The organism is Bradyrhizobium sp. 14AA (assembly GCF_054185205.1).
Genome location: NZ_JAVAYM010000001.1, coordinates 115,187 through 172,857, shown reverse-complemented (window position 1 = coordinate 172,857; position 57,671 = coordinate 115,187). Strand labels below are relative to the sequence as shown.

Sequence of the window (57,671 nt, the reverse complement as noted above, 5' to 3'; positions counted from 1 at the left end):
ATCGGCTCGCGGGATTCCAGAAGCACCTCGAATTGCCCGTTCGCTGCCGAGCGGCCGATCCGTGGCGTGAGCCAAGCGTGAAAGGTCTGGCGGTCGATACGGACCTCCCCTTGCGGAGCGCGCAGCCGCTGATCCGCAACCGCGGCACGCACCGTGCGCGCGTCGTCGGTGCCGGCTTGTGACAACGCCGCCGCGAGCAGCTTGACGGCGTTGTACGACGACTCGGCGTCGGCCGACGAGACCGGTCCGTCCGGAAAGGACTTCGTGTAGGCATCGATGAAGGCGGCATTCTCCGGCGAATTCAGCGACGAGAAATAGACGCTCGACGACAGATGCCCGTCGATTGCATCCGGCCCGATCTCCGGCAGTTCCGGTTCAGACAGCGTGCAGCTCGCAACCGGGATTTCCGCAGCTTGGTCGATGCCGCGCGCGCGACAGGCGGCCCGGAACGCGCGAAAGAAGGCGTAGGCGCTGGTGCCGATCAGGTTGTTGAAGACGAAGTCCGGGCGCTGGTCGATGATCGCGGCAATGACCTGGTCGACCTCGGTGTCGCCCACTGAGAGGTAGCGCTCGGCGAGCACGGTGCCGCCGCGCGCAAGCAGCGCCTCGCGGAAGATGCGGTTGTTCTCCCACGCCCAGATGTAATTGGACCCGACGCAGAAGGCGCGGCTGCCGACGCGCGAGGCGAGATAGTCGACCAGCGGGAGGACGTGCTGATTTGGCGCAGCCCCGGTGTAGATGACGTTGTCGGAGCTCTCGAACCCCTCGTAGTGCGATGGATACCAGAGCATGCCGTCGAACTTCTCGAAACAGGGAATGACCTCCTTGCGGCTCGACGAGGTGTAGCAACCGACGACGTGGCGAACGCCCGAGTTGAGGAGTTCATGGCTGAGCGCGCGGTACTGCGCGAGCTCGCCGGAGGGATTGACCACGACCGGCTCCAGCGAGATCGTGTGGGTGCCTGCATTCACCTCGCTGAATGCGAGCAACGCTCCGTTGAGCATCGACCGCGCAACGACGCTGTACGATCCCGTCGTCGAGAACATCACGCCGATACGAAATTGCGTCCGCGCCATCACTCGATCCAAAACAAAAAAGCGCCCGCCGGCTGTTAAGCCGAGGGCGCTCTTGCCGCCAACCGAACACGCGGATTATGCGTGATGTTGGAAATGATTGAAGCTCGCTGCGTTGACGGGCCGAACTGCCCAACGCTCGGACGATACGGTCGTAGAGATCGGCGGCAAAGTCAAGCGCGTTGTTGCAGCGAAGATTGCTGCAATTCGCATCGGACGTGTAGCAAAACTGTGCAGCGGAGCCGGCGTTGCGCGCTCCGCGACAGCACCTGGCTTCCGGCGGGACGGCCGGGGTTCAGAGGCGCGATCGCTCGGCGATCTCCTCGCAGGTCAGGAACGAGACCCCGTCGAGCTCACGCAGCCATGACAGCAGCCCGTCGAGCGCGGCAATGCGGCTGGCCCGTGCGCTGCCATAGTCGCTGCGCGGATGCAGCGTCAGCGCGATCAGGCAGCGCTCGCGATACATCGCCTCGATCTCCTCGCGCCACATCTTGACGACCCGGTCATGCGTCTGGCGCTGGGCGTAGAGCGTTGCGTCGATCAGGATCTCCGCGTGAGGCACCTCGATCATGCCGCGGCCGCCGTCGGCGTCGAGCAGGTAGGGATGGTCGTCGTCCTGGAAGCTCGCATCATAGCGATAGCCGAGATCGGCAAGGTGGCGCGAGCTTCCCCATGTCGTCGACATCCGCAACATCGGGCTATTGGCTGCGATCGACCTGAAGGCGCGCGAGGGAGCGCCGGGCGCGCGCGGCGCCGAATGCGCGAGCCGCTGCTATGAGGACGGCATCCTGATCCGCAGCAGCGGCGACACGCTACTGATCTCCCCACCTCTGATCATCGCCGAGGAACAGATCGATGAGATCTTTGCTACCATCCGCCGGGCATTGATCACCATCAGCTGACGGTCGGCCTCCAGCATGATGGGCGCTGCCCGGTCGTTTGAAGGCAATCAAGCGATGCTCTCTCTTCACAACCGCGCCTGACGGATTGACCTGCGCTGGTGCGGTCATGTTGGCTCAGGTTGCGACTTTCCTTGATCTCCCGGTGCACACGTCGTGCACACGCCGTCTTCTAACCGTTTGAAGAATTTGAACTCTCGCTCCAATCCATCATGGGCCAGTTTGAGCGAACTACAGCCAAGAAGATCGACGCCAACGAATTATAGCCCACTTTGCGCCAAGAGCGGACGGTCTTGTAGCCGGACGGCTCAGGCGGCAGTCCACTTCCGAAGCGATCGCGGAACTTTGTTGACGGCGCGGGGGCTACCAAGCGAGCGATCAGCTTTGTTTCCCGTGGACCACAATCCTTTTCATCAATCCATCGTTTCTTTCGGCGCGACAAAGCTCAGGAAGTCTCTCCACGAGCCAGGATCCTACCCGCCTACAAGCAGGGAGGCGGCCGCAAGATCCTCAATCGCCGCTCCGACTGACTTAAACAGCGTGATCTCTTGCTCATCGACACGGCCGGGACGAGCGCCGCTGGTCAACTCGTGCAGATCGCCGCAGACCTTGTCGGCTTGAAAGCGGCCTGCCGCAATCGGCTGGAGCAGATCGCCTGCCTCGGCGAGCGCCCCGCCATAGGTGTCGACAAAGACACGACTGCCGCAAACCGCCTCGTCATCGCTCTCACGCATCTTGGGCGTGAATGCGCCGACGAGATCAAGATGCGTGCCGGGCCGCAGATGCCGGCCCCTTACAAGCGGTTCTGTCGATGTCGTGGCACAACTGACAATGTCCGCCTTGGCCATCGCCGCCGGCAGGTCGTCGACGGGCGCCGCATCGAATCCCTGCTGGGAAAAGGTGCTCGTAAGCTTGGAGGCGCGCTCCGGATCGCGACCCCAAACGAGCACCTGCCGGATCGGCCGCACGGCGCGGTGTGCGCTAGGCAGGCAGGCGGCAACGCGGCCGGTCCCGATGAGGAGTAGCGTCGCGCTGTTCTCGCGCGAGAGATGCCGCGAGGCGAGCGCAGAGGCGGCGGCCGTGCGACGGTTGGTCAGCGCCTCGCCGTCGATCATCGCACGCGGCTGTCCGGTCGCGCCATCGAACAGGATATAGAGCGATGACACCGCCCCGAGACCACGTGAGGCATTGCCTGGAAACACCGTGACGACTTTCACGCCGAGCGCCTTTCCACGCTCCCAAGCCGGCATCAGCAAGAGGTGACCAGGACTGCCGGATTGCCCGACCTCATGGCTCTGCCGCACTGGCATGGCCTCACCGTTCTGCCGGAAAACACTGCCCAGTGCGTCGATCAGCCGGGGATAATCGAGGCTCGCCTCGACTTCGGCCGCAGAATAATAATGCAACAACTTTCCCTCTCGTTTCAATCGACGTAAGACCCGTGCAGGCCCAGACGATCTCCGGATCCTCTTCGCTGCGCGAGATGATGGCGCACACCCATCTTGCTGTCAAAGCGAGCGCTGTCGCCTGCGTTGAGATGGAGAGAACGGCGCGCAGCGGCCTTGCCTTCATAGGTCCGTGCCGCCCGCGCCGCCTTTAAACAATGCAACACCTCCGGATGGACGCCAACGTGCTGGTGCTATCGAAATCAGCGACGAGCTTCGGTCAAATGAACGAGCTGCGATCCTGTACGATAGAGCTGCTCCCGTGCTGCGCGAAAGCGCGGTGCCTCGACCGCAGCGATCGGAAGCGGAAGGTCTTGCTCTGCAACATGCCCCAGCACATAGGATGCCAGAACACCACCAAAGACCGTGCCCGGCGCGATGCCGCGACCATTGTATCCGCTGAACGCAACTACATTCCGGTCGAGCTTGTGAAAGCGTGGCAGATTATCCGACGTCATGCCGATCATGCCGAACCAGCCGGCCTGGAATTCGATCTCGGCAAGTTGCGGAAACAGCTTGCGCAACGAGCGGATCGCCCAGGCGCGATGGATCGCAGCGCCGCTTCCCTCCAGCGCGCCGACGCTGCCATAGACAAGACGGCCGGCGCGGTCGAAGCGGAACGAGCTGAGCACCTGCTTCGTGTCCCAGGCGCCCTGCCGCTCCGGCAGGATCGACGCGCGCAAATTGTCGGACAAGGGTCGGGTCGCGAAATTGAAGTAAGGCAGATGAACTTGTTCCTGCCGGACCTGCGACCACGGCCCGCGCGCATAGGCATCGGTGGCGACGATCACCCAATCGGCGCGCACCGAGCCCGAGGCCGTGGCAACCATCCAGCGCGCGCCATGATCGACGGCGGAAACAACCGGGCTCCCGGTGAATATCGCCGCCCCCGCCGCAAGCGCGGCGCGCGCCAGGCCGCGCACATAGGCGAGCGGCTGAATCGTGCCGGCGCGCTTGTCGAGCAGGGCGCACGTATAATCACCGCCGCCGATCTTGCGCCGCGTCTCGTCGGTGCCGAGCACCTCGACCGGCGCGGCACGCCGCTGCCATTGCTTGGCCCGCGCCTCGATCTCTTCGCGGCCCTTGCGGCCGACGGCGCAATGCAGCGTGCCCGTGCGTTCTACCTCGCATGCTATGTCGTGCTTTTCGATCAAGTCGAACACTTTCTGCGGCCCACTGCCGAGCAGTTCGATCAGGCGTTCGCCAAAAGTTTCGCCGAGGGCGCCAGCGAGCGTGTCCGGCATCACCCACATCCCGGCATTCACCAGGCCGACATTGCGTCCCGAACCACCGAAGCCAATCTCCGACGCCTCCAGGACGGCGACGCACGCGCCGCCCTCGGCAAGGTGAAGGGCCGACGACAGGCCGGTATATCCACCACCGATGATGGCGACATCGACATCCAACTCACCGGCCAGAGACGCGGTTTGAGGCGCGGCCGGCGCCGTCAACTCCCATAGTCCGTGCGATGTCGGATCGCCCTGCATCAGGAAGCTCCCTCTAGCCCAACCGGCCAACCGCATGGGCGATGCGCCAACAGGCCTCCTCAAGTTCAGCGGTCGAGGTGGCGTAGGAAATCCGGAAGTACGGCGCAAGCCCAAATGCCGATCCCGGCACCACGGCGACGCCGACGCTGCGCAGGAGATATTCGGCGAATTCTGTGTCGGTCGCGATGCGCCGGCCATCCGGCGTGGTGCGGCCAAGCAATCCCGCGCAGCTTGCGAAGGTATAGAACGCGCCTTCCGGCATGCGGCAGGTGATGCTGTCGATCCCGTTCAGCGCCGCGACGACGAGATCGCGCCGGGCTTGGAAGGCGCAGCATCGCTCTCTCACGATGTCCATCGGACCGTCAAGCGCGGCAATCGCAGCGGCCTGGCTGATCGACGACGGACACGACGTCGACTGGCTCTGCACCACCGCCATGGCCCGGATCAGCGCACGCGGACCGCCCGCATAGCCGATGCGCCAGCCCGTCATCGCGTACGCCTTGGAGACGCCGTTGACGGTGAGGATACGATCGCGCAGCGCGGGCGCGATCGCGGCCGGTGTGGTGAACTGGAAGTCGTCGTAGACGATGTGCTCGTAGATGTCGTCGACCATCAACCAGACATGCGGATGCTCGAGCAGAACATCCAGGAGCGGTCTATAGTCGGCCTCTGCGTAAGCAGCTCCGGACGGGTTCGACGGCGAGTTCAGCATCACCCAGCGGGTCCGCGGCGTGATCGCCCGCGCCAGATCGTCCGCCGTCAGGCGAAAGCCGTTAGCCTCCTGACAGGGGACCAGCACCGGCTTGCCGCCTGCGATCAGCACGATGTCGGCATAGGTCACCCAATAGGGCGTCGGGATGATGACCTCATCGCCCCCATCGAGCGTCGCCATCATGGCGTTGAACAGGATCTGCTTCGCCCCGGCTGCAACCGTGATCTCGTCGGGTGCGAAGTCGAGGCCGTTGTCGTTCTTGAACTTTGCACGGATCGCCACCTTCAATTCGGGCGTGCCGTCGAGCGCGGTGTATTTCGTCGCGCCTGCCCGCATGGCGCGCGCCGCTGCGTCCTTGACGTGATCGGGCGTGTCGAAATCGGGCTCGCCGGTGCCGAGCACGATGACGTCCCGCCCTTCTCGCTTCAGCTCCGTGGCAAGGCCGGTGATCTTCAAGATCTCCGATACGCCGATCGCCGACAGGCGGCTTGAGGGTCGGAACAGCGACCATGTTGCAAAGGGAGCATTCACGTCTTTTGCGCCTCTCTTAGACCACGTCGAATTTGACGCCCTGCGCAAGCGGCAGCGTCCGGCCGTAATTGATGGTGTTGGTGGCGCGGCGCATATAGGCCTTCCACGAATCGGAGCCGGATTCGCGGCCGCCGCCGGTTTCCTTCTCTCCACCGAATGCGCCGCCGATTTCCGCGCCGGACGGGCCGATATTGACGTTGGCGATGCCACAATCGGAGCCGCGCACCGACAGGAAGGTTTCGGCCTCGCGCAGATCGTTGGTGAAGATCGACGACGATAACCCCTGCGGCACGGCGTTGTGCATGGCGAGCACGGCATCGAAATCGCTGTATTTGATCACGTAAAGGATGGGCGCGAAGGTCTCCTGCTCGACCGGCCCCGTCTGCGTCGCCATCTCGACCAGTGCCGGGCGGACATAATAGGCGTCGGAAGCGCCTTCAACCGCGACGCGTTCGCCACCGTGCACTTGTCCGCCTGCGGCCTTCGCCCCTTCGAGCGCGCTCTGCATGCCTCGATAGGCTGCGCCGTCAATCAGCGGGCCAACCAGCGTTCCGCTTTCGAGAGGATTGCCGACCGTCACCGACGCGTAGGCGCGCATCAGACGCGGCACGAAACCGTCATAGACGCTCTCGTGCACGAACAATCGGCGCAGCGTCGTGCAACGCTGACCGGCAGTACCCATCGCCGCAAACGCAACACCGCGCAGCGTCAGGTCGAGGTCGGCGGTGGGCGCGATGATCGCCCCATTGTTGCCGCCAAGTTCGAGAATAGAGCGCGCGAAACGCTTGGCAAGGCGCGGGCCGACCGCGCGGCCCATCGCTGTGGATCCGGTGGCCGATACCAGTGGCACCTTGGCATGATCGACCAATGTCTCACCGATGTCACGGCCGCCGATCAACACGGCCGAAAGTCCTTCCGGAGCGCTGCCGCCGTCCTGCCTGAAGCGCGCCAGCGCGCGCTCGAACAGCGCCTGGGTCGCGAGCGCGGTCAACGGGGTCTTCTCCGACGGTTTCCACACGGTGCTGTTGCCGCATACCAGCGCCAGCGCGGCATTCCAGGCCCACACGGCAACCGGGAAGTTGAACGCGGAGATGATGCCGGTGACGCCGAGCGGATGCCAGCTTTCCATCATGCGATGTTCGCCACGTTCGGTCGCGATGGTGAGACCATAAAGCTGGCGCGACAGACCCATTGCGAAATCGCAGATGTCGATCATCTCCTGGACTTCGCCGAGGCCCTCGGATGTGATCTTGCCGACCTCGATCGAGACCAGTCGGCCGAGCGCATCCTTGTTGGCGCGCAGTTCCTCGCCCAGCAGCCGCACCAACTCGCCGCGTTTCGGCGCCGGCACCAATCTCCAGCTACGAAAAGCCACGTCTGCACGTTCGATATCAGCGTTAGCTCCCGCGACGCTGGTTTCCTCAACCTCCGCGATGACCTCGCCGGTGATCGGCGATCGCACCGCGAGGGAGCCCTTCGTGTAGCTGCCCCGACCGACACCAAGTGTCGCAAGAAGCGCATCAGTTTCCATGGCGAGATCGAGGTTGCGGGCCTGTGTGTTCGTGACGGACATAGCGGTTTTCCGAAGCTCGGCGTTGATTTGGATGGTCGCAGTCGCGCTGGTCATGCGCGCGAGACCGTTTCTTGATCCAACTGAAGTGGTGCTTTCGTCAATGTTTATTCCTTCCTCACGCGGTCGCCTGGAGTCGGGATTTGGACAAGCCGAGCTCATTTAACGCTCGATCGATCGAGGCTCTCTCTAGTTGCGCATAGAGTTCCAGCTCATCGTGAACGGCCGCCCCCAGCGCCGCCTCGAACGCAGCCCGGTTCGAATCCGCGGCGTAGCTCTTCTGGACCTCGTCGCCGAGGTTGGACTGGAAGATGCCGGCGGCGCTGACCGGGAGGAAGTCCTCATACACGATCGGATCAACACGAAGATAACCTGTCGCGACCAATTGATCGACCGACATGGCGGATACCGAACCCTCGCGTTGCGCAATCCCGGCTTCTGTCACCGAATAGCGAAAGAACGCCAGCCCCTGGGCACGGAGTTCGGTCCAGTCGTCGGGAAACGACCCGAACCGTCTCGACAGCTCCGCTCCATATTCGCCTGCGTTCGCACCTGCCGCGCCGACCTGAACATCGCGGCGGACGGATGCCAGCAGCGTGTCGTAGAGCCTGCGTCCCTTGGCGGTGAGCGCCACACCGCGCTGTTCGATCTCGCCAAAACGCGCGGTATGCGTGCCCTCGACGCCTTCGCCAACATCGTCCTTGAAAGCGATCGGCTCTTCCAGTGCCTTGAAGCTTGTTTGACGCAGCAGGATCGGACATTTGCGCCGCGGCGGCCCCTCGATTACGGCCTTGGGCGCAATCCCATAGCCAGGCATGCCCGCCTGGACGGCGTCGATATCGAGGGTACGCGGCGTGAGATGGTTGATATGCGGCCCCCGGAAGCTGACGACATCGGCGATCAGGCGATGAGCGTCGTGCAGCTTGCGATAGATCGCAAGACTGACCGTTGCATCGCTGTGCCAGCGAAACGTCTCCAGCGCCTCGCTGATGAATTCCTCCGCCCGCTCCTGCGTCAGACCGCCTTCGGCCTCGCAGATCGCCACCAGCTCGAGCACGCGCGGCGTAAATATCCGGCGCGCGGCCAGGACAGCTTCAGCCTCAGCACGAAGCGCAGCATCATCGATAAGGTCGAGACGCAACAACGACGTGAACACCCGAAACGGATTTTGACGGAGCGCTTCATATTTGATCGGGCGAAACGCGGTCGAATGCACCGGCACTCCAGCGACGGACAGATCGTAATAGCCGACCGGATGCATGCCCATCACGGCGAAGACACGCCGAATGTCGAATAGCTCCTGTGCGGTGCCGAGCCGGATGGCGCCGTGACGTTCGATGCTCAGCCGTTCCGCTTCGCCGTTCTGTTTGAGGCTCGCGCTCAATCCGGCATCGGCGCGCAGCGTTGCAGCATTGACCTCGGCGACCAAATGCAGGAGCGCGCCATATTGGGGGACCTCGGCCCGGTACATCTCAGACATCGCACGTGAGAACATGGTGCGGATGTCGTCGGATCGGATCGGCCGCACGGCCATCGCTATCTCCTCGCTGAGCCGAGGCCTATAGCGCCTCGTCGAATTCATGCCATTTACGTATCTTTGATTTCGATTATCCTTGTGTTTTCAGTGCAATCAAACAATGATTGCTCAACAGTTCATTCCATTTCGGAATATGATGCTAACATCGCGCCGCTTTCTTCCGTCCACCGCACTGCTTGCCGCCTTCGAAGCTGCCGCGCGAACCGGGAGCGTGACATTGGCCGCACGCGAGCTCAGCCTGACCCAGAGCGCCGTCAGTCGGCAGATCAAATTGCTGGAGGAGCAGCTCGAGGTAGAGCTGTTCGCCCGCGAACGCCAGACCATCCGCCTGACCGCGGCTGGCGAAGCCTATGCACGCGATATCCGCGATGCGCTGCGCAAGATCAGCACAGCGTCATTCAATCTGCGCGCCAATCCCCGCGGCGGCACGCTCAATCTCGCGATCCTGCCCACCTTCGGCACGCGCTGGCTCGCGCCGCGGCTGCCCGAATTTCTGGCCAAGAATCCGGGCGTCACGATCAACCTTGCAACGCGCCTGTCGTACTTCGATTTCCGCACCGAAGCGCTGGACGCCGCGATCCATTTTGGACCGCGGGACTGGCCCGGCGCGGAAATGGTGCTGTTGCGCGCGGAGGAGGTCATCCCCGCATGCAGCCCCGCGCTGAAGCAGCAGCATGATTTTCGCGCAGCAAGAGACCTGAAACAAGCATCGCTGCTAAGCATATCGACACGCCCGAATGCCTGGGATCATTGGTTCCAGGCCCAGAGCGTGCCGGGCGGATCGGGACAGACGATGTATTTTGATCAGTTCGCCACCGTGGCCCAAGCGGCGATGGTAGGTGTTGGCGTCGCGCTGTTGCCAACTTTCCTGATCCAGGATGAGTTGGCCAGTGGCAAGCTGGTTTACGCGCTCGACCTGCCCATGGAGAGCGCCGAACGGTATTATCTCGTTTGGCCGCCGGAACGGTCGAGCCACCCTCCCCTCGTCGTATTTCGCGATTGGCTGCTGGCTGAAACCGCCGCCGACCGCTGATGGCGTCTATCGGCCGTGACCGCGACTGGCGACAATCGGCTCGCGTGGGTTGGCCATCCGGGACAAGGCCTCGACGAAGATCGGCTCCCACGCCCTGATATGGCGCTTCAGAAGACTGGTGAGGGCTTCTTCTTTGCCGGCCATTGCGAGCTCAATGATCTGGTAGTGCTCGGCGGCGGATTCATTCTGGCGGGCAAGACCCGCGCGCGACTTGATGCCGTAAAGCCGCATCTGATCACGCAATCCCATCACCATGTCGGTCAGACGTGCGTTGTCCGCCTCCGCCGTCAGCAATCGGTGAAAGTTTCGATCCGCCTCGAGATAGAGCCTCATGTCTTCCGCCTTGACCGCGCGCGCAACCTCATCGGCAAAGGGAATAAGCTTCCTGAGATTCTTCTTCGGCTTGCGCGCAACGATCGCCGCCGCATGGAGTTCCAGCACCTCTCTTAGATCGAACAAATTGCGGAGCTCGGTCAGCGTCGGCTCAACCACCTTGAAGCCTCGATTGCGCATCGGCTCGATCAATCCGCTGCGCGCCAGCTCGAGCAGCGCTTCCCTGACCGGGGTGCTCGACACACCGAGACTCGCGGCCAGCGTCGGCACCGAATACATCGATCCCGGCATGCTCTGGCCGGAAATGATCTCCGCGCGCACCTGCTGTAGCACCTGCTCCCGTAAATTCTGGTCCATTCCCATCCCGCTTCGCCGGCCCCGGAATCATCCGGCTCGTCGCCGGCACAATAGTCAGGTTTTGCCACAGCACAATAAAAGGGCTTGACGAGGGATACACCCCAGGTGATGCTTATGTAGCGCCTTACAGTAATGCACTACTATTGGCCTTTTGGACGGTGTGAGCCCTCTCATGCAGCGCGTACCCGGCTATTGCACACTCTGCCGATCCCGCTGCGGCTCGACCACAGTGATCGAGAACGGGCGGCTGATAGGTGTCGAGCCCCTGCACGGCCATCCGACGGGCGGAGCGCTTTGCGCGAAAGGCCGCGCCGCGCCTGAGATGGTGCACAGCCCGCGCCGTCTGACCCAGCCCCTTCGCCGGACCGCGCCCCGGGACGCTGCGGATCCCGGCTGGATCGAAATTTCGTGGGACGAGGCCTTCGACGAGATCGCCCAAAAGCTGGGCGACATTCGCAAGACGTCCGGCGCCGAAGCAGTTGCTTTCGCCCTCACCACGCCGAGCGGTACACCCATGGTCGACAGTTCCGAATGGGTCGAGCGCTTCATCCGCTGCTTCGGCAGCCCAAACCTGATCTACGCGATCGAAATCTGCGGTTGGCACAAGGACTTTGCCCATGCCTTGACCTTCGGACGCGGTATCGGCGTTCCCGACTACGAGCGTGCCGATGCCATTGTGCTGTGGGGTCATAATCCGGCCCGCACTTGGCTTGCCCAGGCCACACGCGTTGCAGATGCAAGGCGCCGCGGGGCGCGCGTTGCAGTAGTCGATCCCAAGCCGAACGGATCCGGGCAACAAGCCGACGTCTGGTTGCGCATCCGTCCCGGTGCGGACGGCGCGCTGGCGATGGGCGCAATTCGACACCTCATCACGACGGAAACGTACGACGCAGACTTCGTGAGGCGTTGGACCAACGGACCGTTGCTGCTCGATACTGGCACAGGCCGCTTCATTCGGGCGAACGAACTCTGGGCCGATCAATCAAACGACAATTTCGTCACGTTGGACCGATCCGGAGTGGCGCGTGCCGTCGATACCCGTGCGGCAGCGCAAGATGATGCGTCCTGCGAATTGGACGCCCGGATTATGCTCACCGCGCGGGACGGCCGTACGATCGCTGCAGCGACAGCCTTCCATCTTCTAAGGGCCGAGGCCGCTCCCTACACCATCGCTCGCGTGGCCGAATTGACCTGGCTCGGCGCCGGCAAGATCGCAGCCTTCTATGAGCTATTCGAGAACAGCCCCCGGCTCGCATATCATTCCTGGACTGGCGTTGGTCAGCACACCAATGCGACCATGATCGAGCGCGCAATCGCGACGCTCTACGCGCTCACGGGCGCCTGCGATATCCCGGGAGGGAATGTCTGGCCGGCACCGCCTCCAACACGCACCGTCAACGATTATGCCTTGTTGCCGCCCGAGCAGAAAGCCAAGGCGCTGGGCCTCAACGAACTACCGCTCGGCCCGCCGCGGCATGGATGGATCACCGCACGGGATTTCAGCCGTGCGGTTCTGACCGGCGAACCATACCGGGTCCAGGCGCTGATGAGCTTCGGTACCAACTTCATCGTGTCGCAGGGCGCTTCTTCCCGCAATCGCGAGGCGCTGCGCGCGCTCGATTTCCACGTCCATGTCGACATGTTCATCAACCCGACCGGCGAAAACGCTGACATCCTGCTACCGGCCAACATGCCGTGGGAACGAGATGCCCTCAAAATCGGCTTCGAGATCACACAAGAAGCAGTCGAGACGATCCAGTTCCGCCCCCAGATGCTGCCGAGGCTTGGCGCCTGCAAAGCAGACTATGAGATTGCAGCCGATCTTGCGGTCAGGCTGGGCCTTGCCGATGAGTTCTTCGGCGGCGACATTCACGCCGGCTGGAATTATCAGCTCGCCCCTCTCGGTGTGACAGTCGAAGAATTGCGCCGGCATCCCGAAGGCCTACGTTTCCCACAGCTCCTGCGCCACAAAAAATACGGGCTGCCGCAACAGGACGGCACGGTCGCGGGCTTTGCCACAACCACACGCCGCGTCGAGATCTATTCGGAACTGATGCTCGAACATGGCTACGCGCCGTTACCAGGCCATGTCGAGCCCGCCGAAAGTCCACTCGCAGAGCGCGCCGACAGCCGCTTTCCACTGGTGCTCACGACGGCCAAAAGCGGCTGGTTCGTGCACAGCTCGCATCGTCACGTCGCCTCCCTTCGCAGGAAGACGCCTGATCCTGCTGTCGAGATCAGCCCAACGCTAGCCGCTGGGCGCGGCCTGAAGGACGGTGACTGGGCTATCGTCACAACCTTGGCCGGCGACGTCCGGCTGCGCGTGCGGCTGAACGAAGCCCTCGACGATCGCGTCGCCGTCGCCGAGTTCGGCTGGTGGGAGGATTGTCCTCCGCTGGGACGTGATGCGATGTCGTCCGCCGGATATCCGACGTCGAATATGAACGATGCCTTGAGCGATGTGACACGCGATCCGGTCAGCGGTTCGGTACCGCTGCGCGCTACGACTTGCGACATCCGCAAGGATGAGGTTGCGAGCTGCGGTCACTGGACCAGCAAGCGCAGCTTCGCAGTCGCCGCCATTCGCAGCGAAGCTGACGACGTCGTCGCGATCGACCTAGCGCCACGCGACGGCGGTGCGCTTCCTGCATTTTGTCCGGGACAACACGTCCTGCTAAGCCTGCCAGGACTCGATCTTGCCCGTGCCTATTCACTGACCGGCCACGAGGGCCGGAATGTGCTGTCGATCGCGGTCAAGAAGCGCCGCTCCGACTCCGCTTTTGCCGGCGGTGCGGCTCGCCTGTCCGATCACGTCCATCGTCTGGTGGTCGGCGATGAAGTTCAGATTGAATCGCCGAAGGGCATTTTCACGCCACCGCTAACCGGACGACGGCCGGTAGTCTTTCTTGCTGCAGGAATCGGCATCACGCCCTTTATGGGTCATCTCGAAGCGTTGGCGAGACAGCAACCAGCCGAGCGCATTCCACGGGTTCTGCTGCTTTATGGCTGCCGCAATGGCGGCGAGCATGCCTTTGCCCGGCGGTTGCAGGAGCTCGCGGGCCTCTTGCCGGAGCTCGAGCTTGTCACGGCGTACTCGGCGCCACGTGCGCAAGATCGCTGCCCTGGGGACTACGATTATCCGGGCCGGCTGGACCTGTCGGCAATTGATCCATTGCTGCCGCAGAGACCCCTGACCTATCTGTGCGGCTCGCCAGACTTCACGACGTCGCTGACGACCCGGTTGATCGAGCGGGGCGTGCCGCGCTTCGACATATTCACCGAAGCTTTCGCTTCGCCGCCGATAGTGCCGCGGACACTGAAGCCCCAGACTATCCACATCGCGGACAGCGACAAGAGCTTCACCTGGGCCCCGGAACTCGGAACGCTTCTCGACGCGGCCCAGGCGGCCGGTCTGTCATTGCCGAGCGGCTGCAGGGTCGGCCAGTGCGAGAGCTGCCTGATGCGCGTCGTCGACGGCAACGTCGCACAGCTCGGCGGCGAGGACGCCGCGGCCGACCAGTGCCTGACCTGTCAATCCGTTCCGCTCTCGGAACTGACGCTCGCACGCTGATCGACAATGATGAAATGAACGCAACAGCAACGCGACTATGGGGGCCGCAATGACTGACACGACGGACAAAGCCATCTACCTCGACGACGCACCGGAACGAACCAACTTGCTTGCGAGATTCTCGCAGTACATGGTCGGCTTCGCTGAGCGCTGGTTTCCCGACGCCTACGTGTTCGTACTGATCGCCGTGGTCGTTATCGCGCTCGGGACGATCGTGCATGGCGGATCACCGCTCGCCGTCAGCCGCGCGTTTGGCGACGGCTTCTGGAATCTCATTCCATTCACCATGCAGTTAGCCCTCGCCGCTGTCGGAGGCTATGTAGTTGCGATGTCCCCGCCCGTCTCGGCGTTAATGCGGCGACTGGCTTGCATCCCTTCCAGCGCACGTGGCGCCGTGGTGTTCGTCGGCGTGCTCAGTATCCTTCTGTCACTTCTGAACTGGAGTCTGAGCCTGATCTTCTCTGGCCTCTTGGTGCGCGAGATCGCGCGGCGCAAGGACATAAAACTGGATTATCGCGCGGCCGGCGCGGCGGGCTATCTAGGCCTCGGCTGCGGCTTCACGCTCGGCATCACTTCATCGGTTGCACAGCTTCAAGCGAATGCTGCAAGCATTCCGAGTTCGTTGCTGCCGATCACCGGTGTCATCAGTTTCTCAGAGACGATCCTGACGTGGCAAAACCTGGTGACGATCATCGTCGTGACCGCACTGTCCGCAGCGATCTGTTATCTGACGGCGCCAAATGAGGCCTTGACCAAAACCGCGGAGGATCTCGGCGTCTCTCTCGACGACGACCGCATCGAGCCAAAGAAGCCGTCACGGCCAGGCGACTTTCTTGAGTTCAGTCCAGTGTTGACGATTCTGATCGTAGCACTGGCATCGGGCTGGCTCTGGCAGACCTTTCAATCCGGCAATCCGCTGATCACGTTGTCAGGCCTGAACACCTATAATTTCGTGTTTCTGGTGCTTGGCATTCTCTTGCACTGGCGCCCCCGCAGTCTTCTCGACGCCTTTTCCAAGGGAACTCCGAGCATTTCGGGCCTGCTGCTGCAGTTCCCTTTCTATGCCGGCATCGCTCACGTATTGACCAAGGTGCCGAACAGCAGCGGCCTGACGCTTTCCGACACCATCGCGCACTGGTTTGCACACGTCTCAGTCAACTCCAACGCTTTCTCATTCTTGATCGGGATCTATTCCGCCGTACTCGGCTTCTTCATCCCCTCAGCCGGCGGCAAGTGGCTCATCGAGGCGCCGTACATCATGAAGGCCGCTAATGAGATCGGAGCTCATCTGGGCTGGACCACCATGGTCTACAACATCGCCGAGACGCTGCCGAACTTCATCAACCCGTTCTGGATGCTGCCTCTGCTGGGCGTGCTCGGCTTAAAGTCAAGAGACCTGATTGGCTACACTTCCGTGCAATTCGTCGTGCACTTCCCAATCGTCATGATCCTGGCTGCAATCCTGATGGCGACCTTCACCTATCATCCACCCATTTTGCCGTAATCAATCGAAGAGCCTAGCAACGCGGGATGCCTGTCCTGGCGTCCCGCGCCGATTGCTTTCGCATCAGGTCAACCGCTCGATCCAAAATTGGCTAATCTGAGCAAGCTCAAGCCGAAGAAGGGAATGAGCGCGTCGCGGCTGGTCACGAGCACAGCGTCTCGGCCATTTTCCCTTGTGTAGATGACCGCAACAGCTGACATCACGACGCTTCATTTGCAGACCGAAGTGCTCAGCGAAGTGATCGCCCTGCCGTACGTTCAAAAACCAGCAAACCGAGGCGATCCACTCCCCTTCAGAAGATCTGCTCACATTGGCACTAGTGGGATTTTTCTTGATCTCCCGGTGCACACGTCGTGCACACGCCGCCTTCTCACCGATCGAAATACTTGAACTCTCGCACCAATCCATCATCGGGGCTGTAGAGAATTTCCACCGCAAGCCATTCATTTCATTGATCTATCTTGATACCATTCGATCCTATCACGAGTTGGACCGATGAGGAAATCGAGCCGAGACGCGCTTTGACATATTTTGCCTTTGATCCAAAATCATGTCCCTGAGTTGGAGACCAAAACGCCCAGTTTGCATTCTCAGTGCAACCACACGGCGGCGTTGACTGAGTTCCTCGCAAATTGGCGCTTCGCCGCTGGAGCCATTCCCTTCTCCATTCACATTGGAACGCGAGCGACACAGGGCGAACGCCAAGTGAGACGCACGTTCAATCGGAATTTGGAATCAGCTTCGGCAATGAAGTCAGCATTGATCCAACGCTTCGAGGTATAAGTCCCATGCACACCGACGTGAGCGTGGTTGAGGAAACGCCTCAACAGAAGGTGAGGAACATGATGAAATTGGATCACACCAATCGGTCGAATCCGGAGCTACGAGGATATCGATCGCTCCGACGTCGCGTTCGATAGTCCACACGCCCGGCGAAAGAGCAGACTGCTGGAAGCCTAGCTCAGGATAAAGCTCGCTCTAGTCGATGTGAATGGCACCAATTCACAACTCATGGGAGCGGCGTGAACTTCAGCTGGCTGAGCGGCGCGACCTTGTCGGTACGCGTCATCTTGAATTCGGTGCTCGGACCGAGCCACTTGTCCCAGAGCTGGTTGATCTCGCCGGCCTGGTCCATCGCGAGCAGGGTCTCGTTGATCTTCGCGAGCAGCGCCGGCTCGTCTTTCTTCATGCCGACGCCGATCGGCTGCAGCACCATCGGCTCTTCGATCATCTTCAGCGGCTGCCCGGCCTCCTTGGACTGGTTGACGAGCTTGGTAATGGTCATGGTATTCGCCACCATTCCGACCGCCTTGTTCTGTTGAACCGCCATGAAGGCCGAACCAGTATCGACGAAAGTCAGCGGGTCGGATTCGTTCATCTTGATCGCGAGTTCCGACGTCGATCCTTTGGTCGACGCCAGCCGCTTACCCTTAAAATCGGCTTTGGCGGTCCCGGGGTCGCTCGCCTTCACTGCCAGCATTTCCTTGGCGATGTAATACGGGTCGGAAAACTGGATCTGCTCGGCGCGGCCCAGCGTGTAGGCGAGGTTCGCCACCGTGATGTCGACGTGGCCGAGCTTGACCTCGGGCACGCGCGCCTCGACCGAGAGCGGCGTGACCTTGGCGACAACGCCCCAGCGTTGGGCGATCGCCTTGCAGAGGTCGACGTCGAAGCCGACCATCTCACGTGTCTTGGCATCCGGTGCAGCAAACGGCGGCACGTCCGCAAAGGTTCCGCAGCGCAGCTCCTTGCGCTGGGTGATGTCCGAGAGCTGGTCGGCGCACGCCGCCGACGCGATCCCGGCAAGGCCTGCGATCGCGGCCACCAAGCCGATTGAACGGTTCTTGAAAGACATTTGTGTTCTCCTCCAGGTTGGTCACATCAGGTCAGCGCAGTCACCTTGTGTGTAGGTCCGACAGGAAGCGCTGCGCACGCGGATGTTGTGGTGAGCGGAAGAAGTCGACCGGAGCTCCCGTCTCGAGCACCCTTCCGGCGTCCATGAACCAGACGCGATCGGCGACATCACGCGCGAAGTTCATCTCGTGGGTCACGCACATCATGGTCATTCCATCACGCGCAAGCCCGCGCATGACGGAAAGCACCTCGCCCACCATCTCCGGATCGAGCGCGCTGGTCGGTTCGTCGAACAGCATCGCCGGCGGCTCCATGGCGAGCGCGCGCGCGATCGCGACGCGTTGCTGCTGTCCGCCGGAAAGCTGTCCCGGATAGTTCTGCGCTTTGGCCGAGAGTCCGACCCGGTCCAGCAGCCGAAGTGCGGCTTCGCGCGCGTCGCTGCGCTTGACGCCGTTCACCTTCATCGGCGAAAGCATGACATTGTCGAGCGCACTCAGATGCGGAAACAAGTTGAAGCTCTGGAAAACGAATCCGATGCGGCTGCGCAACTGATTCAGTGCCGCGCCACCCAATTTGGCATGAACGTCCTTGCCCTCGAACAGCACCGAGCCCGACTGGATTTCCTCGAGCCTGTTGACGGTACGGATGAGCGTCGACTTGCCCGAGCCGGACGGCCCGCAGACCACCACCACCTCGCCCTTCTTCACCTCGGCGTTGACGTCGGTCAGCGCGGCCAGCGAACCAAAGAATTTGTGCACAGCGACGAACTGAATCATCGGATCGGCATCCCGGGATGGAGTTTCATGCGACATGGTCATGCCCCTGATGCGCTTGCGGCAGGCAGTGCAGGCACGGCAGCCGGACCTGTGGTTCGGCGCTCGGTAATCCGTCGCTCGACCAGGTTGATGGCCTGCGTCAAGGTCCAGCAAACGATGAAGTAGCTGATGGCAAGAATGAAGTAGACTTCGAACGGCTTGGTCAGCAACCGGTTGTTGATCTGTCCGGCCGCGAAGGTGAGCTCCGGGACGTTGATGATGTAGCCGAGCGTGGTCTCCTTGATGGTCGAGACGAACTGGCTGAGGATGCTCGGGATCATGTTGAACAGCGCCTGCGGCAGAATCACGTAGCGCATCGCGCCGAGACGGCTGTGTCCGAGCGCGCGGGCAGCGTCCATCTGACCTTTTGGCAATGCCTGAATGCCGGCACGCACGATCTCGCTCAGGAATGCGGCTTCATAGCCGACCAGCGTGACCAGCATGGTCGCGAACGCCGGCACGCTATGCCCGATCAAAAGCGGCAGCACGAAATAGACCCACAGGATGATCAGCAGCAGCGGCACGCCGCGGGTGATGTAGACCATGGCCATGACCGGCCAGCGCAGCGCACGCCACGGCGACAGGCTGCCGAGCGCCATCGCGACGCTCAGCGGAAAGGCCAACCCAATGCCGAGGATGGAGAGAATGAGGGTGGCCGCGATCCCGCCAAGCGGGCCGTTCGGATACTGGCCGACGAGCAGCAACAGCCAGTTGTCCCTGACGATCTCGATCATGCTCAGCAGGAGCGACATGATCAGACCGCTCCGGCCATGCGGCTGCGCTGCTCGAGATAGTGACCAAGCCACATCAGCAGCAGCGAGCAGACGAGATAGACGATCGTGGCAATCAGGTAAGTCTCGAACGGACGAAAACTCTGGCTCTCGACCTCCTTGACGGCGTGGGTCAGCTCGGCCACGCCGATCGCCATCGCGAGGCTGGAGTTCTTGAACAAGGAGACCGTATGGTTTACCAGCGCCGGCATCGCGTTGCGGACGGCCTGTGGCAGCAGGATGTAGGCCATGGCTCCGAAATAGCCATGCCCCAGCGCGCGGGCGGCTTCCCACTGCCCCTTCGGCACCGCGCGCAGACCGGAACGCTGATCCTCGCTGAAATACGCGGCCTGGCACAATCCCAAGGCGACGATTGCGAACACCGCTTCGCCATTGTGATCGCCGAGCCACATCTGAACCGAGTCCGGCAGCATGCTCGAAATGCCGAAATACCAGAGCATGAGCTGGACCAGCGTCGGCACATTGCGGTGGTAGGAGACGTAGATCGCGACAAAACCGCTGGCGATCCGGCTCGGCAGCATCCGGACCGCAAGAAGGATCATTCCAAGACTCATCGCCAGCAGCCATGAGCCGATGAAGATGATGAAGGTCATCTTCACCCCATGGACCAGCATCCGGCTGAACTCCGGATTGAGCAGGACGGCCATGAGGTCGAAACCCTTCATCGCGCGCCCCTCATCTAGGTCGGGAGAACGGGTTTTGGGGAGCCCTCGGGGCGAGTGGTCGACAAGCCACCCGGCACTTGCAAGGTCGGTGTGATCTCGATGTAGCCGACATTGACCGCCACTGGCGCGGCAATCGCAAACGCGATTGCGTCGGCAATGTCCTTTGCCTCGGGCAGTTCAAAGCCGTCGATGAAGTTCGCGCGCGTTTCGGCGCTGTCGCCGTGGACATGGGCGAAGATGTCGGTTGCAACCCGGCCGGGGCAGATCTCGGTGACGCGCACGCGCTTGCCGAAGCAATCGACCCTGAGCTGACTGGTCAGCATGCTGACGGCCGCCTTGGTCGCGTGATAGCTCGAGTTTCCCGCAAAGTTGTAAGCGCCGGCAATCGACGTGATGTTCACCACGTGACCGCGATCGCGCTGAGCCATGCCCGGCACGAGCAGACGGCAGAGATGCAGGATCGCGCGCAGGTTGACGTCGACCAGGAGATCGATGTCCTCCGCATCCGCCTGGAGGAACTTCTTCGGCCGGTCGACGCCCGCGCTGTTGACGAGCACGTCAACCTCGAGGCCGTGAGCAAGTTTGGTGATAGCCGCAATATCTCTGACGTCCATCGCGTGCGGGATGCAGCCGGTGCGATCGGCCAGAGCTTTCAGCGCATCCGCGCTCCGCGCGAGCGCATGAACCTTCAGGCCCTCACGCGCCAGGCGCTCGACCACGGCCAGACCGATGCCCGACGAGGCGCCGGTGACGAGAGCAGTCCTGTAGTCGGAGAATGGCATCTGGCTCCTCACCTTCTCAATACGCTAAACGATCGCGCAACTTCCCCGCCAAGACGGATTAACTGTGGCGGGATAAGGTCCCCTTATGATCCCCCGCCCGCTCCGCCGGAGCCCGCCACAAGCCTGGAAACCGGCACGATCTCGCCGCCGGCGGCCTCGATCGAGGCCCGAATCCCTCGGGCCAGCTCGACGGCGCCCTGGGTATCCCCATGCAGCAGGATCGATTTGACCGGCATGGCGAGCGCCTTTCCGCTGGCGGAAATGACCACTCCGTCACGCAGCAGACGTTCGACGCGCTCGGCGACCGCCCCGGCATCGTGAATGACCGCGCCGGGCTTTGCCCGAGACACCAGCAGGCCCTCGTCGTCATAGGCCCGGTCAGCCAGGAACGTCGTGGCAACCCTGATACCGCACTGCGCCGCCGCACCCTCGATGGCGCGGCTGCTCGAGGAAACGATCAGGAGATTGGGATCGAACGCGGCGACCGCGCGAACCAGGGGCCGGGCAAGGTCGGCGTCCGCGGCAGCCATGTTGCCCAGCGCGCCGTGAAAGCTCATATGCGTGACGCGATGTCCGACGGCCCGCGCGATGCCGTCGAGCGCGCCGAGCTGGTACGTGACCATGGCGGCGAGCTCGGCGGTGTCGATCTGCATCACGCGCCGGCCGAATCCTTGACGGTCCGGAAACCCGACATGAGCCCCAAGGTCGACGCCGCGCGCCCTGGCGCGCTCCGCCGTGCGCTGCATGATCAGCGGATCGCCGGCATGAAAGCCGCACGCGACATTGGCCGAAGACACGAGGTTGAGAAGCGCCTCGTCGTTGCCCATCGGCCATGGACCAAAACCTTCGCCCATATCGGCGTTGAGATCGATCTTCATGATGTCTCACCTTCGATCGGCTGTAGTACGAACAGCGGCGTGCCGTAGCCAACGATCGTGCCGTGCGCGACCAGCACATCGGTCACCGTTCCTGCCCGGGGCGCGGGCACGGCTAGAAGCAGAGGCCCGATTTGCAGGAAGCCGAGAGGGTCACCAGCCCGGACATCGGCGGCGGCCAAAGCGATTGCGCGTTCGTGAAGCGGGTGACCATCGAGAAAGATGCCCGGCGATGGAGCGCGGACAGTCATCGACGGCGCGTCGACGGACGGCGATTCCTCGCCTTCAACGACACGTACCGACGCGCCATCGTTCACCAGGCGCAACGTGGCGCTCGGACCGCGCAGCTCGAGCAGCGCGAGATCGGCGTCCTTGAGCCAGGCGCTTAACTTGTCGACGTGATCGAGAGGATTGCTCATCGGCCTCCCCCTTCGCCGCAGTGAAGTTCGACGAGACGACGTGCGTTTGCGAGCCAGCGGTGGATATCCGCCGAGGCGCCCAGCGCTTCGGCCCAGCTACAGCGGATGAAGCGAACGCTGCTCCCGATCGGAGCCTGGCCGAGACGCCAGAGGTCTGCCTCGATCACCGTGCCGATTTTGGGATAGCCGCCGGAGGGCTGTGCATCGCGCATCTGGACGATGGGCTGGCCGCCATGAGGCACCTGAATGACGCCGGGCACGATGCCATGCGAGCGCAATTCCAGCGGACGCAGCGGGTTGAGCTCACGGCCGGCAAGCCTGTAGCCGTAGCGATCGCTCTGCGCGGTGATTTTCCAGGCCGTCGACCACAATGCATCGTGCGATGAATTGGTGAAGCAGTCGTACTCGGCGGCCGGTAACACGCGAACGGCGGGCACGCCGTCGGCCTCAAGCGGGAGCGCTAGCCCGGGCGGGACCAGACCGAAGCCGGGAGCGGCCCGGCCATTCGAACGGCCGGTCGGCAGTTCATCGCCATCGCGGAGCGGCCGCCCCTCGTGGCCGCCAAACGAGCCTCTCAACTGCGTGCTGCGCGAGCCGAGCACGGCCGGCACGTCAATGCCATTCGCGACGCACAGATAGGCGCGGGTCGCGCGCCATGTCGTCTGCTTGGGAAGCGAAAGCGACAGCACCTGCCCCGCTTCGGCGCGATGCGCCCACCACGGCAGTACCGGCGTCTCGTCAATCCTTCCCGCACAATCGGCGCCGGTGACGGCAAAAACAGTCGAGCGCTCGAAACGAACCTTGAAAGGAAAAACCGGGACCTCAACGGCCGCGGCGTTCTCCTCGTTGCGCAGCAGGATATTGCCTCCGGCAAGCGCGAGCGGATCCATGGCGCCCGATGTCCCGACGCCAAGATTGAGCCCACCGGTACGGCCGAGATCCTGGACCGTCGCAAGCGCGCCTGCTGACAAAACCTTGATCATCGCAGCACCCGGACAACCTTGAAGCGGATGCTGTCGCCCGGCTGAAGCAGCGCGGGCGGGCTGCGATTCACATCGAAGAATGCGACCTGTGTGCTGCCGATCGTGTTCCATCCGCTGGGCCCGTCGGAGGCAGACACGCCGGTCTGACTACCGCCGATCGACACGGCTCCACCCGGAATCTTCAGCACCGGCACCTTGCGACGCGGGGTCGCGATGCGCACATCCATGCCGCCGAGGTAGCAGTAGCCGGGGTGACTTCCAAGCGCGAACACGGTGTAGGTTGGCGCGCTGTGGCGTTCGACGATCTCATCGACACTCATGCCGGTGTGTTCGATGACATCGGCCATATGCGGCCCGGCTTCGCCGCCATAGGCGACGGGCAGATCGATGCAGCGACCGCCGAACGGAAGCGGCTCGACGACGTTCCAGAGTTCGATGAGCCTTTGTTCGATCTCTTCCGGTCGTCGCGGCGGCTCGACAAAGGCCAGCATGAGGTTGTTCATGCCTGGCACAGCCTCGCGCACGCCGGGAAATCCGGCAGCCTCGCGCGCCATGGCCCAGATCCGCCGCTGCGTTTCGAGCGTGGTCTCGCCGGGCGCCTCAAACAGCAGGGCCGTCGTCCCGAGCAGGCTTGTGCGAGGCCGATCCGTCGTCATGGCTGCCCACTCCGGCGAAGTTTCGTCTCGAGATGGTGGATACTAACACCACCGCGGATAAAATCGGGATCGGCGACGAGGCGCCGGTGCAGCGGCAGGTTCGTTGCAATCCCCTCGATCCGAGCCTCGTCGAGCGCCACCCGCAGCCGCGCCAACGCCTCGTCGCGCGTCGCGCCGTGAACGATAAGCTTGCCGAGCAGCGAGTCGTAATAGGACGACACGCGGTAACCGGCACTCGCGTGACTGTCGATGCGCACGCCGGGTCCGCCCGGCATCTGCCAGGTATCAATCACGCCGGGTGAAGGCACGAAGCTGTCGGGGTCTTCGGCATTGATGCGACATTCGAAGGCATGACCGCGACAGGCGATGTCGCCCTGCCTGAACGGCAGCCTTTCACCCTGCGCCACACGAATCTGAGCCTCGACAAGATCGATCCCGGTGGTCATCTCGGTGACGGGATGTTCTACCTGAAGTCGCGTATTCATCTCGATGAAGTAGAACGCGCTGTCTTCGACCAGAAATTCGAAAGTGCCGACGCCACGATAGCCGATCTGCCGGCAAGCCTCCGCACAGCGCTCGCCGATTTCGCTCATCATTGCATCTCCGATCTGTGGGGCCGGCGCCTCCTCAATCACCTTCTGATGTCGCCGCTGTAGCGAGCAATCGCGACTGCCGAGCCAGACCGCGTCACCGTGCGTATCGGCGATCACCTGGATTTCGACGTGGCGCGGGCGGCCCAGGAATTTCTCGACGTAGATTTCGCTGTTGCCGAATGCCCGCCGCGCCTCTTCCCGGGTCAGGAGCAGCGCGTCGCGCAAGCCGCTCTCGCTCTCTACCATCCGCATGCCGCGACCGCCGCCGCCGCCGGCGGCCTTCAGGATCACGGGATAGCCAATCTCGCGCGCCGCCGCGCGCACGACATCAACATCCTCGGTCAGGGCTGCATCGGGACCGGGGACGCACGGAACGCCCGCCGCTCTCATGGCGCGCTTGGCCGCGATCTTGTCACCCATGACGCGCATGCTCGCGGCGGTCGGACCGATGAATGTCAGGCCCGCAGCCTCAATTTGCTCGGCAAAGCCGGCATTTTCGGACAAAAATCCGTAGCCGGGATGGATCGACTCGGCTCCGCTGACCTCAGCCGCAAACAAGATCGCCTTCTGGTTCAAGTAGCTCTGCCCCGCCGCGGCGGGCCCGATACACAGAGCCTGGTCGGCATGACGCACATACGGCGTCTCCCGATCGGCCTCGGAATGGACCACGATCGTTCGCAGCCCGAGACGCCGGCACGTCCGCTGGATGCGCAGAGCGATCTCTCCCCGATTGGCTATGAGCACCGATTCAAACATGGGGTCACGCGAACCGTATAAGTTCTTGGCCGGCCTCGACTTCCTGACCGGACGCAACGAGGATCGCCGACACCGTGCCGTCCTGTTCGGCGCGAACCTCGTGGAACATCTTCATCGCCTCGATGACACAGAGTGGCGTTCCGGCCGTCACAGCCTGTCCTACCGAAACGAAGACGGGCGCATCCGGCGACGGTTGCAGATGGACAATTCCGAACAAGGGCGCTGCGACATTCGCCTCTCTCTTCGGCGCTGCATCGGGTTCGGCACGAGCTGGCCGCTGTCTGGCGTGTGTGGATGGGACGGTCTTGGCTGGTGCCCGAACCATATCGTCCGGTTGCGCCCGACGAACCAGCCTGAGCGACCAGCCGCCTTCGCTGAAGTCCATCTCGTTCAGATCAGACGCAGCCATCGCATCGATCAAGGTCTTGATCCGGTCCAAATCCATGTCTCGCCGCCCATACGGGATCGTGGCCCTGCACGCGCAACGCCGGCCTCGACGCTAGCGCTATCGATTCCTGCCGACCAAGACGGATTGGCTTTGCCCCTATAAGGGAGCGCTATGACGGCTTTTGAGACCGCTCTTCGTGCGCAACGAGGTTTCCCGGCAGGCCGGCCACAAGCTCCAGCAGGATTTCCTTGATCGCCTGTGCCGGCTCGGAGAGCGGCAAATGATCGGACTGGCACAGCGCCAGCGGCGCCTCGATCACCGGATCGATGATGCACGATTGCCAGGCATCGCAGGACGATACGACCTGCCGCGCCATCGATTCGGGCAGGATAGTGGCGCCAAGCCCGTCGGAAATCACGGCCGTCAGGGTGCTGGCGGATTCGATTTCCGCCACGACCTTCGGCACCTTGCCGATGGCCGCGAAAGCGTCGTTCACCATCTTGCGGACGACATTGTAGGGACGCGCAAGGTAAAGGTCGGTGTCAACGAGCATCGCGAGCGGCACTTCGGCCGGCGGTGCCACCATGCTCCCACGGCCGACGAGGTAAAGCGGCTCTCGCAGCAGCGGCTGGAATGCGAGGCCGTGGACGGCGGTCTTGCCGCCGTAGAGAACCGCCAGGTCCATTCGGCCATTCATCACGAGCTCGGAAAGCGTGGTGCCATACGTCTCGTTCAAATAGAGCAAAATGCCGGGGTGCCGCGCCCGCACCGCGCGCAGCAACGGCAGGGCCAGCCCTGCCGCGGCAGTCCCCGGCGCGAGTCCCACGGCCACGGCGCCGGAGATGTTCTTCGCGGCCGCATTCATGTCGGCGCGCGCCTGGTCGCATTGCCGGAGGATGAGCTGGGCGTGGCGATACAGCACCTTGCCGGCCTCGGTCGGCACCACGCCACTCTTGGTGCGCACGAGAAGCTGCTGACGCACTTCGCCTTCGAGAGTTGCGAGCTGTTGACTGAGCGCCGGCTGCGCCACATGCAGCACATCGGCGGCTTGCGTCAGGCTGCCGACGTCGACGATCTTCACAAAGTACTGCAGTCGCCTGAGATTCACGTCGTCTCCTCAGACTGCCTTCTGCTCCAGACCGGAGCAGAGCATCCATAAGATATGCCTATCAGGCCAGATTGAACTCGTGTTGGCCAGCGCCCGGCTCTGTCTCTAGCGTCGCACCTCGCTTAGCCAGGGTCAATCACTATGAACCATCCTCGTATTTCCGCACGCGTGAGGCGCATCAAGCCCTCGCCCAGCTCGGCGGCGGCCGATCGGGCAACTGCGCTGAAGCGGGAGGGCAAGAACATCGTCAGCCTCGTCGTCGGCGAGCCGGATTTCGACACGCCTGCGAACATTCGCGCCGCGGCCTCAAAGGCAATGGACAAGGGCGCTACCCGCTACACGATGTTGCCGGGTTCCGTCGATCTGCGCCAGGCGATTGCCGCGAAGCTGAAGCGCGAGAACAATCTCGTCTACTCCCCCTCCGACATCATCGTCACCAACGGTTGCAAGAGCGGCATCTATAGCGCGCTGGAGGCGACGATCGAGCCCGGCGACGAGGTGATCATCCCGGCTCCCTACTGGGTGTCGTACCCCGATATGGTGATCGCCTGCGACGGCGTTCCGAAGCTTGTCGCGTGCCCGGAAAGCCAGGGCTTCAAGATCTCGCCGGCGCAACTCGAAGCTGCGATCTCGGACAAGACGCGATGGCTGATCATCAACTCGCCGTCGAATCCGACGGGCGCCAGCTACTCGGCGGCGGAATATCGCAAGCTGGCCGACATTCTCGCACGGCATCCCCACGTGCTGGTCATGACGGACGACATCTATGAACACATCCGCTTCGATGGTCGCGCAACGCCGCACCTGCTGAACGCTGCGCCCGAGCTGGCGGAGCGTGTGCTTGCGGTCAACGGCGTGTCGAAGACCTACGCGATGACCGGCTGGCGGATCGGCTGGATCGCCGGGCCCTCCGATCTGATCGGTGCGCTGAACACGCTGCTGTCGCAGGCGGCCGGCAACGCCTGCTCGATCAGCCAGGCCGCCGCTGTCGAAGCGCTCAACGGCGATCAGAGCTTCGTTTCCGAAAGCGTCGCGATTTACCGTACCCGCCGCGAGCGCATGCTGACGCGCATCAACCAGATCGAGGGCCTGAGCTGCCTGCCGCCCGACGGCGCATTCTATCTCTACGTCAATTGCGCTGGCTTGATCGGTCGAAGCACTCCGGCGGGTGCGCGCCTCGAAACCGACAGCGACGTCGCGATGTACTTGCTCGAAAGCGTCGGCGTCGCCGTGGTTCAAGGCAGCGCCTACGGGTTGTCGCCGTACTTCCGCATCTCGATTGCCGCGTCGCTCGATGTGCTCGACGACGGCACCAACCGCATCGCTCACGCTGTTTCCGAACTCCGCTAACATCCCGATCGAAGGCATCTCATGTCAAACACCGGCATTGTAAAGAACCCCTCGGCTCCGCAAGTCGATCCCGCGATGATCGCAAAACTGCGGACCATCGCGGTCGCCCTGCTCAGCGATCAGCTGCACCGCAATTGCGGCAGCGTCGGGCTAATCCCCTATCACTCGCCGGCACCGATGGTGGGCACTGCGGTGACGGTGAAGACGCGCGGCGGCGACAACCTCGCCATCCTGCGCGCCTACGACTTCTGTCGTCCCGGTGACGTGATGGTTGTCGATGCCGGCGGTGATATCTCCAACGCACTGGTCGGCGGCATCATGACACTCGGCGCAGCCTCGCTCGGGCTTGCCGGCATGGTGCTCGACGGCGCCATTCGCGACGTTGCGGAGATTCGTCAGCGCACTTTTCCTGTGTACGCGCGCGGCGTGACCCATCGTGGTCCATACAAGGATGGTCCCGGAGCGATCAATGTCCCGATCACCGTCGGCGGTATGCCCGTGAACGCGGGCGACATCGTCGTAGGCGATCAGGACGGCCTCCTCGCATTTCCACCGTCCCTGGCCGCAACGGTCATCGAGAAGGCATTGGCGCAGGAGCAAAAAGAGCACGGCACGATCCACGCGATCCGCGAGGGCCGATGGGATCGCGCCTTCGTCGATGCGCTCGAGGCGCGTTGCGCGAACTGAGCGCTACGCGCTATTGTGCCTTCCCAGCGGGGGCAACAGTTTGAGTCGTCCCCTTGAGTGCCCCTCGCTTTCCCAGTTTCAGCACTAGCCCAGCTCAGAAACCACTCCACACATTGGGCGTGATGAGATTCCTCTTGATCTCGCGGCGCACACGTCCTGCACCCGCCGCCCTCTAACTGGCTGAAAACCTTAACTCTCGCTCCAATCCATCATGGGGAAGTTTGAGCTAGCTCCAGCAACCGATGTCCAGTTAGATCCAATCAGAGACAGTATCGTTCCACCTCTGACAAGACAGAAGGCCGCCCGGCCCCGCATTGTCGCATCGAACGATCGGGGTGCGATGGATAGCTGAGCAGCGGCAGAGAGAGTGTCAGTCAATCCCTATTAAAAGATAAGGGATTTTCGACCTTTCTAGACCAAAACCCACCGCTTGAGCTACGGCTGGAAATGGGGTTTCGCTTCCGACAAGAGGCAATGAGGTTCCAAGAGCGACGCAACGATTGCGAGTCCACGATCTGCGAACCACCTCGCCTTCAGGAAGCGGTATCCGCAACAAGTTCGAGGTAGCCACGATGCAGGGTCTGCGGACATTTCTGACCATCCAGGAGAACCCGAATCATATTTGTTGTGTGAGCGAAGCCGAGCACCGTGCCAGTACGCCCTTCGAGGCCACGACTATATCTGCCGCGGGACTTCACGCGAAACCGGCTCCCGGTCGTCAGGTCCGGCAGTAGTTGATCGCTCGTGCAGCCGAGACGCGCGCCGACTGGCGGTATCAACACATGTTTCATGCGTCATCCTCATGCGTGGAAGATGAAGTCCGTCGCGTGCAGGTTCGTTGCAACGACGTTCTTGAGAAGGATAGAGTCATTCGCGTCCAGCGTGACGAGGGTGTCGTTCCCTACCTGAACCCCGGTGGGAACTGACGAAGCTGAAAGGCCGCTGAACTGGCGAACATCGAGCTTGTCGATCCCGATGGTAAAGTCGGTGACTGTGTGCGTAATCGGCGAGGCCGAGGCCGGCGCGAACAAGAACTGATCCTGCCCGGTGCCGCCGATCAGCACGTCTGAGGAGTTGGTCGCGAAGATCACGTCGTTGCCGGCCGTGCCTTGGAGGGCGATGTTCGGGCCGGTGCCGGCCTGGTTGAAGATGAAGTTCTCGGTCTGGGTCGCCCCGAAACCGTCCGTGACCGTCAGCGAAACCATGTCCGTCGCCGGCGGCGTGGCGCCCGGAAGATAGGTCACTCCGGATGCAAGGATGCCGTTGACGGTCGAAAGAGAACCGGAGCTCGTCGATACCGAAACGCTGCTTCCCGACGACGCACCTGCCGTCGTTGCGGCGATGCTGAACGTCTCGCTTCCCGCGTTCGAATCGGAATCCGTCACAAGCAGGCCCGTGATGGTCGTCGATCCGTCCGTATTGTTGTGCACCGTGCTGAATTGGGTGGTGACGATGACCGGCGCCTGGTGATTCCAGGCGACGTTTGTTCCGCCCTGCCCGTCGGATGTGACGGAGAAGCCCGTCGGATCATAATTGCCGACGAGAGCGAATGCGCCCGTCCCGAAGTTGACGATCAGCCCGCCGGAATTGGTGACGCTGACATTTGCTGGCGCGATCCCCACCAGATCGATCGTATCTCCGTAAGTAAAGCCCGTGACCGATCCGGTGAAATGAGCGGCGTCGCTGAGCACGAGCTTGCCTGGCGTCGCCGGCCCTGTATCGAAAGAGACGAGCATATCCGAAGCGGCGCTCAGCGCGAGCGTCGCATTGTGGATGATGGCCGCCCCTCCCCCCGTTACGGAAGCACCAATGGTGAGGCTGCCGGTCTCGACCGCAATCGTCCCGGTGTTGGTAAGGCCAGCGAGCCCCTGGATCGACGACGTGCCGGTGCTCTCGATCGTACCGGCGTTGGAGAACGTGCTCGTTCCGGTGAATATGCTCGCGCCGCTGAACTGCCAGTCTGCGCCAGCTTCGTTCGTGACGGTGGCATTGTAGGCGGCGACCACGCCGCTGATGAAGCCGTTGTTGTCGATCGTCGCGATGCCGGCTCCCGTCGTGATCGCTTCCAGGCCGGCAGCTCCGCCAATGATCGATCCCGCATTGCTGACGCTGACGTCACCCCCGTTGTAGCCGAGTGCGGCGACGCCGTAGCGGCCGGCCATGATGTCGGCATCGGATTCGACGGTGATCGAGATATCGCCGGTCCCGTAGTTGACGCCGCGGATGCCGTCGGTCCCTGTCGGCGCGACGATGGTTGCGTGATCGTCGATGAAGACTGAGCCGAACACTTGACTGTTGGCAGTACTGAGATTGTTGGGGTTGTAACCCGCCAGAATGCCGGCGGCGGGATCGCCTGCGGCGTTGGCGGTCGGAATCGTGCCGGAGTTGATCGTGCCGTTGGCGATCACCGAGACCACCGACGTTTCAGGCACGATAATCGTTGGATTGGCCGGATCGGCCGTCGTCGCCTTGTTCAGCGCGGCGATACCCGAGCCGCCCGAATTGATGAGGGTTGACGCCATGGTCGAGACATAGACGCTGCCGGGCCCATAGCTCTGCGCAAGAATGCCCAGGCCCGAGCCATTCGGCGGACTGACACCACCAAGCGCAGTGATCGACGCGCCGAAATTGGTCACGTAAACGTCGCCGGTCCCGTAAGTATAGGCCTGAATCCCGTTGCCGGCTGCAGCGATGATCGTCGCGAAATTGCCAACGACCACATCGCCATGGACACTGTAGTTCGCGGGATTGGTCGAGCCGGGATTCGTGGTCTGGCCGACATAGCCCGCGAGGATACCAGCCGGTTGACCGCCAAATCCAGTCAGGGCCGTCCCGGAATTGATCGCGCCGGCAGCGGTCACGACCACGGAGGTGCTGGTAGAGGTTGTCGAGGCCTCGCTGACTGCGTTGATGCCGGCGCCCGCGGCGTTGATGACGTCGCCAGCGGACGTGATAACCGAGATACTGCCGTTGCTCGTGCTCAAGGCCAGGATGCCGTACGTGGTCGCGGACGCCAGCGTCGTATTGGCGTAGACATTAACCGCGATGTCGCCAGTTCCCGCACCTTCGGAATGGGCGTCGATGGCCTGCGCGACGGCGCTAATGTTGGCGCCGCTGGCGACGTTCACGGTGATGTTGCCGTTGCCGTAATTGTACGCGTTGATACCGATGCCGGCATCGGCGGTGATGCTTGCAGCATTGTTGATGATCACCGCGCCGCTGACGTTGAGGTTTGCCGTCGAATTCAGGCCCCCTAAGAAACCCGCGGAGATACCCGCCGGCTGATTGCCGCTGTTGTTCAGCGTCGTTCGGGAGTGAATGGTTCCGCCGGTCGTCACCGCGACGACGGCTCCTACACCCACTGCGATCGAAGTTGCCTCGTTGACCGCGTTGATGCCGGTGCTACCGGACTGGATGTTATCGCCGCTGCCTGTCGTGACGATGATATTGCCGGCCCCGAGGTTCACCGCGCCGATGCCATACGGCGCAATACCGCCGGACGACGCGCCCGTGGCCGCCGTCAGCGCCTGAACGGACACATTGGCCCCGAGGGTCACCGTCACACTGCCGATGCCGTAATTGTAGGCGCTGATGCCGTAACCAGCGGCCGCGGTGACGACGCCGTTGGCGCTGGTGCCGTCGCCGTAAACGCCGACGAAGACGTCACCATACACGTTGGGATTATAGACGCCTGCGTTGCTCGGGTTGTAGCCCGCCTGAATGGCGGACGGCGCGCTGCCGGAATTGTTGTTATTGGCGCCGGAGTTGATGACGCCTTCGGCAATCAGGGTGACGGTGCTGCCCGAGCCCTGAGCAATTGCCGTAGCCTGGTTGCCGATATTAATGCCGGTGCCGCCAGATTGGATTTTCGAGCCCCATCCGGTGGTCACCGTCGAGCTGCCGGCGCCGTAGTTGAAGGCATAGATGCCGTATTGAGTGAAGCCGGACGCAGTCGTGCCTGCTGCCGTCGCCTGGATCTGGGCACCTGATCCGAGCGACACCGTCGTGTTGCCCGCACCGTAGTTGAAAGCAAAAATGCCGGAGCCGGTCGTGGCGGTTATGTTGGCCCGGTCTTCGACATAGACATTCCCGGTGGTGCTGGAGCCGGTGAACGACGTACCGCCGTTGTTCAGAATTCCGGCCCTGATGCCAGCAGAGCCATTGGCGGGACCGATGGTCGCATCGCCGGACCCGATCGCGGCGGTGCCGGAGGTGATGGCCGATTCATTGAAAATCGTGATCGACCCGGTGGCGCCCGCAATACCCTGCTCCTGCGCCAGGATTCCTGCGCTTCCCGAGTTGATGGTGTCGAACAAGGTCGTGATGCCAATGTCGCCGGACGACGTCTGCGCATAGAGTCCGTACGAACTGGTGCTCGTCAGGCTCGCGCCGCCACCGAGAAGGATGTTGACCTTTCCAGTGGTCGCCAGCGCAGCGATCGCATATTTGGCGCCGCTGACGGCACCAAAGTCGCTCACATCTGTATTTCCGCTGCCGGAGCTGGCGCTGATGCCAGTGCCGCCGCTCGTAACCGTTCCTGCGTTGACGATGCCGATATTGGCGCCCGTCGTCGTAACACCCACGCCGACACCAGCGCCCGTGACATTGATCGACGACGACTGGTTGACCACGACCAGATATGTGTTCGCGGCGCTCGCGTCTGTCGCGTTCACCACGAAGCCGGAACCGGGACCCACGATCGTATCGTGGTCGAGGATGTAAGAGAACGCGGGGCTCGATAGCAAGTGCTGGAGACCGTCGGAATACTGGACACTGGATGACGAAATCAACATCAGCTTGTCGGCGGCCAGGATGTCGAGCATGGCGCCGGATTGCACATTCGTGACGTTGTAGGAATAGCTCTGGCTTGAGCCCGTCACTGAAATCGTTCCGCTGCTCAGCGTCGCGTTCGAAATTCCGGCGTTCGCCAGAGCGATCACGTCGCCGACAGCCAGATGATCGATAGTAGAGGTGAAACTGGAAGAAGATGGGAGATCGATCGTAAGAAGCCCGTGACCGGACGCGAAGGATACGGTTTGTCCCGCCACTGTACCTGTAAACTCAAGCTCGGATCTGTCTCCGATTGTGATCGTGCCGTTCCCCGACACATTGCCGGAGATCTGCGCCGAAGCGTTGGGCGCGACATTGATGTTGCCAGAATTGGCCAGTGCCAAACTGCCGCCGGACGCCAGCACGGCAAATCCGAGCATGTTCATGATACCGGCGTTTGTGAGCGTCCCGGCGGTGCTGCCAATGGTGTTATAGCCATTCAGATACCAGGTCGCTCCGGTCGTATTGGTCAAGCTCGCGGTGCCGCCGAGCTGGACGTTGCCTGTCAGAACGCCGCCACTGTTGTTGCTGGCGCTGACGGTGCCGTTGGTCGAATACATTGCCAGCGCGTAGCTGTTGGTCGTCTTGGCGAACAGGCTCGCCGTGACGGTGCCCGAGTTGGCGAAGGTCGCGGTATGGGTGCTATTGGAGTTGTTGATCTGAACGACTTGATTGAACACCAGGCCGGAGCCAACGATGTTACCCGTGCTGGTATTGGTCACGGAGAGCGTACCATTGACACTGGAGCTGCCGTTGCCGGTTCCCGTGTTGATACCGGTCCCCAATGACGTGATCGAGCCGCTATTGATAAGCGTGACGCTGCCGCCGCCCTGGGCGAACGCATTGAGGCCGACAACTGGAGCCTTGATCACCGATCCTGACTGTACCGTCCCGCTCACATTGCCGGTGCCGAAATTGTAGAGGTTGAGACCCCAGCCGGCAGCCGCCGTGATCGCCGCCGAGGTATTGACGACGACGTCGCCGTGGATCGCCGGATTCAACTGCCCATTGCTGGTGCTGAAGCCGGCCGCAATGCCCGACGGACCATTAGCGTTCGAAAAGAAGTCATAGCCCGACTTGATTGTGCCAGCCGCCGTGACCGAAACCTGGGTCCCGGCCGCGGCGCTCGACGGCGCCGCATTCGCGTTGATACCGGTCCCGCCCGAGGTGATCTGGTCGCCGCTGCCGGTGGTGACGAAGATGCTTCCGCCGCTGGTATTTGTGGCCTGGACGCCAACAAGACCGTAGAGCGCGCCGGCCGTGATCACGGCATTGGCCTCGACATTCAGCGTCACCGTGGAGGGTGTGGCGCTTGCTCCACTCACATTCGATGCGGCCTGGATGCCGTACTGCGCACCCCAAACGGTCGTACCGGTCCGGTCGGTCAGCGTGACGCTGCCGTTCCCCCAATTGTAGGCGAGCAGCCCCCAACCGGCGAGCGCCGTCACGTTCGCGGAGTTGTCCAGCGTGACGGTGCCGCTAATATTGGTGTTCGACGTGCCGTTGCTGCCATAATAGCCGGCCGAGATGCCCTGCGGCTGACTGCCGCCGGCGGAGAGATGCTTCCCTGAGGTGATCGTGCCTGCAGAAGTGACGCTGACGCTCGACGCCGCCGAGCTGTCGATCGCAGTCGCCTGATTGATCGCCGTGATGCCATGCGAACCGGAGACAATATTTGTCCCGGCGCTCGTGACGACCGCAATCTTCCCGCTGCCATAGCTGACCGCGCTGATGCCGTATTCGTCCTTCGCGTTGATCGTGCCAGCGTGGTCGTTGATGGTGACGTTGCCGCTGCCGAAATTGTAGCCCCGGATACCGTCACCGAAGGCGGCGTTGATGTTGGCGTAATTGTCGATCGTGACGTCGCCGTAGACGTTGGCGTTGACGGTGTTGTTGACCCCGCCCTTGTAACCCGCGAGCACGCCCGCCGGCCGGTTGCTTGCGCCGGTGAGCGCCGTCCCCGAATTGATCGTGCCATTGGACGTCACCGACATCGAGCTGGTGATGACGCCACCAACCTTCGGGATCGCGGAGTCCTGATTGTACGCGTTGATGGCTGCGCTTGCGGACGTAATCGTACCAGTGGCGCCCGTCGTGATCGAAATATTGCCGGTCCCGGCAGACTGCGCTTCGATACCGTAGCGAGTCAGGCCCTTGATCGTGGCGCTTGTGCCCGTGGTGATGATTTCGTTGCCGTTACCGTAAGTTATGACGCGAATGCCGTCATATCCGCCCGTGATGTTGCCGATCTCGTTGACCGTGACGTCATTGTTGTTCGACGTATTCAGAATCGCAGCGGTGATGCCGCTGTACGCCGCCCCTACACCGGTGACACTACCTGCCCCGTTGATCAAGATGCTGCCGACGCCCGTCGCGCCCTCCTGGGCATAGATACCCCTGCCTGACAGACCGGTTATCGGTGCGGACGCCGTGATCGTAATGGACCCATATCCGTCCTGACGGACGGAGACGCCGTTCGCAGCTCCCGTGACCGATCCCGTCGGGTTCACAGTGATGTTCGCTGGATTGCTCGATGGAGCAGCTGTCGCATAAAGATTGATTGCGTCACCGCTGATCGTCGTCACGGTGCCGCTGCCGTTGATCACAACCGGGCCGTTCGCGATCGAGATCGCGTTCAGCGCTCCCGTAAGTCCGGACGCCCCGATCTGAAGCGTACCGCCGCTTCCCGTCACCTCGGCGACGATGGGCGCAGCACCCGAGACCGTGGCAGTCGCACCATTGCCCGCGACCACGACTGGCTGGTTCACGGTGGCTCCGACGTTACCGCTGTAATCCAAAACGCGCGCAGAATAAGTAAAATTCGATGTATGGGCTGACGTGTCGTAATAGATCCAATGCGTAGCGGTTAAATTGAGGACGGAGGTCCACGTGATGCCGTCAGTGCTGACCTGAACTTGGTCGCCGGCCTGAAGGACGCTGTTGGACCCGGATACGGTAATGATCGTGCTCATGGTCGCCCCTGCGACCGAGCCGATTGCGAGGGTCTCCGACGGCGCCGACGTGTCGATGGTGACGGCATGGGCGGTCGTGGTGCCAATATTGCCGGCGAGATCGACGATGCGGGCCAAGTAGGTGAAGCTTGACGCATGCGTCACCGGATCGTCATAGCTCCACGTCGTCGGCGTCGACTGCGTGGCATCTGCCCAGGAGGAACCGCCGTCGCTGGAGACCTGGATTTTCTCACCGGAGGCCAGAGTGCCGCTGGTACCTGATACCGTCAAGATCGTGTCGTTGGTCACGAAATCGCCCGGCGTGCCAGTGTCCTGACTGATCGCCGTAATCGCCAATACTTCGGCCGGTGGCGCGGTGTCGATCGTGATCGCCTGGCTCGCTGCGGTGCCGAAATTACCAGCGAGATCGATGATGCGCGCCTGGTAGATGAAATTGGCACTGTGCGTCACCAGGTCGGTGTAGGTCCAGGTCGTCGACGTCGACTGCGTGGCATCAAGCCAGGTCGTGCCGCCGTCGCTCGACACCTGGATCTTTTCGCCAGCGGCCAGCGAACCGTTGGTACCGAAGACCGTCAGTGTCGTATCGCTCGTGACGAAGTCGCTTGGTGTGCCGGTATCCGAACTGATCGCTGCAATCGCCAGCGCCTCCGCCGGCGCAGCAGTGTCGATGGTGACCGCGTGATTGGACGTGGTGCCGACATTGCCGGCGAGATCGATGATACGAGCCTGGTATGCGAAGCTGGAGCTATGCGTCACGAGGTCGGTGTAGGTCCAGGTCGTCGATGTCGATTGCGTGACGTCGGCCCAGGTCGTGCCACCGTCGCTCGAAACCTGGATCTTCTCGCCCGCGGCCAGCGCACCGCTGGTACCGGAGACAGTCAGCGAGGTGTCGCTGGTGACGAAGTCGCCAGGCGTTCCGGTATCCGAACTGATCGCCGCGATCGCCAGCGCCTCGGTTGGCGGCGTGTTGTCGATCGTGATCGCCTGGCTTGTCGTGGTGCCGATATTGCCCGCGAGATCGATGATGCGTGCCTGGTAGGCAAAGCTGGCGCTGTGCGTCGCCAGGTCGGTGTACGTCCAGGTCGTCGACGTCGATTGCGTGACGTCAACCCAGCTCGAGCCGCCATCGCTGCTGACCTGAATCTTCTCACCAGCCGCCAGCGCACCGTTGGTGCCGGAGACCGTCAGCGTCGTATCGCTGGTAATGAAATCACCGCCGGCTCCAGTGTCGGAACTGATCGCCGCAATCGCAAGTGCCTCGGCCGGCGCCGTGGTGTCGATCGTGATCGCCTGGCTTGTCGTGGTGCCGATATTGCCCGCGAGATCGATGATGCGTGCCTGGTAGGCAAAGCTGGCGCTGTGCGTCGCCAGGTCGGTGTACGTCCAGGTCGTCGACGTCGATTGCGTGACGTCAACCCAGCTCGAGCCGCCATCGCTGCTGACCTGAATCTTCTCACCAGCCGCCAGCGCACCGTTGGTGCCGGAGACCGTCAGCGTCGTATCGCTGGTGACGAAATCACCGGCTGTTCCCGTGTCCGAATTGATCGCCGTTATTGCCAGCGCCTCCGCCGGCGCGGAGGTGTCGATGTTGACCGCGTGACTTGCCGTGGTGCCGACATTGCCAGCAGTGTCGATGATGCGCGCCTGGTAGGTGAAGCTGACGCCGTGCGTCGCCAGATCGGTGTAGGTCCAGGTCGTCGATGTCGATTGCGTGACGTCGGCCCAGGTCGATCCGCCATCACTTGAAACCTGGATCTTCTCGCCAACGGCCAGCGCACCATTGGTGCCGGAAACCGTCAGCGTCGTGTCGTTCGTGATGAAGTCGCCGGGTGTGCCGGTATCCGAGTTGATCGCGGTAATCGCAAGCGTCTCGGTCGGCGCCGTGGTGTCGATCGTGATCGCCTGGCTGGCGGTGGTACCGCTATTGCCGGCGAGATCGATGATGCGAGCTAGATAGTTGAAGCTGGCGTTGTGCGTCGCCAGGTCGGTGCAGCTCCACGTCGTCGAGGTCGATTGCGTGACGTCAACCCAGCTCGTGCCGCCATCGCTTGATACCTGGATCTTCTCACCAGCCGCGAGCGCACCGTTGGTGCCGGAGACCGTCAGCGTCGTATCGCTGGTAATGAAATCACCGGGTGTCCCGGTGTCCGTGCTGATCGCCGTGATCGCCAGCGTCTCGGCCGGCGCAGTGGTATCCAGCGTGAAAGTCTGCGATACGCTACCCGTATTGCCGAACGTATCCGTCTGGCTCGCCACAATGGTATGAGACCCATCGGCGAGGCTGCTGGGCGTGAATGACCAATTTCCGCTCGCATCGGCCAGCACGGTGGTCCCGATCGCCGTGCCGTCGACGGTGAAGTGCACCACCGTGCTGGCGAGGCCCGTTCCGGTCAGGGCCGGATTCGAGGTGTTCTGGTCGATCGCAGACGAACCGGTATCAGATGTCAGATGTTCAGTCAGGACCGGACCGGTCGTGCTCAGCGTATAGACCACCGCATTGCTGGTGATGCTGTTGCCGGCGAGATCGCTCACCTTCGCCGTCAGCGAGTTGGCGCCGGTAGTCAGCGCGACCGGCGCGCTCCAGCTGCCATTGCCCTGCACGATGGCAGTCGTCACTGCGGTGCTGCCGTCATAAATGGTGACGGTGGCACCGGCATCCGCGACATCCACAAAGCCGGTGATGGTCTGATTCACCTGGTTGGTCGGGCCACCGGCATTGGAAATCGAGATGGTCGGCGCCGTGGTGTCGATCGTGACGAGCTGGCTCGCCGTCGTGCCGACATTGCCGGCGAGGTCTACGATACGCGTCTGGTACGTGAAGCTTCCGAGGTGGCTCGCCGAATCGACGTAGCTCCAGCTTGTCGACGTGGACTGGGTCGCGTCGACCCAGGTCGCCCCGCCATCGCTCGATATCTGGATTTTTTCGCCCGTGGCCAGCACGCCATTGCTGCCGGTGACGGTCAGGGACGTGTCGTTGGTGATGAAGTCCCCGGCCGTGCCGCTGTCGGTGCTGATCGCCGAGATCGCCAGCACCTCGGCTGGCGCAGTCGCGTCGATCGTGACCGCGTGGCTCGCCGTCGTCCCGACATTACCGGCGAGATCAACGATGCGGGTCTGATAGGTGAAGCTAGCGGCATGTGCCGCCGGATCGGCATAGCTCCACGTCGTCGATGTCGATTGCGTCGCGTCAGCCCAGGACGCGCCACCGTCGCTCGACACCTGGATCTTTTCGCCAGCGGCCAGCGCGCCGTTGGTCCCGGCGACCGTCAGCGTCGTTGCGCTGGTGACGAAGTCGCCCGCGGTGCCGGTGTCCGGGCTGATGGACGCGATCGCCAGCGCCTCCCCCGGCGCTGCGGTATCTACCGTGATCGCCTGACTGGACGTCGTGCCGATATTGCCTGCGAGGTCAATGATCCGCGCCAGATAAGTAAAGCTGGAGCCATGCGTCGTCGGATCGAGGTAACTCCAGGTCGTCGACGTCGATTGCGTCACATCTACCCAGGCCGCCCCGCCATCGCTCGAAAGCTGGATCTTTTCACCGGCGCTCAGAGCACCGTTGGTGCCGGAGACCGTCAACGTCGTGTCGCTGGTGACAAAGTCGCCGGGCGTGCCAGTATCTGTGCTTATCGCCGTGATCGCCGGCGCCCCCGCCGGCGCAGCCGTGTCGATCGTGATCGCCTGGCTCGCCGTGGTACCGATATTAGCGGCAAGGTCGACGATGCGGGCTTGGTAGACGAAACTGCTGCCATGCGTCGTTGGATCGAGATAGCTCCAACTCGTCGAGGTCGATTGCGTCACGTCGGCCCATGTCGTACCGCCGTCGCTGCTGACCTGGATTTTTTCGCCGGCGGCCAGCGCGCCGTTGGTCCCGGAGACCGTCAGCGTCATGTCGCTGGTAACGAAATCACCGGCTGTTCCAGTGTCAGAGCTGATCGCGTTTATCACCAGCGGTTCGGTCGGTGCGGACGTATCGATCGTGACCGCGTGGCTCGCTGTGGTCCCGACATTGCCGGCGAGATCGACGATACGGGTCTGATAGGTGAAGCTCGTGGCATGCGTCGCCGGATCGACGTAGGTCCACGTCGTCGATGTCGCTTGCGTCACGTCAGCCCAGGTCGTGCCGCCGTCGCTGCTGACCTGGATCTTTTCGTCAGCGGCCAGCGCACCGTTGGTGCCCGAAACTGTCAGCGTCGTGTCGCTGGTGATGAAATCGCCGGGCGCGCCACTGTCCGAGCTAATTGCGGTGATTGCCAGCGCCTCGGCGGGCGCCGCGGTATCGATTGTGATCGCCTGGCTCGCCGTGGTCCCGATATTACCGGCAAGGTCGACGATGCGGACCTGGTAGGTGAAACTGGCACCGTGCGACGTCAGATCCACGTAGCTCCAGCTCGTCGCGGTCGACTGCGTGACGTCGTTCCAGGTCGCCCCGCCGTTGCTGCTGACCTGGATCTTCTCGTCGGAAGCCAGGACGCCATTGGTGCCGGAAACCGTCAATGTCGTGTCGCTGGTGACGAAATCGCCCGGCGTGCCAGTATCCAAGCCGATCGCCGTGATCGCAAGCGCTTCCGATGGCGCCGTCGTATCCAGCGTTGCAACTATCGTATTGCTGGTTCCGGTGTTGCCCGCGACATCGATCGCCTGCGAGCTCAGGCTGTTGGCGCCCGCATGCAACGAAACGACCTTGGTCCAGCTGCCGTCGGCCTGCACGGTCGCCGTGCCGATCGACTGGCCATCATCGAAGACGGTCACGGTTGTCCCGACATCGGCAAGATCGAGCGTTCCGGTGAGGGTCAGCGATATCTGATTGGTAAATCCGCTCGCATTGGCGATCGAGAGGACCGGTGGCGTCGTGTCGATGACAACGGCCTGACTGGTCGCGTTGATCGCAGTGTCGCTGGAATCGACAACCCGCACCTGGTAGGTGAAGCTCACAGCATGCGTCAGCGGATCGGTGAAACTCCAGTCCGTCGCCGTGTCCTGAACGACGTCGGTCCACGTCACGCCATTGTCGCTGCTGAGCTGAATCTTCTCGCCGCTCGTCAGAGAGCCGTTCGTGCCGGAAACGGTCAGATGTGTACTGCTGGTGATGAAATCACCGACTACGCCGCTGTCCGGAGTGATCGCGGCAATGGCTAGGGGCAACGCGATGTTGAGACTTGCCGTCGAGCTGGCGCTCTTGATCGAGTCTGTTGTCGTGTAGCTGAACGCGATTTGACCGCTGAAACCGGCCACGGGCGTATATGTCCAGGTCTGACTGTCGATCTGGGACAGGTTGCCGCCGCCGCTCTGAAGCGAGAGCGCGGTGATGGACAGCGATGGTCCGTCGATGTCGACGACGCCTTTGAGCAGATCCGCCGCGGTGATCGTATACGCTGTATTCTGCTGCCCTTCAGACAGACTGACCGGCCTGGCCATCGGCGCAAAATCGGCGGCGCTGATGGTAGGCTGGACGCCATCGTGCACCGTCACGAAAACGGGAATTGTCAGGGTGCCGTCATGGGCAGAGAGCGTAATGATAAATTCCTGGGTCGCGTCCTGTCCGTAGGACAGCACAGCAAAGTCACTTTTGGCCTCGCTGAACGTCCAGTTGATGTGCCCCGAGGCATCGAAGCTTGCGTCGAAGTTCGACGTCGGCTGGCCGAATTGATCCGTCACGCCGATTTCGACGCCGGAATAGTCGCCAGTGACCGTGATCTGGCCACTTGTGGTCAAGATCGCAGGCGACTTCGACGTTTCGACAATGACCGCGGCACGCCCCGACGTCGGATCGGCGAAGTAAATGCTGCTGCTATCTCCGAATGCGACATACTGGCCGCCGGCGCTGATCGCCACGCCGTTGTACGACCCTGAGGTGCTTCCCTCGGACACGAGTTTGTAGACGGGCGAAGCAGGGTTCGTGACGTCCACGATGTAGATGTCGGCGAAATTGTTCTGGTCGCTCTGAGTCAGCTGCGCATCGCTCGTGAAGGCGATGAAATGGCCGTCGGGGCTCAAGACCGGGTAGTAGCTGCTGCCCGACGCGTTCGCGGTGTGGAAAACGACCGTGCCGGTGTCAAGATCGTAGAGGTAGATCTCCGAATGACCGGAGCTGTTCGTGCTTTGGTATGCGATCAGATGACCGTCCGCACTGACCGTCGGCGCGATCTGGCCGGCACCGGATGCCGTGCTGGCGATCTGGGTCAACTCTCCCGTCGCCAGGTTGTAGGTGTAGAGATGGCCGGAACCGCCCGGACCGCTCGAATCCGAGTTCCAGAAAGCAATGATATGGCCATCGGCGCTAAGGGCGGGCTTCCACACCGCACCTGCGCTGTTGACGGTCCGAGCCGCGATCGTCCCTTTCAGGTTGCCCTGCAGGTCATAGATTACGATGTTGCCCGCACCTTGTTCAGCGACGATGGTGCTGCCGTCGCCGCTTACTGCCGGAGCAGAACCCGAGCCAAGCTGAGTCTGAACGTGATAATGGGTCGTGTCGGACGGATCCGTCCCGTACACGAACACATAGGTGCCGCTCCCATTAGAGCCCTGATAGACGATGTAGCGTCCATCCAAGCTGATCGTGGGCAAACCATAGGTCCAGCCGCCTGCAGGAGAAGCGATGGTTGTCGTCGTGCTTGTCGTGTGATCGTAGTAGTAAATGACGCCGTCCGGATCGTAGACGAGGTCGCCATTCGCACTCATGACCGGGCCGGTATGATCTCCGGGGCCGGAGCTGATCACCGCCACAGTCTGCGGGGTCACGATAAACGGAAGCGAGGTGGTCTTGACCACGATCGACGGTGCGGCGACAAGCGGCGGCGGAGCCGCAGAATCCGCGGTCGTCGTAGCCTGCGTGACGTTCACGGTCGTCGTTGGCGTCGTGCTCGCAGTTTGTGTGGTCGTCGTCGCTGCGGGGGGATGATATTCCGTTCCGGGCGGATCCACGGGCGGACTTCCGGCAAACTTGGAGGTGGACTTCGGACTGGAATCGTTAGGGCTGGGCTGGTTCGTATTGTCGGTGTGTTGCGGCAGATTTGGCATGATCTGCTTGGCCGCGTCATAGGTGCTCAGGACCTGCTGGAAGGCATTGAATTCCTGGGCAACCTGAGCGGCCGTCTTGTCGGTCTGCTGCGCGATGACCTCGAACGTAGCAGTCGGCGTCAGTGTCAGCGACGCGCCATTACTTGTGACCGTCCCGATCAGCGTGCCGTTGTTGCCGAAGACCTGAACCGCATGCACCTGGCCATCGCGCTGGTCGATGACCGAGACCGAGACCGTTCCGTCGGTCGAGGAAACGCTGAGATTGACGGCGGTGCCGCGGATGCCGAGCGTGGCGGTCGGCGTCGCCACCTTCATGTCGCCCGACCTTGCCACTTGACCGGCGACGAAGCTCGCGGCGCCCTGCACGAGCGTCATCAACAAGCTGTTCGACGTGCTGTTCGCGTCGTAGGTCAATTCATTCAGCTGGAACCGAGAGCTCTCGGACAGATTGAACGTTGTGCCGTCGTCGAGCGCGAGGCCAAGCGTCGAACCGCTGCCGGTCTGCACCACGTCGTTCTGATTGACGGCATCACCGACATTCGCGACGATCGTGACGCCGTTGCGGACGATGCTGGCGCTGCCGGACAGCTTGACGATGTGGCCGATCACCTTAACCGCGGCACTCGGCGCGCCGGCTTGGGCATAGGCCGTGTGGCCGGTCAGTGCATCGACGACGTGAGACGGCAGTTGCGCACCATTGGGGGCAACCAGCTGCGGATGCGCGTGGCCCGTGAAATAGTTCGGGACGATGACGCGATGGAGTTCATCCGAGAGAATCAAGTCGAGGCCGACGCGCTGGAAATCTCCCGAAAAGAGAAGATGAGCGTCTGGAATGGTAATGATCGATGTCTGCGCTCGAAGTGTTAGTGCTTCGTCATTTGCCGAAACAGAAACATCTTGAGAGCTGGCAGGCAAAAAAATGTCCGCGCGATTCATTGTGACCCGCAAGCAAAATTAAAAGAATTGTTAAAAATCCTTTAAAATGTTGCATATTGTTCCTGCCTAGAAAAGGCCTCAAAGAAGGCCCCGGCCGAAAACCTTCAGTTGTATTAACACGCGCGCGCGGATTATCGCGTCGACAAAATTGCCGTAACCATCTGATTTAATTTAGTATTTTTAATGCAACACCGCCACTCAGTTTCAGCGCGGATTGCCTATCGCCTGCCCTTCCAGAGCAAGGCGCTCGATTTGCGTTGGCGTTGTTGGCGACTGCTTTGGAAACACTGCGAGACATCGCAAGCGTTCCACACACTGCGGCCGTGACTGGCCTCTGCCCGAAGGACGTAGAGGCGGCCTTTCCCGACGCGCATCAATTCGGTCGCGAAATCCGACTTGCTGGGGCTGCCGCGATAACCCACACTAACGGAGGTGAAAACGGCGCCGAGGTCGCCGTTTGGTCAAACCGCCAAATACTTGATTTATATGGTGGGCGCAGCAGGGCTCGAACTTGGGACCCGCTGATTAAGAGTCAGTTGGTCCGATCCTAGCGCGCTGCGTCGTTGATCGAGTGCGTCGCAGGCGTAGCTACGCGAATGCGTTGCGAAGAAGTGGGCACTCTCCGCGATCGCCCCACCCACTTCAGAGAGCTTGCTCACGCTGGCTGTCGCAAGATTTTTCTTGATCTCCCGCTGCACACGTCGTGCACACACCGCCTTCTAACCGATTGAAAAACTTGAACTGTCGCTCCAATCCATCATGGGGGCTGTAGAAAATTTTCGGTCTAAGCTATTCATATTGCTAAGATATTTCGACTTCGATCAGCCCCGCATGTGATTGGAGCGATTGAGAAATCCGGTTTGACGAAGCTTCCGCTGCTTGGCTCTTCCAGGGCCATATCGGCATGAATTGGAAACGGAAATCGCCTCTTCGGATTCTCATCGCACACGTCGCGCACACGAGGGGGCGCAAGGTCCACGATTGACCTTGCGTTTCCGTCCATCAGATACCCCAGCGTAGCGCCGCGGTATGCACCTGGGCGTCCCACAATTCCTTTGACTGGCTATCGAGCACGGAAACAGTGATAGAGGCACCGGCCATGTCGAGGGACGTCACGTAGGAGCCGGTCAGGAAACGTGTCGCCGTGATCCCCGCCCCGTCCAGAATGCGCTTGGCGCTGTTTGCCATCAGATAGAGTTCGATCAGCGGTGTTGCGCCGAACCCGTTGACCAGAAGCAGGACTTCGCTGCCCTTGCTCGGTGCGAGATCACCCAGGATCGCGTCGAGCATCTCAACGGCAATGTCATCGGCAGATGCCAGCGGCACCCTGCGGCGACCCGGCTCGCCGTGAATGCCGACACCCATTTCCATTTCGTTATCGGCCAAGGTGAAATTCGGCCGTCCTGCTGCCGGGACCGTGCACGGCAGCAGCGCCACGCCCATCGAGCGGGTGCGTCGATTGACGTCATCGCCAAGCGTCTTGAGCGCAGCGAGCGGCATGCCCTTTTCAGCCGCAGCGCCGACCATCTTTTCCACGATCAACGTCCCCGCCACGCCGCGACGGCCTGTGGTGTAAGTCGATTGCTCGACTGCGACGTCGTCATTGGTCACTACGCTCGCAACCTCGCGCCCGGCCATCTCCGCAGCCATGGTGAAATTCATCACATCGCCTTCGTAATTCTTGACGATCAAGAGCACGCCTGCCCCTGTGTCGACGGCCTCCGCCGCCTCGATCATCTGATCCGGCGTCGGCGACGTGAAAACCTGACCCGGACATGCGGCATCGAGCATGCCGAGACCAACGAATCCCGCATGGAGCGGTTCATGGCCGGAGCCGCCGCCTGAGATGAGCGCGACCTTGCCCGGCTTCAGGGTGCGGCGGCGCACGAACTTCCGCTCGGCGCCGAGCAGAAGGATATCGGCATGGGCTGCTGCCAACCCGTCGAGACTCTCTTCGAGCACGGTATCGGCGCTGTTGATCAGCTTTTTCATGGCGTCCTCCCGGTTATCTTTTTTGCAGTTGCGAATTCTCAGCCGATACTTTCGGCGTAGCGCGCGAGCTGAGCAGCAAAGTCGACGATGAGCTGCTCGAGCGCGCGATTTTTCTTGTCGTCGCCGAGGTCGGGCACGGTCACGGTAACGACGCGCGTGCGCGCCTCGCGGTGGGCGCCGCGCAGCCGTCCCGGATGCGCGCGACCATAGGCTTCGAGGAATGCGGTACGCTCGGCGCCGGAGAGATGGCAGACCTCGAAGATGATTGCGACATGCTTCGCCGGGATCGGCACCAGATATGCCGGATTGGTGATCTGGCTCACGAACGAGCGGTTCTTGCCGAGCGCTGCCGCGAGCTTCAACCGCGTCCCGGATGGCCGGTTGTCGAGGGCCCGCCGCAGGATGAGCTTGTAGTCCGCAACATTGCTGTCGCCCGGCCGACTTGTGTCCTCGCCTGCATCGTCGCTCATGCGGTCACCCCGGCGATGGCAGCCTTGAGTCGAGCCACCGCGATTGGCGAGACCGAGAGGGTCGTCAGGCCCGTCGCCAGCAGCGCATTCGTCAAGCGCGTGTCGGCCGCGGCATCACCACAGAGCGAGACTTCGACGCCGCGCTTGCGCCCGGCCTCGACGGTCTGCGCGATCAGCGCCAGCACTGCCGGATGGCCGGCATCGTTGAGGTCGGCGACAGCGCCGATGTCGCGCGCCGCGGCCATTGTGTATTGGGTCAGATCATTCGATCCGATGGAATAGAATGCCGCGCCGAAATCCACAGCGCATAGCGCTGCCGCGGGGACCTCGACCATGATTCCGAGCGGCGGCCGGGCGCAGGCGATGCCCTCCGCCCTGAGTGCTGCAAACTCCGCGTCCAGCATGGCATTGGCACGGTCGAGCTCCGATGGAATCGCGATCATCGGCAGCATCGCCTTCAGCGTCCCGTGGACGGCCGCACGACACAGCGCCCGCAACTGGACGCGAAACACCTCCGGCCGCGCAAGCGAGAGACGGATCCCGCGCAGGCCCAGGAATGGATTGCGCTCGCCATCGATAGTCAGGCCAGCAATTGGCTTATCACCGCCGGCATCGAGGGTACGGATCGTCACAGGCCGTCCTGCAGCCCAGTCGAGAATACGCCGATAGACCGCATATTGCGCATCCTCGCCCGGCAGGCCCCTGGATCCCTCGAACAGAAACTCCGTCCGCACAAGTCCAATGCCGTCGCAGATTGCGGGATCGAGGCCCGCGAGGTCTTCGGGCGCGGCGACGTTGAGAAGGACGGCGATACGCCGGCCATCGGCCGTCAGCGCCGGTTTGAGGCGACCTGCGTCGGCTGCGACCTGTGCGGCGTTCGCAGCCGCCATGCGGTGCTCGAACAGCCGGCGCGTTTCGGGCTGGGGATCGAAGATCACGGTGCCGGTGTCGCCGTCGACCAACGCCAACGACGGCGGCTGTCCGTTCCATGGCAAGGGACCCAACCCAACCACCATGGGGGCGCCGCGCGACCGCGCGAGCATCGCGACATGCGACGACGGCGATCCGGCGGCCAGCGCAATGGCACCGCCACGGGTCCAGTCGACGGCGAGGAACGTCGACGGCGAAATATCATCACCCGTGACGACGGAATCGCCGGAGATTTTTGCGATCGTATCAGCACCAATCAGGCCCGCGAGCACGCGGTCGCGAATGTCGACCAGATCCGCGGCACGGGCCCTGAAATATTCCTCATCCGCCGCGCGATAGCCTGCAATCTCCGCGTCGAGCGCCACGCGCCAGGCCTCATCGGCGGCCGTACCGGTGGCAATGGCTTCATAGGCACTTTCCGCGAGCGCATCGTCGCCCAGCATCGCGACCTGGCACTCCAGGATCTCCGCGGCCTCGCCGTGAACCGTCGCGATCAGTTCGGCGAGTTCCACTGCTGCCCCCTCGATCGCCGCCTTCAGCGCTGCCGCCTCCTGAGCCGGATCGCCCTTCGTCGCTCTGCTCGCCACTGCACTCGTCAGCACGGCGACCGGGCCGATGGCGAGACCTGGCGAGGCGGGATGGCCGGTGAGATGGATCTCGCCCACGATCTTACGCCTCGCCGAAACCATCATGCACCAGCGCCAGCATGGCCGCGAGCGCCGCCTCGCCATCAGGACCAGCGATACGGAAATGCAGCGTTGCGCCCTGCGGCGCCTTCACACGCATCACCTTCACCGGGCTCTTGGCGTCCGTCCAGGGTCCGTCGGCAGCAAGCGCAATTTCGATCTTTGCGGTAAAACCCTTCGCACATTGCGTGAGCTTCACCGACGGCCGCGCGTGCAGCCCGACCGGATTGACGAGGACCGCGGAAGCGGTCAGCGGCGCAAACGTCTGAGCCGCCCGGTTGGCGTTGGCATCATGCATAGAATTCCTCCGCGCTGCGCTTGACCGCGGCAAGCGGCGAGCCGCCCGAAGACTCGGTCGCAGCGATCACAGCCCCCTCGACCACCGGGGCATTGCAGACCAGGACGCGCGCGCGCCGGTCTTCGGGAAGCATCTCCACCGCCATCTCCGAATTGGTCTCGGCACCACCGAGATCGACAAGGATCGCAACGCCTGCCGGTGACCAGGCCGTCTCGATCGCCTCGAGGATCCCGGCAACGTTCGTACCGAGCCCGCCATCGACATCGCCACCGGTCCAGGCCAGCGGCACCGCGTCGCCGACCATCTGGCGCACCATATCGGCCGCACCTTCCGCTATCTTCGGCGAATGCGACACGATGACAATTCCGACATTTCCGGGACGTAAACTGCTCATGTATTGACCTCGAACTCCAGTGTCTCAACTGCTGCACCGATCAGAAGGGACGCCGAGCGCGAGCCGGGGTCCATGTGACCGATGGAACGTTCGCCAAGAAAGGACGCGCGGCCACGGATCGCCAGCATCGGCGTGGTGCGATCGGCCGCCTGCGCCGCCTCGGTCGCGATCGCCTTGGCATCGCCGCCTCCCGCCAGAACGCCGTGCACCGGCACCAGGACATCCAGCAGCGTCTTCTGCCCCGCTTCGGAACGGCCGCGCGCCTTGACGGCATCGATCGCCTTCTCCGTCGCCACTACGAGATCGACCCGGGTCGGCTGCTCCGGAAGGGCCTTGCCCAGTTCCATGAAGAACGTCCCGACCAGCGGCCCTGAGGCGCCGCCGACCTTCATCACCAACGTCATTCCGATCGCCTTCAGCATGTCCGGGAGCGGCTTGTCGGCAAGGCCCGGCAATGTCGCGAGCACAGCCTCGAAACCGCGCTTCATGTTCAGCCCGTGGTCCCCATCGCCAATCGCCTGGTCGAGGCTCGTCAGTTCGTCCGCGTGTTCGATCACTGACCCTGCCAGCGCTCGCACCAGTCTTTCCCTGGCTACCCGATCGAGGCTCATGCCGCTACCCTCCTGCCCTTCGCATCGAAAAACAGCGGCTTGTTCAGACGGAGCGACACCACGTCCCCGGCGCCCAAGCCGGCCTCGGGGTCAGCCAGGGTCACAACCGATCGGCCGCCGAGGTCAAGATGGAGATGGCTCTGGTCGCCGAGGTGTTCGACCCGCTTGACGGTTGCCGATACGTCTCCGCCGCCCCGCGCAATCTTCAGGTGCTCGGTCCGCGCGCCAATCGTCTGGGCGCCGGCTGGCACGCCGGCGAACAGAGCCGCGGGCAGCAGGTTGATCGTCGGCTGGCCCAGCCGCGCCGCGACATGCGCGTTGATCGGGTTCTCGTAGATCTCGCGCGGCGAGCCGATCTGCATCAGTCGCCCCGCCTCGATCACGCCGATGCGCGAAGCCATGGTCATCGCCTCCGTCTGATCGTGGGTGACATAGAGGATCGTCGCGCCGAGATCGACCTGGACCCGCTTGAGTTCGAGGCGCAGTTCGCCGCGCAGCTTGGCATCCAGCGAGGAGAGCGGCTCGTCCATCAGATAGATCGCGGGCGAACGGACCAAAGCCCGACCGATCGCGACGCGCTGCATCTGCCCGCCCGACAGCTGCGTCGCCTTGTTGTCCAGCTTGGTCTCGATATGAAGCAGACGCGCCACCTCCTGCACCTTCGCGCGGATGTCGGCTTCGGGCACGCGGCGGGTCGGCGCACGCAACGCGAAGGCCATGTTCTCAAACACGGTCAAATGCGGATACAGCGAATATTGCTGGAAGACAAAGGCCACATCGCGGTCGGCCGGTGCATCGCCGGTCACGTCGCGCCCGTCGATCCGGATCGAACCGCGGTCCGGCCGCTCCAATCCGGCGATCAAACGCAATGCCGTGGTCTTGCCGGCACCGGTCGGCCCGAGCAATGCGACGAATTCGCCGTCGCCAACGGTCAACGACAGATCGCTCACGGCTTCCGTCTTGCCGAATGCCTTGGAGACGGCATTGATCTCGACCTCAGCCATGCGCGCCTCCCTCATGCAGCGCGGTACGTACAGCCCGGCCTGACGCCTTGTCGAAGATCGACAGCGTATCGGGCCGGAAGTCGAGCCCGACATTCTCGCCGGTACGAAAGGACTTACTGCTGGGTGAGCGGGCCTTGAGCGTGCCGTAGTGCGTCGTCACGGTTACGATCTGCGTCGTTCCAAGATATTCCGTCCCATAAACCTCGCCGCGCACCGTGCCACGATCGGTGAACCGCACGTGCTCGGGCCGCACCCCCAGTACGAGCTCGCTTTCCGCCATGGCCTCGCGCGCAGCGGGAATTGCAACATCATGCTCGCCGAGCCGGATTGCCTCTGCGCCGGTTTTCAGACCGCCACGGAACGGCAGAAAGTTCATGGGCGGCGAGCCGATGAAGTCCGCAACAAACAGCGAAGCCGGCCGGTCATAGATGTCGCGCGGGCTCGCGACCTGCTCGACGACACCATTATTCATCACCGCGATCCTGTCGGCCATCGCCATGGCCTCGAGCTGGTCGTGCGTGACGTAGACGGTCGTCGCACCCAACCTGTCATGCAGTGCACGCAGTTCATGAATCATGGCCTCCCGCATCTCGGTATCGAGCGCGCCGAGCGGCTCGTCCATCAGAAAACACTTTGGTTTGCGCACGATCGCCCGTCCCAGCGCGACGCGCTGCCGGTCGCCGCCGGCGAGGCCAGACACCGACCGGTCAAGGAGATGAGAGATCCGGAGGATGCGCGCGGCCTCGACGACCCGGCGCTCGCGCTCGGCCGCACTGATGCCCTCGCATTTCAAGGGAAAGCCGATGTTGCGTCGAACGTTCATGTGCGGATAGAGCGCGAAGAGCTGGAACACGAAGGCGATGTCGCGCGCCGATGCGCGGTTCATCGTCACGTCCTCCCCGCCGAGCCGGATCGTGCCTGCCGTCGGCAATTCCAGGCCCGCGATCATGCGGAGCGTCGTGGTCTTACCGCAACCGGAGGGTCCCAGCAGGCAAAGGAATTGGCCGTCCTCCACCGTGAAGCTCGCGGCCTTGACCGCATGAAACGTACCGAAGGATTTGTCGAGCGCCTCGACCCTGATCTGTGCCATCGCGCCCTACTCCCGAACCTTCGACACGATGGTGAACATCACCGTGCCAAACAGGGTCGTCACAAACGACCAGGAATACAGCGTCAGGGAGAATGGCTGCATCAGCATGACGACTCCGGCGGCAATGATCGTCGTCGCAGCAGCTTCGAGCGGACCGCGGCGCAGAACGCGGTCTGCGAGACTGCGACGCGCGATGGATGGGGTGGCATCAACACTCATTTGCGAACGGCTCCAAAGGTGATGCCGCGCAGCAGGTGCTTGCGCAACAGCACCGTGAACACCACGATCGGCACCAGAAACAGCGTCGTGCCCGCGGCCACCGCCGGCCAATCCTGTCCGCCCTCGCCGATGATAATCGGAATGAACGGCGGCGCCGTCTGCGCGTTGCCCGAGGTTAAGAGCACGGCGAAAGCGTATTCGTTCCAGGCGAAGATCAGGCAGAAGATCGCCGTCGCCGCGATTCCCGTCGTGGCCTGCGGTAGCACCACCTTCACGAAGGCCTGAAAGCGTGTATAGCCGTCGATCATCGCAGCTTCCTCGTACTCGCGCGGGATTTCGTCGATAAAGCCCTTGAGAAGCCAGACCGCGAGCGAGACGTTGACCGAAGTATAGAGCAGGATCATCCCGAGCCTTGTGTCCGACAATCCGATGGTGCGGTACATCAGATAGATCGGGATCGCGACCGCGATCGGCGGCATCATCCTGGTCGACAGAATGAAGAAAAGCAGGTCGTCCTTCAGGGGCACGCGGAACCGTGAGAAACCGTAGGCCGACAAGGTGCCCAGGGCGACGGCGAGCACGGTCGAGCCGAACGCAATGATCAGAGAGTTGACGAAGCGAGGTACATAGTTCGAGGGACCGGCGACCACCATGTTGCGGCTCCGTGCTATGCTATCGCAAAGCCCCTGCGGCGGTCCCAGCGAGCGGATGAACTCCGGCGTCTGGCGCGAGCGTGTCGTGAAGAGATTGCAGAAGCCTTCGAGCGATGGCTTGAACATCACCTTGGGCGGATAGGAAATCGCATCGTCGGGCGATTTGAACGCGGTGAGCATGATCCACACCAGCGGGATCATGGTGATGATGGCGTAGAGCACGATCAGTGAGCCGGCGAACCGCCGCGTCGTGGCCGAGGGCTCGACGACCGAATGGGCTGTGGTGGCTGACGTCATCGGCTTTTCACCTTGTTCAGCGCCTTCACATAGATGTTGGCGAGACCGAAGACCGTCACGAACAGGATGATCGCGAAGGCCGAGGAATAACCGGTGCGCCAGCTCTCGAACGCCGCACGCTTGAGCGTGATCGAGGCGACTTCCGTGGTCGATCCTGGCCCACCCCCAGTGAGCAGATTGACCATGTCGAACATCTTGAAATTCTCGATGCCACGGAAGAGCACCGCCAGCATGATGAAGGGCAACGCCATTGGCAGCGTGATCGACCAGAACTGCCGCCATTTCGACGCGCGATCGACCTCCGCAGCCTCATAGATGTAATCAGGGATCGAACGCAGGCCGGCCAGACAAATGAGCATCACATAGGGCGTCCACATCCAGGCATCGACGATGACGATGGCCCAGGGGCTCAGCGTGACGTCACCCAGCATCTGGAACGACGAGGCCGCGCGACCGGTGAAGAAGGCGACCACGTAATTAAACAGTCCGATCTGCGGTTGATAGAGGAACGTCCAGAAATTGCCGACGACGGCGGGCGACAGCATCATCGGCAGCAGGATGATCGTGGTCCACATCCCGTGGCCGCGGAACTTCTTGTCGATGAGATAGGCAAGGCCAAATCCGAGGACGGTCTCGATCACCACCGTCCAGATCACGAAATGCGCCGTCACCTGCATCGCCGCCCAGATGTCCGGATCGGTCAGGATCGACTGGTACCAGTCAGCCCCCAGCCAGATCGTCGGCACGTTGGCGCGGTTCGCGCGGTAGTTCGTGAACGACAGATAGATCGTCCAGAGCAGCGGAAAGATATTGATCGCGAGCAGCAGCATGATCGTCGGCGTGATGAAGAGCCACGCGAGCGTCTTGTCCGACAAGCCCCGGATACGACGCGCCACGCCTGGCCGGACCATGACGGCCCGATAGGTGATCCGCGAAGAGGCACTCAATTCATTCATTGCGTCGACCGATCCTGGCACCCGGGGTGTCGGCGATGCGACAATTCCGGTCATCTCGAAGGAAACCCGGAGCGCGAGCGCACGCGCTCCGGGCAGCTTGCCTCAGAACTTCTTGCCTTCTTCCTTGAAGATCGCCTTCCAGTCCTTCACCAAACCGTCGAGCGCTTCCTGCGCGGTGCCCTTGTCGGCCACCACATAGTCATGCACGCGCTTCTGCTCGGCTTGCAGCAGCTGGGCGTAGGAAGGCTCGGCCCAGAAGTCGACGACCATTCCCATCGATTGCAGGAACTCCTTCGCGAAGGGGGCGCTGTTCGGGAAGCTCGGATCGTTCAGCACGGACTTGGCGCAGGAATAGCCGCCGAGCGCCCACCACTTCTTCTGGACGTCGCCGCCGGAGAACCACTTGATGTATTGCAGCGCCTCGGCCTGGTTCTTGGAGTAGGAGACCACCGAGATGCCCTGGCCGCCGAGCTGCGTCGCCTGCCCGGCAGGGCCGGCCGGATTGACGAAGAAGCCGATCTTGTCGCCGCCGACATTCGGGTCCTTGTAGAGGCCCGGGAAAAACGCGAAGAAGTTCATCTGCAGCGCGACCTGGCCGGACTTGAAGGCATCAAGCCCCTCCGACATGTAGGAATTGGAGGCGCCGGGCGGCGTGCAGCACTTGTAAAGATCCTTGTAGGCCTCGAGCCCCTTGACGGCGCCGGGCGAGTTCACGAACCCGTCCATCGCATAGGGCTTTTTCGGATCGTCGTATTTGAAGCCGTGGTCGTAGAGGTAATTCGAGACGCCCATGGTGATGCCTTCCGAGCCACGCTCGGTATAGATCGAGGCGCCATAGACCTTCTTGCCGTCGATGTCGCGGCCCTGGAAGAACTGCGCGATGTCGCGGAGCTCATCGAGCGTCTTCGGTACGGCGAGATCGCGGCTGTACCTGGCCTTGAAATCATTCTGCACGTCCGGCCGCGCAAACCAGTCCTTGCGATAGGTCCAGCCCACCGCATCGCCCATAGCCGGCAGCGCCCAATAGTTCGGCGTGTTCTTGGGCCACTCGGAATAGCCGACCACCGTCGCCGGCATGTAGTCGTCCATGCTGATTCCTTCCTTCTTGAAGAAATCGTTGAGCTTGACGTACTGGCCGTTCTCCGCAGCGCCGCCGATCCATTGTGAATCGCCGATGATGAGATCGCACAACGCCCCGTGGGAATTGAGTTCGTTCAGGAAGCGATCGGCGTAATTGGTCCACGGCACGAATTCGAACTTCATACCAATGCCCGACTTGGCGGTGAAATCCTTCGAGAGTTCGACCAGCGCGTTGGCGGGATCCCATGCGGCCCAGCACAGCGTGATGGTTTTGCCTTGCGCCTGTGCGGGCGTGGTCCCCGCTCCGACGCCGAATGCGGCGGCAACAGCCCCGCATGCCACTACAAGCGTCTTCGTTGTCCGTTTCATTACACGTTCCCTCCGAGTGGGCCGGCCATCGACATGGCGCAGCTTTCCTACCCGCTCGAATGCTTCGAGCAGAGCGACACAGTCCGTGACGAGCTGAATAACTAAACTGACGTTTCCTCGCGCCACCCGGATTCTATAGGCCCGGCAGGCTCGATTTGTTTAGTAATGCACGGTTTACTAAACATTGCAAGCGCAGTTTGGCTGGTCGTCCGCGCGGCCGACGGCAAGCTTGTTCTACAAGCGCGTCACGAGCTGATCGCTGTTGCACACAAGCCGGGCGTCGCGGAGCGAGGCTGATCACCATGTCCAGGTGATGATAGAAAGCATGATAGCTTTTAGATGAATGACATCGACCATAGCCGAGGCCGGTCTCGCGGGTCGAACCAGACGCGGCGAATGTCGACGCGGCGTCGTCGGTGCGGAGGCGGTCAGACCAAGATTGCACGACGCTAGGGAATCCAGCTTCTATCTTGTACCCGCAGAAGCGCCGGAATTCGCCTCGACCAGGTCCAACGCGCCTTGGGGTGCATCGCGTCCCCTTCGTACAAGATCGCATTCCACAATCCGGCGCCACTGTGCAGTGACAAGGTCTCCAGCCACTCGGCCTTAAGGACGAGTTCGTTGTTCCGAATAAGCCCCTTCAACATACAATCCGCGAGACCCTTCCCTCAGATTCATGTGCAGAAGGACGACCCGTCACTGCGTTGTTGCGTTTCGCTCGAAGGGCCTATTTTCGGCGATGAATCTCGCTGCCAGCACCAAGGCGCCCATCGAGAACTCTTTTCCGTGCGCGGAGATCATGCGCTCGGAGAGCTCGGCCAGCTCTTTGAAGAACTGATCCTTGCTTTTGGCTTCGTTTGACGCTTCGGTAACTGTCATGAGGTTGCTCCTGGAATTCGCGAAGGCTCTTCGCCCAGCTCGCCATTACTTGAAGATTTGCGGCGGGAACGTCACGATCGCCGCCTCGCCGTCGCGCGTTCCGACTGCAAGATGCTGGCCGTCGTCGGACCATCGGAGGGTTTGGACCGCCCTCCCACCCGGCGGTTTGACGACCAGCTCGTCGGGTTCTCCGATCCTGGCGACAACGACCCTGCCGTCGCCGTATCCCGCCGCAACCAACCGACGCCCCGGGTGCATGTCAACGGTCTCGACGAGGACGAAGCCGCCACGGCCTGTGCTGAGGCTCTTCGGCGGCTCGCTACCCTCGCCGAGGCTGGAAACGTCCCATGCGATGATCCGATAGGCTCCACTCGTCACGAGTACGCCGGAGTCTGCACTCCACGAAAGAGACGTAACGCTCGCAGGATAGCTGGAAATATGGACGATCCGCTCGTCGGAAAGACGCAGCAACAAGATGCCTCCCTTGGCGGAGGACATGGCCAGCCAGCTTCCGTCGGGGCTCCACGACAAAGTTGAGATTGAGCCTAGCGCGAATGAAGCGGTCGGCTCAGGTCGCGGCCCGAAGGCACGAACAAGCAGGCAACCGTCAGCTCCTATCGCAAAGCTCCGGCCATCTCGCGATACCGCCATCGCGGATGAATTCCCTCCGGCGCGCTCCTGGAGCCATCCGATGTCACCGTTGGAGTCGCAGTGTATGACCGATCCGCCGGAAGCGGCCAGAATACCTCCAGCATGCACCGGGGTGACGAGATCGATCGGAGTGCCGAATTTCGCACCTTGTCGGGTCACACCGGATGCCGACACGTGGAGCAATTGGCTGCCATCACTTGCGATGAAGCCCGAAGGCTCGACCGAAGCAAGATGAAGCAGACCATCGCTGATAACGACTTTGGTCAACGGTGGCACCGGCTTGCGCCGCGGCGAGATCGTCGACCGGCCTCCGTCCAACGCTATACGACAGCGGTCTTTCGGCGGTTCGCTGTCGATCAGCGGAGCGATGGCCAGAGAGCCATCGGCAAGTGCGAACGCGGCGGCCTCTCCCGCAGCGTCGAACGCCGCGCTCGTAACCGCCGCGCCTACGCTCCAATGACGCCCAAGCAAGTCATAGAGCGTTGCGGTCTCGGCTTCCATCGTGTCCATCGATTGTCTCACTTGCTGGTCGCAATCCACCTGTCGAGATCTTCAAGGCGCCG

The 57,671-nt window shown here is 62.4% G+C and carries 42 protein-coding genes (2 of these 42 running past the window's edge); 6 read left to right on the top strand and 36 right to left on the bottom strand.

Annotation, left to right across the window (positions count from 1 at the left end):
• Nucleotides 1-1,076, bottom strand: the 5' portion of a protein-coding gene (locus RAD15_RS00695; RefSeq protein ID WP_458173388.1) for a transporter substrate-binding domain-containing protein. Its footprint begins 85 nt before the window's first position; 1,076 of the gene's 1,161 nt are visible here — the first part of the coding sequence; the start codon lies at nt 1,074-1,076; its stop codon lies off the left edge, out of view.
• 292 nt (nt 1,077-1,368) lie between these two features.
• Nucleotides 1,369-1,758: a hypothetical protein gene (locus RAD15_RS00690; protein WP_458173386.1), complete on the bottom strand. Its 390-nt coding sequence runs from the start codon at nt 1,756-1,758 to the stop codon at nt 1,369-1,371.
• Nucleotides 1,759-1,774: 16 nt separating this feature from the next.
• Here RAD15_RS00690 and RAD15_RS00685 point away from each other — a divergent pair, with 16 nt between their 5' ends.
• Nucleotides 1,775-1,975: a hypothetical protein gene (locus tag RAD15_RS00685; RefSeq protein WP_458173384.1), complete on the top strand. Its 201-nt coding sequence runs from the start codon at nt 1,775-1,777 to the stop codon at nt 1,973-1,975.
• 470 nt (nt 1,976-2,445) lie between these two features.
• Here RAD15_RS00685 and lhpI read toward each other — a convergent pair whose 3' ends face one another.
• From lhpI to hglS, 5 genes are all read right to left on the bottom strand, one after another.
• Entirely contained in the window at nt 2,446-3,378 is a 933-nt protein-coding gene (gene lhpI, locus RAD15_RS00680) for a bifunctional Delta(1)-pyrroline-2-carboxylate/Delta(1)-piperideine-2-carboxylate reductase (RefSeq protein ID WP_458173383.1), read from the bottom strand.
• 242 nt (nt 3,379-3,620) lie between these two features.
• Nucleotides 3,621-4,904 (bottom strand): NAD(P)/FAD-dependent oxidoreductase, encoded by a 1,284-nt coding sequence (locus tag RAD15_RS00675; protein WP_458173381.1) that lies wholly within the window; start codon nt 4,902-4,904, stop codon nt 3,621-3,623.
• Nucleotides 4,905-4,917: 13 nt separating this feature from the next.
• Nucleotides 4,918-6,147: a pyridoxal phosphate-dependent aminotransferase gene (locus tag RAD15_RS00670; RefSeq protein ID WP_458173379.1), complete on the bottom strand. Its 1,230-nt coding sequence runs from the start codon at nt 6,145-6,147 to the stop codon at nt 4,918-4,920.
• 16 nt (nt 6,148-6,163) lie between these two features.
• Entirely contained in the window at nt 6,164-7,720 is a 1,557-nt protein-coding gene (amaB, locus tag RAD15_RS00665) for an L-piperidine-6-carboxylate dehydrogenase (RefSeq protein ID WP_458173377.1), read from the bottom strand.
• Between the two features lie 115 nt (nt 7,721-7,835).
• On the bottom strand, nt 7,836-9,251 hold the full coding sequence (hglS, locus tag RAD15_RS00660; RefSeq protein ID WP_458173375.1) for a 2-oxoadipate dioxygenase/decarboxylase HglS: 1,416 nt from the start codon (nt 9,249-9,251) through the stop codon (nt 7,836-7,838).
• Between the two features lie 103 nt (nt 9,252-9,354).
• Between hglS and RAD15_RS00655 the strand changes: the two genes are divergently transcribed.
• Nucleotides 9,355-10,287 carry a LysR family transcriptional regulator gene (locus tag RAD15_RS00655; RefSeq protein ID WP_458173373.1) on the top strand — a complete coding sequence of 311 codons (933 nt, stop codon included), beginning with the start codon at nt 9,355-9,357 and terminating at the stop codon, nt 10,285-10,287.
• Between the two features lie 6 nt (nt 10,288-10,293).
• Here RAD15_RS00655 and RAD15_RS00650 read toward each other — a convergent pair whose 3' ends face one another.
• Nucleotides 10,294-10,983 carry a GntR family transcriptional regulator gene (locus tag RAD15_RS00650; RefSeq protein WP_458173371.1) on the bottom strand — a complete coding sequence of 230 codons (690 nt, stop codon included), beginning with the start codon at nt 10,981-10,983 and terminating at the stop codon, nt 10,294-10,296.
• 166 nt (nt 10,984-11,149) lie between these two features.
• Between RAD15_RS00650 and RAD15_RS00645 the strand changes: the two genes are divergently transcribed.
• Together RAD15_RS00645 and RAD15_RS00640 are read left to right on the top strand one after the other, a co-directional pair.
• The gene (locus RAD15_RS00645) at nt 11,150-14,548 is read left to right on the top strand and encodes a molybdopterin-dependent oxidoreductase (protein ID WP_458173369.1); all 3,399 of its coding nucleotides are present in this window, start codon (nt 11,150-11,152) and stop codon (nt 14,546-14,548) included.
• A 49-nt stretch (nt 14,549-14,597) separates the two neighbouring features.
• Entirely contained in the window at nt 14,598-16,052 is a 1,455-nt protein-coding gene (locus RAD15_RS00640) for a short-chain fatty acid transporter (RefSeq protein ID WP_458173367.1), read from the top strand.
• 1,009 nt (nt 16,053-17,061) lie between these two features.
• Here RAD15_RS00640 and RAD15_RS00635 read toward each other — a convergent pair.
• From RAD15_RS00635 to nac, 12 genes are all read right to left on the bottom strand, one after another.
• Nucleotides 17,062-17,907: an ABC transporter substrate-binding protein gene (locus RAD15_RS00635; protein WP_458173365.1), complete on the bottom strand. Its 846-nt coding sequence runs from the start codon at nt 17,905-17,907 to the stop codon at nt 17,062-17,064.
• Between the two features lie 40 nt (nt 17,908-17,947).
• On the bottom strand, nt 17,948-18,724 hold the full coding sequence (locus RAD15_RS00630; protein WP_458173363.1) for an amino acid ABC transporter ATP-binding protein: 777 nt from the start codon (nt 18,722-18,724) through the stop codon (nt 17,948-17,950).
• The gene (locus RAD15_RS00625) at nt 18,721-19,473 is read right to left on the bottom strand and encodes an amino acid ABC transporter permease (protein ID WP_458173361.1); all 753 of its coding nucleotides are present in this window, start codon (nt 19,471-19,473) and stop codon (nt 18,721-18,723) included. The genes RAD15_RS00630 and RAD15_RS00625 overlap by 4 nt, the downstream gene beginning before the upstream one ends.
• 2 nt (nt 19,474-19,475) lie before the next feature.
• Entirely contained in the window at nt 19,476-20,177 is a 702-nt protein-coding gene (locus RAD15_RS00620; protein WP_458173359.1) for an amino acid ABC transporter permease, read from the bottom strand.
• 14 nt (nt 20,178-20,191) lie between these two features.
• The gene (locus RAD15_RS00615; RefSeq protein WP_458173357.1) at nt 20,192-20,959 is read right to left on the bottom strand and encodes an SDR family oxidoreductase; all 768 of its coding nucleotides are present in this window, start codon (nt 20,957-20,959) and stop codon (nt 20,192-20,194) included.
• A gap of 83 nt (nt 20,960-21,042) precedes the next feature.
• Nucleotides 21,043-21,837 carry a LamB/YcsF family protein gene (locus RAD15_RS00610; RefSeq protein WP_458173355.1) on the bottom strand — a complete coding sequence of 265 codons (795 nt, stop codon included), beginning with the start codon at nt 21,835-21,837 and terminating at the stop codon, nt 21,043-21,045.
• Nucleotides 21,834-22,253: an acetyl-CoA carboxylase biotin carboxyl carrier protein gene (locus RAD15_RS00605; RefSeq protein ID WP_458173353.1), complete on the bottom strand. Its 420-nt coding sequence runs from the start codon at nt 22,251-22,253 to the stop codon at nt 21,834-21,836. Before RAD15_RS00605 ends, RAD15_RS00610 begins: the two co-directional genes overlap by 4 nt.
• On the bottom strand, nt 22,250-23,236 hold the full coding sequence (locus RAD15_RS00600; protein ID WP_458173351.1) for a 5-oxoprolinase subunit C family protein: 987 nt from the start codon (nt 23,234-23,236) through the stop codon (nt 22,250-22,252). Before RAD15_RS00600 ends, RAD15_RS00605 begins: the two co-directional genes overlap by 4 nt.
• Entirely contained in the window at nt 23,233-23,892 is a 660-nt protein-coding gene (gene pxpB / locus RAD15_RS00595) for a 5-oxoprolinase subunit PxpB (RefSeq protein WP_458173349.1), read from the bottom strand. Before pxpB ends, RAD15_RS00600 begins: the two co-directional genes overlap by 4 nt.
• Complete coding sequence (gene accC, locus RAD15_RS00590; protein ID WP_458173347.1) at nt 23,889-25,241, bottom strand: acetyl-CoA carboxylase biotin carboxylase subunit; 1,353 nt, start codon at nt 25,239-25,241, stop codon at nt 23,889-23,891. Before accC ends, pxpB begins: the two co-directional genes overlap by 4 nt.
• A 4-nt stretch (nt 25,242-25,245) precedes the next feature.
• Nucleotides 25,246-25,686 carry an acetyl-CoA carboxylase biotin carboxyl carrier protein gene (locus RAD15_RS00585; protein ID WP_458173345.1) on the bottom strand — a complete coding sequence of 147 codons (441 nt, stop codon included), beginning with the start codon at nt 25,684-25,686 and terminating at the stop codon, nt 25,246-25,248.
• A 112-nt stretch (nt 25,687-25,798) separates the two neighbouring features.
• Nucleotides 25,799-26,737: a nitrogen assimilation transcriptional regulator NAC gene (gene nac / locus RAD15_RS00580; RefSeq protein ID WP_458173343.1), complete on the bottom strand. Its 939-nt coding sequence runs from the start codon at nt 26,735-26,737 to the stop codon at nt 25,799-25,801.
• 141 nt (nt 26,738-26,878) lie between these two features.
• On the opposite strand from nac, the gene RAD15_RS00575 reads away from it, so the two are divergent.
• Both RAD15_RS00575 and RAD15_RS00570 read left to right on the top strand, forming a co-directional pair.
• A complete protein-coding gene (locus tag RAD15_RS00575) occupies nt 26,879-28,087 on the top strand; it encodes an aspartate transaminase (protein ID WP_458173341.1) in 1,209 nt (402 codons plus the stop codon).
• Between the two features lie 21 nt (nt 28,088-28,108).
• Nucleotides 28,109-28,774, top strand: coding sequence for an RraA family protein (locus tag RAD15_RS00570; protein ID WP_458173339.1), 666 nt, complete (start codon nt 28,109-28,111; stop codon nt 28,772-28,774).
• A gap of 800 nt (nt 28,775-29,574) precedes the next feature.
• On the opposite strand, the gene RAD15_RS00565 is transcribed toward RAD15_RS00570, so the two are convergent.
• From RAD15_RS00565 to RAD15_RS00490, 16 genes are all read right to left on the bottom strand, one after another.
• Entirely contained in the window at nt 29,575-44,373 is a 14,799-nt protein-coding gene (locus tag RAD15_RS00565; protein WP_458173337.1) for an Ig-like domain-containing protein, read from the bottom strand.
• A gap of 1,158 nt (nt 44,374-45,531) precedes the next feature.
• On the bottom strand, nt 45,532-46,521 hold the full coding sequence (dhaK, locus tag RAD15_RS00560) for a dihydroxyacetone kinase subunit DhaK (RefSeq protein WP_458173335.1): 990 nt from the start codon (nt 46,519-46,521) through the stop codon (nt 45,532-45,534).
• 38 nt (nt 46,522-46,559) lie between these two features.
• Entirely contained in the window at nt 46,560-46,991 is a 432-nt protein-coding gene (locus RAD15_RS00555) for a hypothetical protein (RefSeq protein ID WP_458173333.1), read from the bottom strand.
• Nucleotides 46,988-48,613: a phosphoenolpyruvate--protein phosphotransferase gene (gene ptsP, locus RAD15_RS00550; protein ID WP_458173331.1), complete on the bottom strand. Its 1,626-nt coding sequence runs from the start codon at nt 48,611-48,613 to the stop codon at nt 46,988-46,990. Before ptsP ends, RAD15_RS00555 begins: the two co-directional genes overlap by 4 nt.
• Entirely contained in the window at nt 48,591-48,905 is a 315-nt protein-coding gene (locus RAD15_RS00545; protein ID WP_212488960.1) for an HPr family phosphocarrier protein, read from the bottom strand. Before RAD15_RS00545 ends, ptsP begins: the two co-directional genes overlap by 23 nt.
• A complete protein-coding gene (gene dhaM / locus RAD15_RS00540) occupies nt 48,898-49,299 on the bottom strand; it encodes a dihydroxyacetone kinase phosphoryl donor subunit DhaM (protein ID WP_129267357.1) in 402 nt (133 codons plus the stop codon). Before dhaM ends, RAD15_RS00545 begins: the two co-directional genes overlap by 8 nt.
• Nucleotides 49,296-49,910 carry a dihydroxyacetone kinase subunit DhaL gene (dhaL, locus tag RAD15_RS00535; RefSeq protein ID WP_458173328.1) on the bottom strand — a complete coding sequence of 205 codons (615 nt, stop codon included), beginning with the start codon at nt 49,908-49,910 and terminating at the stop codon, nt 49,296-49,298. Before dhaL ends, dhaM begins: the two co-directional genes overlap by 4 nt.
• Nucleotides 49,907-50,914, bottom strand: coding sequence for an ABC transporter ATP-binding protein (locus RAD15_RS00530; RefSeq protein ID WP_458173326.1), 1,008 nt, complete (start codon nt 50,912-50,914; stop codon nt 49,907-49,909). The genes dhaL and RAD15_RS00530 overlap by 4 nt, the downstream gene beginning before the upstream one ends.
• A complete protein-coding gene (locus tag RAD15_RS00525; RefSeq protein WP_458173324.1) occupies nt 50,907-52,004 on the bottom strand; it encodes an ABC transporter ATP-binding protein in 1,098 nt (365 codons plus the stop codon). Before RAD15_RS00525 ends, RAD15_RS00530 begins: the two co-directional genes overlap by 8 nt.
• 6 nt (nt 52,005-52,010) lie before the next feature.
• Nucleotides 52,011-52,223 carry a hypothetical protein gene (locus tag RAD15_RS00520; protein WP_458173322.1) on the bottom strand — a complete coding sequence of 71 codons (213 nt, stop codon included), beginning with the start codon at nt 52,221-52,223 and terminating at the stop codon, nt 52,011-52,013.
• Nucleotides 52,220-53,173: a carbohydrate ABC transporter permease gene (locus RAD15_RS00515; RefSeq protein WP_458173320.1), complete on the bottom strand. Its 954-nt coding sequence runs from the start codon at nt 53,171-53,173 to the stop codon at nt 52,220-52,222. The genes RAD15_RS00520 and RAD15_RS00515 overlap by 4 nt, the downstream gene beginning before the upstream one ends.
• Nucleotides 53,170-54,129: a carbohydrate ABC transporter permease gene (locus RAD15_RS00510; RefSeq protein ID WP_458173318.1), complete on the bottom strand. Its 960-nt coding sequence runs from the start codon at nt 54,127-54,129 to the stop codon at nt 53,170-53,172. The genes RAD15_RS00515 and RAD15_RS00510 overlap by 4 nt, the downstream gene beginning before the upstream one ends.
• A gap of 102 nt (nt 54,130-54,231) precedes the next feature.
• A complete protein-coding gene (locus RAD15_RS00505) occupies nt 54,232-55,578 on the bottom strand; it encodes an ABC transporter substrate-binding protein (protein ID WP_458173316.1) in 1,347 nt (448 codons plus the stop codon).
• A 696-nt stretch (nt 55,579-56,274) separates the two neighbouring features.
• Nucleotides 56,275-56,457, bottom strand: a complete 183-nt coding sequence (locus tag RAD15_RS00500) for a hypothetical protein (protein ID WP_458173314.1) — start codon at nt 56,455-56,457, stop codon at nt 56,275-56,277.
• A 45-nt stretch (nt 56,458-56,502) separates the two neighbouring features.
• Nucleotides 56,503-57,618: a WD40 repeat domain-containing protein gene (locus RAD15_RS00495; protein WP_458173312.1), complete on the bottom strand. Its 1,116-nt coding sequence runs from the start codon at nt 57,616-57,618 to the stop codon at nt 56,503-56,505.
• A gap of 8 nt (nt 57,619-57,626) precedes the next feature.
• Nucleotides 57,627-57,671: the 3' portion of a hypothetical protein gene (locus RAD15_RS00490; protein ID WP_458173310.1), read on the bottom strand. 264 nt of this gene lie beyond the right edge of the window; 45 of the gene's 309 nt are visible here — the last part of the coding sequence; its start codon lies off the right edge, out of view; it ends in the stop codon at nt 57,627-57,629.

Excerpts from the sequence above, each read along its gene's own strand:
- RAD15_RS00690 (WP_458173386.1), bottom strand. The coding sequence starts at position 1,758 with ATGTCGACGACATGGGGAAGCTCGCGCCACCTTGCCGATCTCGGCTAT.
- RAD15_RS00675 (WP_458173381.1), bottom strand. The coding sequence starts at position 4,904 with ATGCAGGGCGATCCGACATCGCACGGACTATGGGAGTTGACGGCGCCG.
- amaB (WP_458173377.1), bottom strand. The coding sequence starts at position 7,720 with ATGTCCGTCACGAACACACAGGCCCGCAACCTCGATCTCGCCATGGAA.
- hglS (WP_458173375.1), bottom strand. The coding sequence starts at position 9,251 with ATGGCCGTGCGGCCGATCCGATCCGACGACATCCGCACCATGTTCTCA.
- RAD15_RS00655 (WP_458173373.1), top strand. The coding sequence starts at position 9,355 with ATGATTGCTCAACAGTTCATTCCATTTCGGAATATGATGCTAACATCG.
- RAD15_RS00650 (WP_458173371.1), bottom strand. The coding sequence starts at position 10,983 with ATGGGAATGGACCAGAATTTACGGGAGCAGGTGCTACAGCAGGTGCGC.
- RAD15_RS00645 (WP_458173369.1), top strand. The coding sequence starts at position 11,150 with ATGCAGCGCGTACCCGGCTATTGCACACTCTGCCGATCCCGCTGCGGC.
- RAD15_RS00640 (WP_458173367.1), top strand. The coding sequence starts at position 14,598 with ATGACTGACACGACGGACAAAGCCATCTACCTCGACGACGCACCGGAA.
- RAD15_RS00635 (WP_458173365.1), bottom strand. The coding sequence starts at position 17,907 with ATGTCTTTCAAGAACCGTTCAATCGGCTTGGTGGCCGCGATCGCAGGC.
- RAD15_RS00630 (WP_458173363.1), bottom strand. The coding sequence starts at position 18,724 with ATGACCATGTCGCATGAAACTCCATCCCGGGATGCCGATCCGATGATT.
- RAD15_RS00625 (WP_458173361.1), bottom strand. The coding sequence starts at position 19,473 with ATGTCGCTCCTGCTGAGCATGATCGAGATCGTCAGGGACAACTGGCTG.
- RAD15_RS00620 (WP_458173359.1), bottom strand. The coding sequence starts at position 20,177 with ATGAAGGGTTTCGACCTCATGGCCGTCCTGCTCAATCCGGAGTTCAGC.
- RAD15_RS00615 (WP_458173357.1), bottom strand. The coding sequence starts at position 20,959 with ATGCCATTCTCCGACTACAGGACTGCTCTCGTCACCGGCGCCTCGTCG.
- RAD15_RS00610 (WP_458173355.1), bottom strand. The coding sequence starts at position 21,837 with ATGAAGATCGATCTCAACGCCGATATGGGCGAAGGTTTTGGTCCATGG.
- RAD15_RS00605 (WP_458173353.1), bottom strand. The coding sequence starts at position 22,253 with ATGAGCAATCCTCTCGATCACGTCGACAAGTTAAGCGCCTGGCTCAAG.
- RAD15_RS00600 (WP_458173351.1), bottom strand. The coding sequence starts at position 23,236 with ATGATCAAGGTTTTGTCAGCAGGCGCGCTTGCGACGGTCCAGGATCTC.
- pxpB (WP_458173349.1), bottom strand. The coding sequence starts at position 23,892 with ATGACGACGGATCGGCCTCGCACAAGCCTGCTCGGGACGACGGCCCTG.
- accC (WP_458173347.1), bottom strand. The coding sequence starts at position 25,241 with ATGTTTGAATCGGTGCTCATAGCCAATCGGGGAGAGATCGCTCTGCGC.
- RAD15_RS00585 (WP_458173345.1), bottom strand. The coding sequence starts at position 25,686 with ATGGATTTGGACCGGATCAAGACCTTGATCGATGCGATGGCTGCGTCT.
- RAD15_RS00575 (WP_458173341.1), top strand. The coding sequence starts at position 26,879 with ATGAACCATCCTCGTATTTCCGCACGCGTGAGGCGCATCAAGCCCTCG.
- RAD15_RS00570 (WP_458173339.1), top strand. The coding sequence starts at position 28,109 with ATGTCAAACACCGGCATTGTAAAGAACCCCTCGGCTCCGCAAGTCGAT.
- dhaK (WP_458173335.1), bottom strand. The coding sequence starts at position 46,521 with ATGAAAAAGCTGATCAACAGCGCCGATACCGTGCTCGAAGAGAGTCTC.
- RAD15_RS00555 (WP_458173333.1), bottom strand. The coding sequence starts at position 46,991 with ATGAGCGACGATGCAGGCGAGGACACAAGTCGGCCGGGCGACAGCAAT.
- ptsP (WP_458173331.1), bottom strand. The coding sequence starts at position 48,613 with ATGATGGTTTCGGCGAGGCGTAAGATCGTGGGCGAGATCCATCTCACC.
- RAD15_RS00545 (WP_212488960.1), bottom strand. The coding sequence starts at position 48,905 with ATGCATGATGCCAACGCCAACCGGGCGGCTCAGACGTTTGCGCCGCTG.
- dhaM (WP_129267357.1), bottom strand. The coding sequence starts at position 49,299 with ATGAGCAGTTTACGTCCCGGAAATGTCGGAATTGTCATCGTGTCGCAT.
- dhaL (WP_458173328.1), bottom strand. The coding sequence starts at position 49,910 with ATGAGCCTCGATCGGGTAGCCAGGGAAAGACTGGTGCGAGCGCTGGCA.
- RAD15_RS00530 (WP_458173326.1), bottom strand. The coding sequence starts at position 50,914 with ATGGCTGAGGTCGAGATCAATGCCGTCTCCAAGGCATTCGGCAAGACG.
- RAD15_RS00525 (WP_458173324.1), bottom strand. The coding sequence starts at position 52,004 with ATGGCACAGATCAGGGTCGAGGCGCTCGACAAATCCTTCGGTACGTTT.
- RAD15_RS00520 (WP_458173322.1), bottom strand. The coding sequence starts at position 52,223 with ATGAGTGTTGATGCCACCCCATCCATCGCGCGTCGCAGTCTCGCAGAC.
- RAD15_RS00515 (WP_458173320.1), bottom strand. The coding sequence starts at position 53,173 with ATGACGTCAGCCACCACAGCCCATTCGGTCGTCGAGCCCTCGGCCACG.
- RAD15_RS00510 (WP_458173318.1), bottom strand. The coding sequence starts at position 54,129 with ATGAATGAATTGAGTGCCTCTTCGCGGATCACCTATCGGGCCGTCATG.
- RAD15_RS00505 (WP_458173316.1), bottom strand. The coding sequence starts at position 55,578 with ATGAAACGGACAACGAAGACGCTTGTAGTGGCATGCGGGGCTGTTGCC.
- RAD15_RS00500 (WP_458173314.1), bottom strand. The coding sequence starts at position 56,457 with ATGACAGTTACCGAAGCGTCAAACGAAGCCAAAAGCAAGGATCAGTTC.
- RAD15_RS00495 (WP_458173312.1), bottom strand. The coding sequence starts at position 57,618 with ATGGACACGATGGAAGCCGAGACCGCAACGCTCTATGACTTGCTTGGG.